This is a genomic window from Sorangium sp. So ce693 (assembly GCF_051521375.1).
GTDB classification, from domain to species: Bacteria; Myxococcota_A; Polyangia; order Polyangiales; family Polyangiaceae; genus Sorangium; species Sorangium atrum.
Genome location: NZ_CP150347.1, coordinates 13,093,901 through 13,151,571, shown reverse-complemented (window position 1 = coordinate 13,151,571; position 57,671 = coordinate 13,093,901). Strand labels below are relative to the sequence as shown.

The window sequence follows — 57,671 nt, the reverse complement described above, 5'->3', positions numbered from 1 at the left end:
GTGGAGCGGGCTGCGATTCGCCGTTCTGACAAGGCGTTCCTTCACGTGAAGCCGTGGGGTTGGATGGTGGGCCGCGGCGATGCCCGCCTGTGTCGCAGATGGACGTGCCGCCCCGTCCCACCAGCGGCGAGGCGGCGCCCTCGGCCACGGCGCCGGGGGTCAGCCCCGTCCACCGCTTGAACGCGCGGTGGAAGGCGCTCGGGCTCGAATAGCCGAGCTCATGAGACACGACCTTGGGCTGGACGGCGCCCAGCGCCCGCCGCGCCCGCTCCAGCCGCAGCTCCTGCAAGAGCTCGCGGTGACTGACGTGCGCCGCGGCCAGGCGGCGCTGCAGCGTCCGCGCGCTCATCCCGAAGCGCTCGCCGATGCGCGCCAGGCCGGGGTCACCCGCGTCGAGCGCCAGCGCCAGGGCGTGCCGGAAGGCAGAGACGAACTCGGTGTCATGCGTGATGCGCTCGCGGACGTCGAGGAGAGAGAGCGCCTCCTCCGCCTGCACGACAAGGATGCTCATGAGCCGCGGATCCTGGCTGGCGATCGGCGCTTCAGCGATGGCGCGATCGAAGACGATCTCGTCAAAGCGGCCTCCGAAACGCACCGGGACGCCGAGGACCTCTTCATACGCGCTCGCCGCGGCCAGGGGCGCGTGCGCGAAATGGATCCGGCGCGGCGCGTAGGCCGGACCGAACAGCGCCCGGGAGCGCGCGACGATCAGCCCGAGCAGCAGCTCCGAGAGCGAGGGGACGCCGCCTGGAGCGTCGTGACGGAATCGGAAGCTTTTGCCGTCGGATTCGGTCCAGACGCGCCCAGCATCGGCGAGCAGCGGCAGATACCGCGTCAGGTGCGCGAACGCCTCCGCGCCGGTCGTGCTCGCCACCGTGAGGTAATCCAGGATGTCGAGGCTCCCCAGGGGGAGCTGCCGGGCAGCGCGGAGGCTCAGGAGAGGACCAGCCGCCCGGTGGTCGGTGAACGCGCTCCACACGCGGCGGACCATGGCGATGGACACGCGAGCGCCCCGCTTCTCCAGAAGACCGCTGGGGAGGGCCATCGCGCGCCGAACCTCCTCGGCCTCGAGCCCGTCTCGTGCTGCCGCCGTCACCAGAGCCCGCAAGAGCTCCGTGGATCCCGAACCTTGAGCCGGCACGATCGCTCATTATGTGGGCGTGTCGCGAAATGTAAACCGTCGCCAGCGACGCGATCCCGGGGTGCTGCGCCTGCAACGACGACGCAGATTGCGGTTGCGGCAGCGGCCTCCGCTCCAGGAAGAGAACGCGAGATCGAAGCAGCGTGGGTGCAATTTTGCGATATCGCAACACGATGGCGCATTCTGTACATCGCCTGTCGCGAAGTGGAACTCGAGCCCTCGCAAGCGCGTGCTACAGCTTGTCGTAGCACCGTCTCGGCCGGAAATGCTCGCCGCGAGCAGGATGCCTGGATAGGTCCGTTCACCGCAGCAGTCCAGCGGCGAGCGGCGCCTGTTGCCTGCTGAGCGCTCGGCGGAGCCGTGTGGAATCGCGCGGACGCCCCGGCGCGCCGAGCGCACCGCGGCGATGGCGCCGGGCGGCGCTGCAATCACGAACCCTTCGAGGAGATCCGAATGAAGAAGAAGCTTGCTCTTGCCCTGTCCATGCTGATCGCGACGCTCTCCGCAGCTTGCGGCTCGGGCGACGCCACGGAGACGGAGATCGACGCGCCCGCGCCGCAGGCCGAGGCGACTTCGGCCGTCACGCCCGACCTCTTGCTGCGGACGGTGGAGAACATCGGCGCCGAGCTGGAGGCGCGGCAGGCCTCCGGGACGCTCTCGGCCGAATGGGCCGAGGCCTGGTCCAAGGCGCAGGCCATGCGGCAGCAGAGCCCGATCCAGACCTTGATTGAGCTCCTCCAGGAGGGTGCCTCTTCCGGAGACCTGCTCGCTGTCGGGTCGGACGCGATCGAGCTCTTCTTCCAGTCCTACGATCCCGTCCTGCTCGAGATGGAGCGGCAGCACGCGGACGGGACCCTCGACGCAAGGCTCACGGAGCTGCGCGCGAGCTGGCTCTCGGTCGCGGAGAAGGTCGTCGAGTCCGGCGACTCGTCCCAGAGGGCGTCGACGTACTGCTGCCGCGCCAGCGTCTCCTTCTCGGACAACTGGAGTTGCCACGAGTTCAACACGATCGGGGTCTGGGCGGCCGCGAAGTGTTCGGCGTTCTTCGCCGGGGTGCCGGTCGTGGACGGCATCCGCCTGTCGAAGGCGTCCTGCTCCAGCATCCCGGAGTGCCAGTAACCGATCCCGAGGGCGCGGCGAGCCGGGCACCCGAGCCCGGCTCGCCGTGAGCCCGGAGCCTTCGTGACATGAGCTCACGCCTCGTCGCTCTCGCCTGCGCGGCCCTCGGCGGCCTCGGGGGGTGCTCGGACATCCTGCCCGGCGACCCCGTGGAGGAGCAGTCTTTCGCGATCAAGGACGGGAGACCGGCGACCCCAGACGCCCTCTTCGGCGCGGTCGCCGTGCTGGACAGCGAGGGTGTCCAGGAGTGCTCGGGCGTCCTCATCTCACCGAGCTGCGTCGTCACCGCGGCCCACTGCGTCGTGCTCCAGGACGAGGTCACCGGGGAGCTCCTTGCCGAGCTCGGGCCAGCGAACCTGCGGGTGGCGGCGGGCGCGCTCGACGTGACGGACGCGCCGCCCGAGCAGACCTTCCGTATTCGAAAGGTCGTCCGGCACCAGGGCTTCCCGGCGCCTGGCACGATCGGCGCGAGGGAGCTCGCCCGGGCGGAGGACATCGCGCTCTTGCTGCTGGAGACCCCCGTGCAGACGATGCCCCCGGTTCCGCTGGTCCCGCCCGAGGCGCTGGACGACCTGCTGGACGAAGGCGTACAGGTCGTGATCGCCGGCTACGGCGCCCGGGGCGAGCCTGGCGAGCCCTCCGGCGCGCTGTACGTCGGCGAGACGCCCTTCCAGCAGCGGAACGCGACCGAGTTCTCGGCCGGCGCGTCCGGGTCGCCGGACAGCTGCCCTGGTGATTCGGGCGGGCCTGCGTGCCTCATGATCGCTGGAGAGCCGCACCTGCTCGGCATCAGCGTCCGGGCGCTCGGCTCGCCCGCCGGCGCCGAGTGCGGAGACGGCGGGATCTATACGCTCGCGCCCGCATACAGCCGCTGGATAGCGGAGAACGCCGACGGAGAGGCGCCCGTTACGAGCGGCGGCGAAGCGCCGGCGGCGGGCCTCGAGGGAGACCCGCCGGGCGGATGCGCCGTTGGCCGCGCCGAGCGCTCCAGGGACCAGAGGGGCGTCGGGGCGAACGGCGCCTTGATGGCGGGCGCCATCGCGATGCTCGTGCGACGATCCAGGGCACGCCGGTGAGATGTAGTTGGGCTTTCCATGACCAGCGCGATCACGGGGTGCAGCTCGGGCTCGCGGGGGAGGTCGGCGACTGACGTGAGGTTCGCCAGCGTTGCGGAGAGCCCCGTGGTTGCTCGAAAGAGCGAATGCGCACCTATCCGCAGGGCTTGCGGGTGATGGATGCGCCGTTATCGTTCCACGCATGAAGCCTGGGCGCGCAAGCCGGACCGCGGAGCTCGTGTGCATGGGACGTGCAGCGGCGCACGGCGCGACGACAGTGACGCGGTTCTCCGATCCGACCGCGATGGCGCTCCTGCCCGACGAGGTCCGAGCCCGCGTTGAGCGCTTCCGTGCAGGCGTCACGCCGAAGGGGCTACGCGGGCGCCTCGGCCGCGCGTACCTCGAGCGCCAGTCGAAGGTGATGGTCGCGCGCACGGTAGCGATCGACGACGCCATCCGAGGGGCCACGTCGCCGCAGCTCGTCATCCTCGGCGCCGGCCTCGACGGCCGCGCGTGGCGCATGCCGGAGCTGCGCGACGTCGTCGTCTTCGAGGTCGATCACCCGGACTCGCAGCGCGACAAGCGCTCGCGCGTCGGGGCGCTCTCCCCGTGCGCGCGGGACATCCGCTGGGTACCCGTCGACTTCGAGCGCGACGCCCTCGACGGCGCGCTCGCGAAGGCAGGCCACGATCCCGCGCGCCCGACCACCTGGATCTGGGAGGGCGTGGTCATGTACCTGACCCCGGCCGACGTCGAGGCAACGCTCGCCGTCCTCGCGCAGCGATCGGCCGCGGGCAGCCGCCTCGTCATCCTCTATCACAGCCCCGCGCTCATGCTCCGCGTGGTCGGCCTGCTCGTGCGCCGGCTCGGGGAGCCGCTGCGCTCCGCGTTCACCGCCGACGCGATGCGCGCGCTCCTCGCCAGGCACGGCTTCGGCGTCACCGCGGACGAGGACATCCACGGTATCGGCGCCGCGCTGTCTCCCGACGTCGGCAGCGCGACGAAGGTGGCGAAGCACCTGCGCATCGTGACGGCGGATCGCCGTTCCTGAAGCGGAGAGAGCGCGACGCCGCCCGACAGCGACCGCGCTCCACTTCCGGAGCCGGGAGGCAGCGCCCTACCTGCCCACGTTCCCGTAAACGAGCCGCCGCGACGCTCGCGCTCCCGCCCCACCGGTTCGCCGCGCCACACTTCATCGCGCAGCGAACCGGCTTCTTTTACCTATGCGCAGGAGCTCAGAACGTCGCGAAGTACGCCCAGGGCTCGTTCCCGGCGCTGGCCTGCATGCAGTAGCCGCCGTTTCGCGTGGCCGGCAAGGTGACATTGGCGCCGTTGCAGGTCACGAGCACGCCGTTGATGCGGAAGGTCCGCCCCGCGGCGAAGTTGCCGCAGTTGAGCCCTTGCAGGCTCGCGAGGGTCTCGTGGCAGGTGGCCGCAGTGCCGAGGTTGCCCGACGGGTAGCTCTGGGTCGAGAACACGACCGGGCTCGAGCAAAGGCCGCTGCAAGGAGCGCTGCCGCCAGAGCCGCCGCACACGTTCGGAGTGCCCCCGCCGCCGCAGGTCTCCGGGGCCGTGCAGCTGCCGCACGAGCTCACGCTGCGCGGCGCGCCGCAGTTGTCGACGTCATTCACGCTGCCGCAGCTGGCGCCGAGCCGCGCGCACAGCTGCGCGTCGCTCTCCGGAGTGCAGGTTCCGCCCGTCACGTCGAAGACGAGCTCGGCCGTATCGAAGAGGCCGTTCTGATCCGTGACCCGCACGACGGCCGTGCTCAGCCCGCCGGTGGGCGGCGTACCGCTCAGCGTGCCGTCGCTCGCCACCGTGAGCCAGCTCGCGCCGCTCTGCTTGGCGTACGTCAGCGTGTCGCCGAGGTCCGGATCGGCAGCCGTCCCCGCGAGCGTCTGCCCGGACAGCGCCACGTTGACCGTGGCGCTGCGCGTGATCGGATCGAACGTGAACCCGGGCGCGCGATTGCCGAGGTAGAGCGCCGAGACGCCGGGGAACTCGGACTGCGCCCTGGCGAGCTCGAGCTCCAGCCGCGGAGTCCAGCGGAAAGCGAGCCGGGCCTCGTCCTCGAGGTCCACCCCCGCGGCGCCCGAGCAGAAGTGGATGTACTCGCCGAGGTTGAGCGGGCGACCGCCGTACCTGCTGTTGATCGTGGGCAGATGCTCGGCGAGGAGCTCGAAGAACCCAGCAAGGAACCGGCTGCCCTTGTGGTCCGCGGCCGTGTTGCCGAACTCGCCAGCATAGAGCGGATAGAGCCAGTCGCGGAACCAGTGAACGCCGTAATCATCGGTTTTGAGCAGCATTTCCTCGTAGAACTGCGAGGCCATGTTCGAGGGGGTCGTGGTCAGGTGCAGGTGTACGTCGTAACCGAAGATGTCGGCCCACTTGCTGTCACCCCAGGCATTGAAGGCGGGCGAGCCCGCGATGCCGTTGTTGTTGCTCTCGACGATGTGCCCCATCTCGTGGATCAGCGACTGCAGGGCCCAGCCGTAGTCCGGCACCGACCAATCCTCGGTGTTGGTGAAAATGATGTTTCGATAGGATGCCTCGTCGCTCGAGGCGTACACGACTCCCGCGGCGTCGTAGGCGTCGCTGCCCTCGTCCCCCGGAGCGTCGTCCTGGTTTCCGATCACGTAAAGGATCGGGTCGACCATGCTGCCGTAGGTGTCCTTCGCGTACGCCCAGGCTTCGCTGATGATCGGGTTCACCCAGGTGACGCCGGTCGGGTTCGGGACGTACTGGTCGAAGTACGTGGCGATGTGCGCGTCCGAGTAGGTGCGGGTTACCGTGCGATTCTGGCCGCCGTACCAGCCGTTCTCCACGAACGACAGGGGCGGTGTGTTCGCGGTGGTGGTCGCGTTCACGGGTCCGACCGTGCTCGAGCTGCCCGCCGCGTTCAGCGCGCTGACGCGGAAATAGTAGGTCTGGCTCGGCGCCAGCGCCGTGGCGCGGAATTCGGTGCTGCCGGCGCCCGTGGTCCCGATCACGAGACCGGAGGTGAAGCTCGAGTTCGTGGCTCGCTCCACGCGGTACGACGTTTCGGGGTTGAGCTGCCCGGCGTTGTCGGTCCAGGTGAGGCGGATCTGATTGCCCGACAGGACCTGCGCGTTCAGGTTGCCCGGCGCCGCCGGCGCGGCGAGCGAGGCGCTGCTCGTGCCGAAGAGCCGCCACTCCGCGAGCTGCGTGCTGACGTCGTTGTGGTTGGCCTGGATGTGCAGGCGGTAGTGGCTGAACTCCAGGTGCTCGGGGTTGCAGGCGTACGTGCGCGTGCTGTGCCGGTTCGTGAACGACTGGTTGGTTCGCGTGTCGAGCACGGTCCAGCTCGTGCCGTCGTTCGAACCTTCGAGCGTCCAGTCCTTCGGATCGCGGACCGGAAAATCGTTGGCGGACGTCAGGCTGTAGCTCTGGACCACGGAGCTCGGCGTCGCGAGCCGGATCCAGGTGCTGGAGCTCGGCTCGTAGTACTTCGAGAACGGATTGTTGTCCGTGACCTTCGTGACCTCCTCGCCGGTGACTTCGTTTCCAGGGTGCTGCTCGACGGGCACGGACGAGGAGAGCGCGGTGATGTCCTGGAGAGCGGCGACTCCCGCGGTCGTGGCGCGCGCGGAGACCGCGGACGGGAACCCGCGCAGCGCGCCGTTCACCGCCTGCACCTGATAGAGGTAGCCCGTACCCGAAGCCAGGTTCGTGTCGGTGTAGCTGGTGGAGCTCGTGAAGAACTCCGTGGTGCCGCTGCCGTCGTCGTTCACGCGCTGGACGTAGTAGCCGGTGGCGTTCGCAGCGGGCGCCCAGGTCAGCGTGACGGCGCTCGAGCTCACGCTCGGTGCGCCGAGCGCCGGAGTGCCGGGCATGGTGCCCGCCGCCACCGAGCCACCGACGCGCAGCTCGGCAAGCTGCAGCTCGTTGTAATCGTCGTCGTCGCTGAAGTTATCACTGACGTTCAAGCGATAGTAGAGGTACGCATTCGAGTTCGAGAAAGTGAAGGACCGGGTCTGGTGCCGCGAGGTGAAGGACTCGTTCGTTCTCGTGTCGAGCACGTGCCAGGTCAGGCCGTCGTAAGAGCCCTCGAAGGTCCAGTCGCGCGGATCACGGTCCGGGTAGTCGTTGGCCGAGGTGATGTCGTACGAAACGATGATCGACGGAGCCTGCATCCGGTACTGGATCCAGTCTTTGCGGCGGGGCATGTAGAGCTTGGTGTCGATGTCGCCGTCGTGCACCTTGTCGATGCCCTCGTCACCCGGGAGATTTCCCCACATGTCGCTGACGTCGGCCGTGGACGTCGGGGTCAGATCCGTGCCGGAGAGGGCCGCTTGCTGAGACGCGATCGCCTCGACGGAGTCGGGCGAATCGAAAGAGACGCATGCGGGAAGGCAGAAGAGCGGGAGCCAGAGATGTGCGAGGATACGACGTTGACGCATTGCTACTTGACCTCGTGATGGATGAAGCAAAAAGGATCGGGAGACGGCGCAAACCAAAGGGCGCCGTTTCGAGGAAACGATTTGAGGACGTGAAGGGCGACCCCTGGAACATCCCCGCGATATTCTCGGGAAAATTCACAGGGATGCGGCGAGAAGGGGAGTAAAGTCCCACCCTTCTCTCTGGCGCCTCGTTTGATTTCCCACCGATATGGCCAACAAAACCGGTCCAGTCAAGGGCGACCCCTGGAACATCCCCGCGAATTATTTTCGCGGGAGATTCACAGGGAGGTGGAGAGGAGGGGAGCAAAGCCCCACCGTTCGCTCTGATGTCTCGTTCGATTTCCCGCTGATATTGTCGACAAAACCGACTCAATCAAGGGCGAATCGACGCGCTCACCTCCGGTGACGGAACATGGTCGATGCGAACCGCTACCTCCTGATAAAGCGACGCGATATCAACAGGTCGATTTACGCATCCAAGGGGCCGCCTTCACGCCACAGCCAGCCTGCGGGGCCGCGAGCCCCGGCGTCGCGATAAAGCCCGTTCGAGACCGTTGCAGCTGATGCGCGAGAGGTAGCGGACGGGATCGCTCTCGGGGTGTATTCGCAAGCGACCGCGTTGCCCGACGTATTCCTCGACGCGCGACAGGAGCCACGAGAGGGCCTGTCCGCTCGCGGACCGCGCGACGGTGGCAGAGGCACGGAGTCCTGCGGCCGTCCGTCCTGGTTCGGAGACGGGGTCTACCAAGGTGTATCCAGAGGCGTACACGCCGCTCAGGGCAGGGATGCAGGCGCGAGGGACGAAAGGGGCGGAGGAGCAGAGGCGGCGGAGCTCGCGGCGCGCGCTTCCCTGCGCGCTCCGTCGGGCGGGTTCATCCGCTGCTACGCGGAAACCTCTCTGCGGTTTCGCGGCCGCCTCCACCGGGCCGCTCCGGCGCGCCTCAGCCCTTCACGCGGGCGACGCTCCCCCTGCGGCGACCTGGCCGGCACGGGCCCGTGGACCTGCCTCGCACGACGAGGGACGGACCGCCGCTCCGGACCAACCGCGAGCGTGCGGCCGGCGCCCGCGCTAGGCTCGGCCGCCGTCCCGGGCAGGCACGCGGACAAGGAGACCCGAGCGCGAACGAAGGATGCGTCGTCCCCGATCCCCCCTCTCCTCCCGATCCGTGATCGCTGCCCTGCTCGTACCGCTCGCCTGCGGCGCGGGTGCGTGCTCCGGCGGCTCCCTGCGGGACGCGCCCGCACAGACCGGCACCGCGGCGCACGCGCCCGGCACCAGCGCGGCCCCGGTCCCCGCCTCGGAGAGCGCGCCCTCGATCGGCGCCGCCGCGACCGCCCTGGCGAGCGAGGCTCCCCCCGGCCGCACGCCGCTCGGCACGGCGGCCGTGCAGCCGCTCCCGTTCACGATCGAGCCGTCGCTCGACCGCCGCTCCGCGCTGCTCCTCTCCAAGCTGTCGTCGGATCGCGCCGGCTGGGTCAGGCGGCTCGACGCTGCCACCGGCGAGCTCGGACCGCCGCACCTGCTCCTCGACGAGGACCTCGCCGGCGCCCACTCTTCCCCGGACGGGACCACCACGCTGCTCACCTCGCAGGGCGACGAGCTCTGCGTGACAGCCATCCTCCCAGGCGAGGCCTCGACCGCGTCGCGCACGTGCGCTCCGATCCGCGCGCACGCCATGGCCGCCGTGGGCGAGCGCGTCGCGCTGCTCGAGCTCGCCGAGACCGCGCCGCGCGCGAGCTCCACGACGCCGGCGCAGCGCGCCGCGCGCGAGCGCTCCGCCGCAGCGAAGCCCGGGCGCAAGGCCCCCGGCCGCAAGGCGACGGTGGCGAAGCCGAAGCAGCCGGCAAAGGCCTCCGGCGCGAGCGGCAAGACGACGCGGAAGAAGCGCGGCGAGCGCCGCGGGCGCGAGGATCGGCCCACGAAGACCGCGCGCCCCGCGCCCAGGCCGAAGCGGCCCGACCCGCTGCCCGAGGTCGAGGTGCGGCTCCGCTGGGTCTCGCCGTCCGAAGGGATCGCGGCCACGTCGTCCCCCACCGGGCTGCGCTTCCGGCCGCCGCTCGACGGCATGGGGCTGATCGACGCAGGCGGGCGGCCAGGCGCGATCGACCTCTTGTTTTACGCGGCGAGCTCGAAGAAGACGAGCACGTCGTGGCTCGGGAGCGCGCAGATCGCCTTCGCCTCGCTCGGCGAGGACGGCAAGCTCGCTCCAGGCCGGCGCGCCGTCGTCGTCGAGGGCGATCTCGAGTACGGCGCGCTGCGCGGCCACCAGGATCCACGCCTCGTGACGGCGAGCGCAGGCGCCGTGGTCGTCGACGTCACCGGCCGCAACGGGGCCTGCCAGGCGACGCGCGTCGCGCCCTCGCTCCAGCGGCTGGCCGCCGGCGCCGCGCCCCGGGCGGTCTGCGCCGTGGATCCGGCGCGCCTCGCGGACGCGAGCCCGGTCACGCCGGCCGAGATCGGCGCGCTCGAGCGCATCGCCGCGAGCGGCGCCCGGCGCGCCCCGGGGCAGCCGGGGTACGATCCCGGGCTCGCCGCGTGGGCGGGAGATCGCGCGTACTTCCAGACGATCTCCGGCGGGCTCTTCTCCGCCTCGCGCGCCGACGGGCAGCCGCGCCGCGAGCCGGACCCGTTCCCGGCGCGGCGCGCGCGCGTCGCGTGGGGCGCGCTCGCGACGGACGGCGAGGGGCTCGCCTTCGCCGCGGGGCAGCTCCACCGGCTCGACGCGCGCGCCCAGGTCACCGCGGCGGCGACGCCAGATCGCCTCGGCGCCACGCCTGCGGGCGGCGCCGGCGGCGGCGCGCCGGGCACGCCGATCGGCGAGCCGGAGCGCCCCACCGACAGGCGGCGCGCCGCGCGCATCGGGTCGTCCTGGTGGCTCGCGAGGACCGACGTGGCGCGGCTCCTGCCCGAACCGCTCGTGGTGCCCGCGCTGCGGGGGCACGCGCACGAGGACAGCACGGCGCTCGTCGGCGGCCGCGAGCGCGGGCTCTTCCTCGAGGTGCTCGGCGACAGGCTCCAGATCACCTGGCTCGACGCCTCGGGCGCGCTCACCGGGCCGGGCGCGCAGGGCGGGCCCGCGCCCGGCGCGCTCCAGCCCGTCGCCGCAGGCCGCACGCCGCCCGCCCTCGCCGTCGCTTCGCCGGTGCGCGCGGGGTTCGACGCCTGCGAGCGCCGCGGCGGCGGGGCCATCGTTGCCGGCGTGAGCGCCGCGGATCCGCGCACGGTCGTGGCGCTCTCGATCGACGCGCTCGGCCGGCCCGGCGCGGCGCGCGTGACCTCGCTGCCGATCGTCGAGGGCGACCTCGCGGTGCGGCTCGTCGCGCTGCCCGAGGGGGGCGCGCTGCTCAGCGACGCGGCCCGGCGCCACGTGGTGTGGCTGGACGACGAGGGCGCCGAGCTCGCGTCGCAGCCCTGGCCGGCCGACGACACCGGCGCGCTCTGCGTCGACGGGCAGCCCGCGCGGCGCGCGGTCCCGGCGCCGGCGCCCGGCGCCTTCGTGACCGTCCCGGAGCTCGCGGCGCCCGGCGCCTGCGTGGTGGGCGACGTCGTCTGGGCCTCCGACGGCAGCCTGCGGTGGTTCGGGAGCGCCGTGAGCGGCCTCGACGCGCAGGCCGAAGCCGGCGTCGCTCGCCCCGCGCTGCCCGCGGGCGCGGCGGCGCGCTCGGCCGCGGGAGAGCCCGCGGAGGCGCCCGCGGCCGCGCTGTCCGGCGGGCCCGCGTGCCCGGCGGACATGGTGGCCGTCGACGGCGGCCGCTTCTGCATCGATCGCTTCGAGGCGATGCTCGTCGACGGCGCCACCGGACAGGCGCTCTCGCCCGACTACCCGTCGACCCCGAACCTGCTCGAGCTCACCCTCGCCGACTGGTCGACCGGCCTGCGGCGGATCGGCGACGTCCACGCGCGCGCCTTCCCCCTGCCCCTGCTCGCCCCCTGGCAGCGCGGCCGTGCGATCGCCGCCCTGGCCCGCTCGCGGTCCGGGGTGCGGCCGAGCGGCTACGTGACCGGCCTCGTGGCCGAGAGCGCCTGCGCTGCGGCCGGCAAGCGGCTCTGCTCGGTCGAGGAGTTCGTCACGGCGTGCCGCGGCGAGGACGACACCCTGTACCCGTACGGCGACACGTTCGAGGAGGGCGCGTGCAATGTCTACCGGCCGGCGCACCCCGCCGCGCTGCTCCACGGCAACGCGTCGATTGGCCACCTGGATCCCCGGCTGAACCGCGTGCGCAGCGCCCGGGAGCCGCTGCTCCGGGAGACGGGCGGGAGCCCGCGGTGCAGGAGCCGCTGGGGCAGCGACGCGGTCTACGATCTCGTGGGCAACCTCGATGAGTGGGTGAACGAGCCGGGCGGAGCGTTCGCCGGCGGCTTCTACTCGCGCTCGACACGCGCAGGCTGCGAGGCCCTCGTCACGGCCCACCCGAGGAGCTACCTCGATTACTCGACCGGCGCCCGGTGCTGCCAGGACGGGCCCTCGCCCCCGGCGACAGTGACAGCGACGGACACGCCGTCGCCGTCGGAGGCGGACGCCCCGGCCGCTCCCGCCGGCTCAGAGCCGCGGCCGCCCGGGCATCTGCCGTAGCATCCCGGTCACGGCGAAGGCGGCGGAGATCACGAGGAGCGCGGGGGTCCACGGGTGCACGGCCAGCACACCGAACACGGCGAGCAGCCAGGTCAGCAGCGAGACAAGCACCACGCTCCAGAGCACCACATCGGTCCAGCTTCTCATTCGTGCCCCTTTCGATGAGGGTCCATCCAGGGACGAGGCGAATGGCGTGCCACCCCATCGCTGACGCGCGGCCCCGCGTGCTACGTTGGGCCGCGATGAGCGCGTCATCTCCCGCAATGGAAAGCGATCTGGAAAACCCGACGGAAGAGCACCGGATGCTGCGGCAGATGGTGCGGGATTTCGCCCATGATGTCGTCGAGCCGCAGGCCGACGAGCACGACCGGAGCGCCACCCTGAACGTTCCCCTGATGCGGCGGCTCGGTGAGCTCGGCCTGCTCGGCGTGACCGTGCCCTCGGAGTACGGGGGCGCGGGCATGGATGCGGTCGCCGCGGTGATCGTCCACCACGAGCTCGCGAAGAGCGATCCCGGGTTCACGCTCGCGTATCTCGCCCACGCGATGTTGTTCGTGAACAACCTCTTCCACGCCGGCAATGACGAGCAGCGCGCGCGGTACCTGCCGAAGGTGCTCTCCGGCGAGTGGATCGGCGCGATGGGCATGACCGAGCCGACGAGCGGGACAGACGTCCTCGGCATGAAGACGTTCGCCCGGCGCGACGGGGATCGGTACATCCTGAAGGGGCGCAAAGCGCTCATCACGAACGCCCCGGAGGCCCAGATCTTCCTGGTCTATGCGACCATCGAGGGCCGGGTCACGACCTTCGTTGTGGAGCGTGGGTTCCCCGGGTTCTCGACCGACGAGAAGACCCCGAAGATGGGAATGCGGGGGAGCACGATGAGCGAGCTCCTCTTCGACGACTGCGTCGTGCCCGCCTGGAACGTCCTGGGCCAGGAGGGGGGCGGCATCCGCAACATGATGAGGAACCTGGAGCTGGAGCGCCTCACGCTCGCGGCCATGAGCCTGGGAATCGCGGACCGCTGTCTGGAGATCATGATCCAGTACGCCGGGGAGCGGAAGAGCTTCGGCAAGCCCATCGCCGAGCACGGGCAGATCCAGCGCTACATCGCGGAGAGCTACGCCAAGACCGAGGCGGCGCGCGCCCTCATCTACGCGGTGGCGCGCAACGTCAGCCCCGAGCGGAGGAACCGGCTCGGGACGGACGCGGCAAAGCTCTTCGCCGCGCCGGTGGGCAAGGAGGTGGCCGACAACGCCATGCAGGTGCTCGGCGGCTGGGGCTACTGCACCGAGTACAAGGTGGAGCGCTTCTTCCGTGACGCCAAGCTGCTCGAGATCGGCGGCGGCACGCTCGAGTCGCATCAGAAGAACATCACGCGCGAGCTGATCGGCCGCATCAGCTGACCCTGCCCGGTCGCGCCGATGCGCCCGCGTCGCCCCGGCGCGCGTGCGTCGGCGACGGATCCTACGCAACCCGAGTTCGTACCGGCCATCGCCGTGTGTCGTGGCCGTGAGGGCCTGTCACGCCTCGGTCGCGAAAAGTCAGCGCTGGATTTGCGGTCCGGCCATCGAGACGCCACGCGTTTCGATCAGCATGGCCATCCATGGATTGGGGAGATCTGGCGACGGTCGCGCCGACGGCGCTGTCATCCATCATCTACGCGACGATCCAAACCTCCTTCCTCTGGAGGATCGCGCGGCACCGGCTCGTGGCGCCGGTCGACGCATGGCGGCCGCCCGGGGCGACCCCGTTCGTCAGCATCCTCAAGCCCGTCGCCGGCGTCGACGACGGGCTCGCCGACAACCTCGAATCTTTCGCCCGCCTCGATTACCCCTGTTACGAGATCGTCTTCGGCGTCGCCTCGCGAGAAGACCGGGCGGTGCCGGTGATCCAGGCCTTCATCGCGGCGCACCCCGAGGTGAAGGCGCGGCTCTGCCTGACGGATCCGAACGAGGCGTTGAACCCGAAGGTGGCGCAGCTCCTCGAGCTCGAGCGCAGAGCCGAGGGCAGCGTGCTCGTCATCTCGGACGCGAACGTGTGTGTCCGTCCAGACTACCTCCGATCGCTGCTGTCGATCTTGATGCGGCCGGGCATGGGGCTCGTCTCGAGCGTCGTCGTGGGCACGGGGGAGCGGACGCTCGGCGCGGTGGTCGAGAACGCGCAGCTCGGGGCGTTCATCGCGCCCGGGGTCGTCGCCGCCGCCGAGCTCGCGGGGCGGTCGATCAGCGTTGGCAAGTCGATGGCGATGCGGCGGGTCGATCTCGCGCGGGTGGGAGGGTTCGAGAGCGTGGCCCACGTGCTGGCGGAGGACGACATGCTCGGACAGCGCTTCAGCGCGTGCGGGTTCGTCGTCGATCTCTGCCTGGATCCGATCGAGAACCGCAACACGAGCGGCTCCCTCACGCGCATGCTGGATCGGCACACCCGCTGGGCGAAGATGCGGCGCACGCTCGTTCCGCGCTGCTTCGCGGTGGAGCCGCTCAACTCGCCGCTGCTCATCGCGTGGCTCACGTTGCTGCTCAACCCCACGGGCCTCGCGCTGGAGATGTGGCTGTTCGCCTGGACGCTGCAGAGCCTGGGGACCTTCCTGGCCTTGAAGATGCTGCGCCCGACGCGCTCCAACGTGGCGCTGGTGGCGGTGGAGCCGCTCCGGACGCTGTGCTGGTTCTTCTGCTGGCTGAACGCGTATTCGAACCGGCGGGTCGCCTGGCGAGGCAACGCGTTCACCATCGGGCCCGGGACGGCGCTGGTGGCCGCGGACGAGCCGTCTTCCTTGCGATCGCCCGCCAGGTAGCGGGGGAGAGGGTTCCCCCGGGCCGCTCTCCGGGCGCGGGGACGGCGAGGAGGGGCCGGAACGGCGAGGAGCGCCGGTTCAGAGATGAACCGAGCGCCGGTCGCTCATCAATCGATGGGGGGCACCGGGATCTCCGGCGGGACGAGGAAGAAGACCTTGCGGGTGCTGAGCGTTGTCACGCCGTCCCCGGTGACGACGATGTTCGCCGTGAACACCTGCGGCTCGGTCGTCGGAGGCACCGAGACGTTGGTCTTCGGAATCACGTCGAAGCAGACCGTGGGCCCGGGGAACACGTTGGTATAGGTGTCCGCGACGCCATCGACATTCTTGTCGATGACCCTGAGGCCGGCGGTGCAGGGCTCGGGAGCGTCGTTGTTCGCGATGATCTTGTCGATGAACGCGCTCGCGGCGTCGACCGCGTCGGTCTCGTCCGCCACCGCCGCCGCCGAGATGTCGAGCGTGACATAGGTCGTGAGCACCTTGATCGCCTGCACGACGGCCAGGTTCAGCCCGGCGCCGCTGCTGGCGACCCGGAACACGAGCGGGCACTTGCCGTTCTCCATCGTCACGCCGCTCCCGTTCTCGCCGATGCAGCACTGTCCCACCGCGCACCGCGGCGGGCGCACGCCCTCCGGTCCCCACGCCGCCGGCGGGACCACCGAGCCCGTCGCCACCGCGCCGGCCGTCAGGTCGGCTTCCGCATCGGCTTGCGCCTGAGCCGAGCTGGCGGCCACCATGCCGATGACGCGGCCTCCCACGCCGGTCACCGCCCGCAGCGCCTGCGAATAGGTCGGCGACACCACCTTGGCCGTGGAGTAGTTGTTCTGTACGAACGTCCCGTTGTGGCTCGGGGTGTCGGTGATCATCACCACGATGGGCAGCGAGCCGAAGCGGAATCCCACGCCACCGATGGTCCCGACCGCCTCGCCCGCCGGGATCATGCCCGGGGGAGCGTTCAGCGAATTGAACATGGGCACGTGGGCGCCGCCCTCGTTCGTGCCCGCCCCGGTCGCGATCTGATAGAGAGCCTCCCAGCCGCTCTCCGGGATATCGCCGCCGGCCTCGGCCTTGAGGTCGTCCACCGCGTCCTGCACGGACTCGCGCCCTGCCGGCGTGCGGACGCTCATCACCCGGTGCTCCAGGTAGAACGGCTGATCGTTGGGGCCTCCATAGGAGTTGATCGGGAAGTCCTTGTACTGCGTCACCCCGATGCCGATGTTCGGGATCTCCTCGGCGAGCTGATTGATCATCTCCTGGAGCGCGCCCTTCAGATTATTGATCTGGCCGCCCATGGTCGCGGTGGTGTCCATCGCGAACACCACGTCGGCCTGCGAGATGTTGGTCGAGAAATCCAGCGTGTCCTGCGCCGGATCCGGGTCGCCCTGATAAGGCACGATGAACACGAAGTCCCCGTTCGCCCGCGGGTTGTCCAGATCGTCGTTCGGGTTCGTGCCCGCGGCCTGCTCGATGAGGTCGCTCACGCCGTCATCGTCCGTGTCCTCGCGCGCGGTGCTGGACTCGCCCGGGTCGAGCACGCCGTCGCAGTCGACGTCCTCGAGCTCGTCGAGCAGGCCGTCGTTGTCGCTGTCCAGATCGAGGAAATCGCCCCCGCCGTCCATGTCGCTGTCGATGGGCGGCTGCTCGGGCGCGCCGTCGCCTCGCTCGACCGAATCGGGCCGGCAGTCCCCGTCCGAGTCGAGATCCCGGAACGCCGGTATCCTGTCGCCGTCGACGTCGAACTCACGCTCGAACCGATCCAGGATACCGTCGTCGTCGGAGTCCCTGTCGCGGAAATCAGGCCACCTGTCGCCGTCGGTGTTCACCGGATCGAGCGGGTCCGAGCCGAGCTCGACCACATCCAAGAGGCCGTCGCCGTCATCGTCGGGATCCGCATAATCGGCGGTTCCATCGCCGTCGCGGTCGCCGTCGCCGTCCTCCTCGTCGGGCAGACCGTTGTTGTCGGAGTCCTCGTCCCGAACATCAGGCACCCCATCGCCGTCGCTGTCACGCGGCTTCGCTTCCCCTGGGAAAGGAGCGCCCTCGAGCTTGTCGGACAACCCATCGTTGTCGGAGTCGGTGTCCTCGAAATCGGGCTGGCCGTCGCGATCCGTGTCGACCGCATCGGCGCGCCCTTCAACCGCGTCGCTGATCCCATCGCCATCCGTGTCCGCGGCCGGCAGCTCCGCCGGCTTGTCGCCGGACGGCGGCCTGTTCGTCGACGTGGCGTCGCAGCCGATCGGCACGGAGAGCAAGAGAGAGCAGAGCAGAGGGCGAAGACTGCGACGCATAGGAGCTCCTGCGCGAATGTGGGCGCGAAATCCTAGACGCTTCACGCAATCCGGATCAACCGACATTCATGGTGCGCCGGGGCTCTCCGCGCGTCATCAACCGCAGACGGATTGCCGCCCACGGGTCCCCGCGAAACGTCGGCACGCGTGCGCAGCAGCTTCTGCGATACCGTCACAGCGGCACGTTGCATGGCGCCGCTCGCCGCGGGCCGCCGCGGATGCTCGACCGCTGCGCCGGCGTCAGGGGAGCTTCAGCCGAGGCAGCACGACGGAGATCGCGTCTGCCGGCGCCTTCTCCCGGTAAGGGCAGTGGCGGCACTTGGAGTTACAGCAGTATCCCCGTTTCAGGTGATACGCCTCTGTAAAAACTACCCGGCCTCCCTCGAGGTAATAATCTTCGCCTTCGACGGCCCTGGGAGGCTTCGGCCCGCTCATCGACCCTCGATCAAGCTACTCCGAAAGGCGCACCCGCGCCATCCGGCGCGCGGGCGGTTGGATGCGGCGCGCCGGCTCCACGACGCCCGCCCGCCGCCCGTGCTACGCCTGCGCCGCCCGCCGCACACCGGTGCACCGGCGGGTCCGCCCGCGATGCCCGATCGATCCTGCTCGAAGCTCCTCCGCGCCCTGCTCCCGCTCCTCGCCGCCGCCGGCTGCGATGGCTGCCCGAGCTCCAGGCCCTACACGCCTTACACGCTCGGCTCGGCGACGCCCTCCGGCTCGCCGCCCCCGCTGAGCGGCGTCGCCCCTGGCGCGGCGAGCGCCGGCCCCGAGGCCGACGCCGGCGCTCCGGACGCCGCCGCGCCTCGGTTCGCGGTGGTGCCGAGCGTCCCGGCGCCCGAAGGCGGCAAGCAATGGCCCCTCGAGGGCGGCGCCGTGGCCGCGGCGCCGACCGGGCGCACGTTCGAGACCGGGCTCCTCCTCGACGTCGACGGGGACGGCGCGCGCGATCTCGTCGCCTGGGCCCGGTCGCCCGACGGCCTGCGCGGCGAGCTCCTGCTCGCGCCCGCCGCGCGGCCGCAGGCGCTGCGCACGCTCGCCGCGCTCCCCGGCGATCTCGACGCGCAGGGGTGCACCCCGCGCGTCGGCCTCAGCCAGATCGGCCCCTCCGCGCTCGCCTTCGATTTCGCCCCGCAGTGCGGCGGCGCTCACCGCGGCGCCGCGGGCGCGGGCGCCACGCGCTGGATCGCCGTGATCCGACTCCCCGGGCCCGCCGCGGGCGCGGGCGCGCCGCCGGAGCTCGCCCTGGAGCTCCGCCTCCGCGCGCCGCCCGCGGAGGAAGCGCTCTCCGCCTCGCTCGAGGTCGCCGACCGCGACGCAGACGGCCGCGACGACCTCATCGTCTCGGTCGGAATCGAAGGCGCCCTGCGCCCCTTCCCTGCCCCGGCGGGCGCCGCGTCCGAGGTCCGCGCCCCGCTCGTCTTCCTGGATCGCCCCGCCGGCCTCTCGCGCGACGCGGCCCAGCCCGGCGAGGCACTGCGCGCCCTCGCTGCCTCCCTGCTCCGGGACGCGCGCTCCAAGTCGACCGCGCCGGCCGTGGCCGCCTCCGCCCAGCGGCTGCGCCGGCTCCACGCCGCCCTCTGCGTCGACGCCGAAAGCGGCGCCGGAGCGACCGGCGGCCGCGACGCCGCGCGCGCCGGCGAGGCCCTCGTCTGGACGGGCGCCGGCCCTGTGCGCTGCGGCGAGCCGGGGCTCGCGGCCGCCATCGACCACGCCGAGGCGGTCGCGGCGTCCACGCGGGGCGCGCCGATCGCGGCCATCGCGGCGCTCGACCGCGGCGGCGCCGAGGCGCGCGCCAAGGAGGACGGCAAGCTCCTCGCGAAGCTCGCGCCGCCGGCGACCGCCGCCGCCGTGTACCGCACCGCCGCTGCCCCGCAGCCGACAAGGACCGGCACCTTCGGCCCGCTCGCGTTCGAGGCGAGCGGCGCCCTGCTGGTCCGCACCGCGCAGGGCGTCGTCCGCGTCGACCCCGCCACGTCGACCGAGTCCGCGACGGACATCCCTCCCTGGCCCGCCGCCGTCCACGCCGGGCCCGCGGAGCTCGTCGCCGTCGAGCGGCGCTGCGACGCGCCCACCTTGCTCGGGCTGTTCCGCAGCTCGCCCGATGCCGTCGGCGAGATGGAGGTCCCGCTCCCGCTGCTCCGCGGCCAGGGGCCGCGCGCCCGGCCCGGCGCGGCTCTGCCCGAGCGCTGCGCCGGGACCGAGCGCCTGCCCTTCGTTCCGCTGGCCGCGTCGGAGCGCGGCTTCGACATCGCCCTCGGCGCAGCGCTGATCTCGATCGACCTGCGGGCCGCCGCGCCGGCCTCGTCCGCGCTGTCGTTCCCGCTCACCACGCCCGCGCCTCAGGGCGCGGCGCGGTCGCCGGACGGCGCCACGCTGGCGGTCCCGGCCGCCGGCGGGCTCCTCGTGGCGACCGCGGGCGGCGCCGCGCGCCTCTGGACGGGCGGCGACCTCGCGCAGGCGACGGCGTGCGCGCCGGCCAACGGCGGAGCCCGCGTCGCGTGCGTCGCCGGCGCGGCCGCGGTGATCTTCGAAGCGAAGTGACCTCCGTCGTCCCTCGGACCCCGGAGGTCAGCCGGGGCTCACTTGTTGACGCGCTCCAGGTACTTGCCGTCGGCCGTGTCGATCTTGATCCACTCGCCCTCCTTCACGAAGAGCGGGACGTTGACGGTCGCGCCGGTCGACACCGTGGCGGGCTTGGTGGCGCCGCTCGCCGTGTCGCCCTTGACGCCCGGCTCGCTGCTCACGATCTGGAGCACCACGTGCGGGGGCATGCTGACGCCGATCGGCAGCCCGTTGAACAGGGTCACGTCGATCGACATCCCGTCGCTCAGCCACTTGGAGTCATCGCCGATCTTGTCGCCGGGGACCGTGAGCTGCTCGCCGGTCGACGCGTCCATGAACACGAAGTCGGTGCCTTCCGGATAGATGTACTGGAGGCTGCGCTCCTCCACGTCCGCCGGCTCCAGCTTCTCGCCCGATTTGTACGTGCGCTCGAGCACCGCGCCCGTCGCCATGTTCCGGATCTTGACGCGGGTGAACGCCTGCCCCTTTCCCGGCTTGACGAACTGGAAGTCGATGACCGAGTAGGGCTGGCCGTCGACCATAAACTTGAGGCCTTTTCGGATGTCGCTTGTGTCCATGGGGAGAGCTTCCTGGTAGCGTAAGGGCGGCCTGTCGGCGAGGCCGGGGATCCGCGTCCGCGGCCCCCTGGCGCGGCTCGGGGGTCCGCGTCCGCGGCCCCTTCCACGGGTCGGGGGTCCGCGAACGCGGCCCCCTTAGCACGAGCGCGACCTCCTGCACAGGGCACGGTTTCAGGACCTGAAAATGCACGACTTCGACGACGAGCTCAGGGAGATCAAGCGTGAGATCGTGGAATCCCGTGGGCTCATCATCAAGACGAACAACCTCACGAACGCCCTCGCAGCGGATCTGAAGAGCATCTCCAAGCGCCAGATGGCGTACGAGCGGCGCGCCTTCTGGAACAGCGCGAGCGCGAACCTGCTCTTCGTGATCGTGGTGATCGGCGTGGTCAAGCTCGCCTGGGACGCACGCGTGGACGCCGTCCAGGCCGAGACCAAGGGCGCGCGCGACCGCATCGCGAAGCACGAGGCCGATCTCAAGGAGATGCAGCAGCGGAGCGACGCGCGCGCCAAGGCCGAGAGCGACGCCGCGGCGTTCTACGAGCTCATCCGTGCCGAGCGGCGACAGGAGGTGATCGAGGGCTTCGAGGCGCTGCGCAAGGCGCCGCTCACCCGGGCCGAGCTCGCGTTCTTCTCGGACTCGGTCGACAAGGCGCGCTCGGAGCTCTCGATCAAATCGTACCAGACGGGCCTCGATCACATGCGGACGGGCCGCTGGCACGAGGCCGCGGTCGCCTTCGAGGACGCCATCCGGCAGAAGGAGACGGCGTCGCACACCCCGTCGGCCCGCCTCAACCTGGCGCGCGCCTACCGCAGGCTGAACCGGCAGCGCGACGCGATTCCGCTGCTCATGACGCTCTCCGAGGCGTCGCCCGATCGGGAGGTCATGGATGACGCGACCTTCCTCCTCGCCGAGTGCCTCCTCGACATCCAGGCCTGGAACGACGCGAAGACGACCTTGCGGTCGTTCATCCGCCGCTTCCCGGACAGCGCGTACATCAACGACGCGCGCCTCGCGCTGGCCGACGTCTCGCTCCGGCACTGACGCGCGCCGCCACGGCCGGCCGGCGTTCCCCCACGCGGCGCCGCGCGGGGGGACGACGTCAGGACCCGCGCCGCACGTCGATCCTGCGCGGCTCGTCCTTCTTCTCGAACCAGCTGGATCGGAGCTGCCGGCGGAGGCCTGACGCGAACAGGCAGTCGCGGAACGCGTTCTGCTCGAAGGTCACCGCGCTGTGCGCGAGCGGGACCTGGATGAAGATGGCGCGGCCGTCCAGGAGCTGCTTGCGCGTGAGCTCGCCCGGGCGCCGCTCGTGAAGGCAGGCGACGCCCTGGGCCTCGAGCGCGCGCGCGAGCTCGAGGTTGAGCCGCCGCACGTCGCCCGCGACGAAGTGGCTGATGAGCTTGTGCCTGTCCCGCCCCGATCGGCCCTTCCGCTCGAGCACCCAGTCGCGGAACGCGTCGACCTCGCCGTACAGCGCGTCGAACAGGTACACCTCGTTCACCTCGCAGCCGCCGTGGCGCAGGCACGCGGCCGCGACGCGGTATCCGCCCGAGTGCGCCGACAGGCAGAGCGTCCCGAGCCTCGCCTGCCGCGGGATGGCGCGATCGCCGAGCGCCCGCCGCGCCGAGGGGGTCGCGAGCACCGACGCGAGCTCGCCGCACAGCCGCCGGAGGCCGCCCTTCTGCCCCAGCTTGCCCGGGGGCGACTCCGCCGCGTTCACAGCGCACTGCGGCACCACGAGCACCGCGTTCTGCTTGCTCTCGTGGAGCTGCTCACGGAGCTTGTGCGCCGCGATGGCCCGCTCCGCGGTCGTGACGTGGCCGTGGAAGTGGATCACGAGGTCGAGCTCATCGCTCTCCGGCGCGCGGTAATGGGCCGGCACGAAGACCATCGCCGTGGCGTCCTGGTAAGGAGCCCCGTCGCAGGGAAATGGCGCGTTCGACAGCTCGATCTTGAGCGTCACGCCGATCTCCGACGCCTCGACGGCCCTCACCCTGGAGGCAGCGCTGGCGAGCGCCGGCGCCCAGAGCCCCGGCGCGGCCAGGGCGCCGCCCGCCGCGCCGAGCGCTCGAAGGAAGGCCCGGCGGCCGAGCGCCGGTGGTGCGAATCGGGACATCTGGCGACCTCGTCCCGCGCCTATCACCGACGCTCGACCCCGGCCAAGAAACCGAAACGCCGCAGAGCGGCGGGCATCCGCTGCTCAGCTTTGGCTGACGGCCGCGCTGCTCACCTGCGCGAGCAGATCCTGGATGCGCCGGACGAGCTTCGCGGGCTCCTGCACCACGCCCTCGACGAGGAGGGCCTGGTCGAGGAGGAGCTCGGACCACTGCTTCACCCGCTCCGAGCCGGGCTCGCGCCCCGCCAGGATGTTGAGGTTCTTCACCACCGGGTGACCCGGGTTGAGCTCCAGGATCCGCTTGGACTCCTCGGCGTTCTGGTCGATGAGCTTCATGATCCGCTCGAGGTTCGCCCCTGGATCCCCCTCGGCGGCGACGAGGCAGCTCGCGCTGTCCGTCAGGCGCCGCGAGACGCGCACGTCCTTCACCCGGTCGCCCAGCGCCGCCTTGACCGCCGCCACGGCCGCGTCCACCGACTCCTCCGGCTCGTCCTTCTTCTCCGGCTCGGCGCCGAGATCGACGTCGCCGTGCATCACGCTCTTGAGGCGGCGCTTGTCGAACTCGTTCAGCGCCTTCACGAACCACTCGTCGACCGGATCCACGAGGAACAGCACGTCGTAGCCGCGCTTCCGGAACGCCTCGAGGTGCGGGCTCTGCTCGACCGCGTGGCGGCCGAGCCCCGTCACGTAATAGATCTCCTTCTGCGCCTCCGGCATCTTCGCCACGTAGTCGCGGAGCGAGATGAGCTTGCCGGCCTCCGTGTTCATCGACTCGAACCGGCACAGCTCGGCGATCGCGTCCTTGTTCTTCCAGTCGCTCGTGGCCCCCTCCTTGATGACCCGGCCGAACTCCTTCCAGAAAGCCGCATAGCGCTCGGGATCCGACTCGGAGAGGTCCTTGAGCGACTTGAGCACCTGCTTGACGATCTGCTGCTCGATCTGGGAGAGCGTGCGGTTCTCCTGGAGCATCTCGCGCGAGACGTTGAGCGAGAGGTCCTCGGAGTCGACGACGCCGCGCAGGAAGCGCAGGTACATCGGCGTCAGCTTGTCGCAGTCCTCGACGATGAGGACCCGCTTCGCGTAGAGGCGCACGCCCCGGCGGTCCTTGTGGAACATGTCCGCCGGCGCCTTCTCGGGCACGTAGAGCAGGGCGTGGAACTGCACGGGCGCGTCGATCGACAGGTGCACGGTGAGCAGCGGATTCTCCCCCTCGTAGCCGCCGGTCACGTGCCGGAAGAACTCCGCGTGCTGCTCCTCGGTGATCTGCGACTTGGGCAGCGTCCAGAGCGCGGCCGAGCGGTTCGCGACCTCGTCGTTCACCTTGATGGGGAAATGAACGAAATCCGAGTACTTGCGGATGATCTCCTTGATCCGCCACACCTTCGTGTACTCGCGCGCGTCCTCCTTGAGGTGGAGGACGATCTTCGTGCCGGGGTGCTCGCGATCGCCGGAGGCCACGGTGAACGAGCCCGCGCCGGACGAGCGCCACAGGACGGGCTCCGCGCCCGGCAGCATCGAGCGGGTCTGCACGTCGACGCGCGAGGCGACCATGAACGCGGCGTAGAAGCCGACGCCGAACTGGCCGATGAGCTGGAGCTTGCCGCCGTCTTTCTTCTGCTTGGCGGCCTCGGCGTTGGCCTTCAGGAACTCCAGCGACCCCGAGCGGGCGATGGTGCCGAGGTTCTGCACCACCTCGTCCCGGGTCATGCCGATGCCGTTGTCCTCGATGGTGAGGGTCCGGGCGGCGTCGTCGAGCGTGATGAGGATCGCGGGCTCGCCGGCTTGTTCAGCGACCCCTTCGCGCGTGAGGGCCAGGAAGCGGGCCTTGTCGAGCGCGTCCGACGCGTTCGAGATGAGCTCGCGGAGGAAGACCTCCTGGTTTGCGTAGAGCGAGTTGATGACCAGCGCGAGGACCTGCTGCACCTCGGCCTGGAAGGGAAGCTCGACCGCGCCGGCGGCCTTGGCCTCCTCGGACGGGGTCGACGCGGGCGCCTCCGGGCCCGGAGCCGCACCCGAAGGCTCGGCAGAGGGCGTGGAACCGCTGGTTTCGGGGTTCGGGCTTTCCGTGTTCATGTGGGCGACCAAATGGATCCGATTTTCGAAAGGGCAATCCCCCGGCGCGCCGCGGGGCGCCGCCGAGCGCCCCCAAAACACGCCGCGGTGTGTCGCCTCGCTCCGAGCGCGCTCCGCGGCCGGCTCCGGGCCCCTCCGGCCGGGTGAGGGGCTCCCCGGGCCGCGGGCCGACGCTGCGTCGAGGTCGGGATCTGCGCGCCGGGTCGTCACGTTCAGGTCGCTGTGCGCGAGCCCCGCATCCTTGCCCGGCTTTTCCGGTGGGTAAGGGTTTCTTCATCAGGTCGCCGGAGCTAGATTCACCGGCGTTACACCCTCGCGGTCGGAGAGATCTGTCGTGGTAGCACTTCTCCGTGCAGTACACCGTGTTCTCCCGGCGATCGGCGTGCTGGCCGGGGTGCTGGTGCTCGCGGGGTGCGGCGATCGGGGCAAGACGGCCGAGCAGGACCTCCTGAAGCGTCCGCCCGCTGTGCTCCAGTTCGACGGCTATGTCTACGTCCCGACCGAGACGAGCGATTTCAAGATCCTAGAGCGCGTGCGGGCGCAGACGCGCACGGTGTTCACGGGGCTGCGGAAGTCCCGGGTGATGGTGAGCCGGCGCGAGGTCCAGGGAGCGACCACGGACAACTTCGCCAAGGAGGCCGTGACCGTCGTCGACGCCGCGGGGCACCGCACCCTCGCGCTCCGGGTGCGGTATCGGTTCGTGGCACGGCCGGAGGTCGCGAACGGCATCGACGATCGCAAGGAGCTCCCGCTCGCGCTCCTGCACCGGGAGGATGACGAGGTCGCGGAGCGCATCTACGAGGAGTGCACGCCGCCCCAGGAGCGGAGGAAGGGGGGCGCCAGCGCCGTCGGCCTCGACTTCGATCCGTCCGTTCCGAGCTGCAAGGCCGCGATGGCCGCGGAGCAGGCGGCGATCGACGCGGCGCGCGCGAAGGTGCCCGAGCTCGCGGGCGGGCCGCCTGCCTCCGCCAAGGACACGGTGGTCCCGATCGAGGAGGTGCGGCGCCTGTACATCCCGACGCAGGTGACCGTCGAGCTCCGCGATCGCAAGCCGGGCGAGGTCACGCCGCGCTTCGTCCCGGTGGATCGACCGGAGAAAGAGGACGCGCGGATCGCGACCGCGGAGCGGCCCGGCGGCGAGCCCTCCGAGGGGCTCGAGCCGGCGGCGGTGCTCATCGACCCGGATCTCAAGGTGGAGCGGACGCCCGAGGAGAGGGCGATCGCCGAGGGGACCCTGCTGCCGAAGATGCCCACGACCGGCGGCACGGGCGCGGTGAGCGGCGGGAGGCGGATCGAGGTCGTGAGCCCCGCGGTGGCGCAGGCGCAGCAGCGCAAGGCGGAGGCCGCCGCGACCGCGAGCGAGCGCTTCGAGATCCCCTTCGAGACGCTGACCGACCCGAAGTTCCTGGTGGTCTGGTTCAGCCTGCTGATGGCGTACCCGATCCTCCGGGGCGATCCGCGGAAGAAGAAGCACTGACGCGCGGCATGAGCGCTGACGAGCGCTGACGAGCGCCGCGGCGCACCTCGCCGAGCGGGGCGACGGCGCGGCGCTCGGACCGGCGTGGGTGGAGGCCGCCGCGATCGCGGGGGGTCGTCCGCTACGATGCCCGCCATGATGCTTCGCCTGATGAAGATGTTCGGCCTCGCCTTCGTGGAGACCACGACGGAGCGCGCCCGCCGGGGGCCCGCGCGCCCGAGCTGGGGCTTCGGCTTCGAGTGGGTGGTCCGCTTTCTCCGCCGCGATTTCGCCTACGTGCTCGACCGGCCCTACCCGGACGTCAGGGCCGAGCTCGACGCGCGCCCGTACTCCCAGAAGGCCGTCCGGCGCGTGAAGCGCATGGACGACACCTTGAAGGGCGTCCCCGCGGTCTGGTTCGAGCCTCCTGGCGCGGCGTCGCGCGGCGTCGTCCTCTACCTCCACGGCGGCTCGTACCTGTTCGGCTCCACGAGGACCCACGCGGACCTCATGGCGCGGCTGGCGCTGGCGAGCGGCGCCCGCGTCGTGGGCATCGACTACCGGCTCGCGCCGGAGCACCGCTATCCAGCGCAGCTCGAGGACGCGCTCGCCGCCTTTGACGCGCTGATCGAGCGCGGCCATGCGCCGGGGGAGATCGCGCTCGCCGGCGACTCCGCCGGCGGCAACCTCGCGCTCGTCACGCAGCTCGCGCTGCGCGACCGCGGCGCGCAGGCGCGCTGCGCCGCGCTCATCTCTCCCTGGCTCGACCTCACCGCGAGCAGCGCCTCGGCGATCGCGAACGACTCGACCGATTACGGCACCCGGGAGGGTCTCCTGCGCCAGGCGCGCGATTTCGCGGGCGCGACCCCGCTGGACGATCCCCGGCTGTCACCGCTCCACGCGCGTCTGGAGGGGCTGGCCTCGCTGTTCATCCAGGTCGGCGACGCCGAGCGCCTCCACGACGAGGGCCAGGAGCTCGCGCGGCGCGCCCGCGAGGTGGGCGTCGACGTCACGCTCGACGTGCTGCGGGACATGCCCCACAACGGGCCGGTGCTGGCCGACTTCCACCCGGAGGGCGCGCGGGGCACGGACGCGCTGGGCGCGTATCTCCGAGCGCGCCTGTCGTCGAGCGCGGCAGCGGCGACGCGGCCTGACGCTGCCTGATGCTGCCTGATGCGGAGCTCGCTCCGCGGCGCTGCGGGGCGAGGTGGTTGCCGTGAGCGGGCGGCGCGCGTAGGGGATCGCGCGGTGAGGCTCGCCTCGAGGGCCCACGGAGGAGACGATGACCCCTTCCCAGGACCTGGTCGAGCTGGCAGAGCGGCTCGCGGACGCCAGCGGCGCCGTGATCCGGCGCTACTTTCGCAAGGGCATCGAGGCCGACGACAAGGCGGACGCGAGCCCTGTCACGATCGCCGACCGCGAGGCCGAGGCGGCGATACGCGAGCTGCTCGCCGCGCGCGCGCCGGGACACGGGATCGTGGGAGAGGAGCTCGGCCGCCAGAACGAGGCAGCGGAGCTCGTGTGGGTGCTCGATCCCATCGACGGGACGAAGGCGTTCATCACGGGCAAGCCGCTCTTCGGCACGCTCATCGCCCTGCTGCACCGGGGGCGGCCGGTGCTCGGCGTCATCGACCAGCCCGTCCTCGGCGATCGCTGGCTCGGCGTCCTGGGCCGGCAGACGCTCTGGAACGGCGAGCCGGCGCGCGTCCGGGCGTGCGCGGGGCTGCCGCTCGCGCGCCTCTCCACCACGGGCCCGCAGTACTTCCCGCCGGCGAAGACCCGCGCCTTCGGGGAGGTCGCGTCCCGGGCCAAGCTCGTGAGCTACGGCGGGGATTGCTACCAGTATGGCCTCGTGGCGAGCGGCAGCATCGACGTGGTCGTCGAGTATGGCCTCAAGCTCCACGATTTCGCGGCGCTCGTCCCGGTGATCACCGGCGCCGGAGGGGTCATGACGGACTGGGAAGGGCGCCCGCTCGACGCCGCGAGCGCCGGTGACGTGGTGGCCGCCGGCGACCCGCGCACCCACGCCGAGGTGCTCGCCGCGCTCCGCGCCGGCGATCCCCGGCAGGGCGCGCGCTGACGCGCGCCGACGTTGGAGCGCCGGCGGCGCCTCACGCGCGGAGCCCTCGGAACTGGAGGGCGAGCGAGCTCTTCAGCACGGGATCCAGCGCCGCCGCGAGCGTCACGAAGCCGCTGAGCCAGGACAGGAGCGCCGCGAAGTAGAGGGCGAAGATGTTGTGCGCCGCGGCGAGCGGGTCGATGTCGCCCGCGACCTCGCGGCGCGCCTGCGCGTCGCGCACGAGGCCCGCGATGCGGTGCAGGAACGCGAACGTGAGCGCGTTCAGCCGCTCTCCGTTCGGACCCGACGCGCCGGGGAAGGCCTTCACGAACGCCTGCGAGACGAGCGGCTGCTCGCCGTACATCGCGAACAGCCGCTGGAACACGTGGATGAGCTGAGGGAGCAGGGGCTCTTTGCGCGGCAGCGCCTCGAACGCCGCGTCGACCGCGGCCGCGAGCCGGTCGTGCATCACCATCATGAGCAGGTCGGCCTTGTCGCGCGCGTGCACGAACACCGTCCCCGTCGCGACCTCCGCGCGCTCCGCCACCGCCTTGGTCGTCGTGTCGTCGTACCCGAGCTCGGTGAAGAGCGCCCACGCGGCGTCCCGGATCCGCCGGCGGGTGTCGAGCTTCTGCTGGGCGCGCCCGCCGCGCTCGGGGGCCGGCGCGCTCGGCGCCGAGGCGACCGGCGCGGACGCGACCAGAGCTCGCGGCGCGGCGGATCGCCTCCGGCGTTTCGTCGCGCTTGTAATGACCTTGCTCATCGACGGGGAACTCTGTTGCCGAGGATGCCTCCCCGTCAAGCGGCGATCTCCTTGACAGAACGAGCGCGATGAATGACCATGGTCAGTGACTGAAGTCATCGAACGAGGGTGGTGCCATGGCTCTTGTGCATTACGACGAAGGCCTCACGATGCGGGAGGCGCGGGCGCTCTACTTCGAGGTGAACCGCTTCGGCGCGGACGGCGGGTATGGCGACGCGTGGGTCGACTTCAAGCTCGGTCCGCTCCCGGTCCCGTTCCCGAACACCCGGGCGCGCGTGCGCGCCGTGCGTTACCACGACCTGCACCACGTGCTGACGGGCTACGACACGAACGCGACCGGCGAGTTCGAGATCGCGGCGTGGGAGATCGGCGCCGGCTGCAAGGGCTTCGTCGCGGCCTGGCAGCTCAACCTGGGCGGCCTCTTCGCGGGGCTCCTCTCGGCGCCGCGCCGGACGATCCGCGCGTTCTTCCGCGGCCGCCGCAGCGAGAGCCTGTATGGCCGTCCGTTCGAGGAGCTGCTCGATCGAGAGGTCGGCGCGCTGCGCAGGGAGATGCGCGTCGATGAGCGCTCTTCGTCCGGCTCCGGCCCTGCGGCGCTCGACGTGCTCTGGCTCGCGCTCGCGAGCCTCGCGGGGCTCGTTGTCGGCGTCCTCGGGTTCGCGGCGGTGCTCGTCGTGGCGCCGATCGGGATCGTGAACCTGGCGCTGCGCCGGCACCGCGCGCGAAGCGCCGCGGAAGCGGGGGCCTGAGGCGAGGAGCCTGCCGGCGTTCAACCCCCGAACAGATTACGAGGGTTCAACGAACCCCCAACACCTTCTCGCATACTCCACGACCACCTCTGCGATACCGTGCTCAATCGATGACACGTCCGCGCGAACAAAATCGCCCTTGAGAGGTCCACCGGAAGCAAGGACAGTAGTTGGGTCGTTATCGGACAGACCTCTACCACCATCAAGCTTTATCAGGATGATCGCCCCGTCGCCGCGCATGCGCTCCAAGATCGGGAGGACCGCATCGATCCCTCTCCACTGCGCTGGAACTGGGCTCAAACCAAGGTGGTTTGCTACCATTGGAATGAGTCCGTAGTCATCTGTGGCCATGAAAACCCCCGGGATGTGGCACAGTAGCCTCCTGTCAAACCGCAGCCTCGATAACCTTGACGAATGGGGTTCCGAAGAAGTCTGAACCGCCACGATCGTCGACAAACTCCGAGGCGAGTACAGTACGCCACAGGACCTGAGAATGCCTCGCGCACAGCATCTGTGCGCCCGTCCGGCCGCCGGCGCGCCCCCCTGCCGAAGCTCGACGCGCCCCCCGACGCACCCCGCCCTCCCCCTCGCCAGCTTGACCTGGCCGCCGCGACGCACGAGGATCCGCCTCGTGCCCCAGCGAAAGCGCTACCTCTTCGTCTGCGTCAACCGCCGCCCGGACGGCGTTCCCAAGGGCTCCTGCGCTCAGCGCGGCGCCGAAGGCATCCACGTGCAGCTCAAGGCCGCGCTCGCCGAGCGGGGGCTCGCGAAGGTCGAGGCGCGCGCCTGCTCCGCGAGCTGCCTCGACGTCTGCTGGGCAGGCCCCGTCATCGCCGTGGAGCCGGACGGCTACTTCTACGGCCGCGTGACCCCCGCCGACGTCCCGGAGATCGTCGACGCCCTCGCCTCGGGCCGCCGCGTCGAGCGGCTCGTGCTCCCGCCCGAGGACTACACGGAGGCGACCGCCGCCCCGCCGCTGCCGGCGCCGCCGCGCGGCGCCCCGCCGGAGCCGTGATGCGCGGCTTCGAGTTCTGCGAGACCATGGCCGGGAGCTTCCACCTGGTCGACTCGCCGTCCGACGAGCGGCCCATGTCGTTCACGATCCGCGCGCGCTCACGCGGCCTCCTCGACTTCCTGCGCAAGCCCGAGGTCGAGATCGAGGGCGAGATCGACGCCGAGGGCTTCGCCGACCACCGCTACCTCTCCGGGCGGCTCGGCCTCGACGTCGCGCGCACCGGGACCCTGCCCTACTCCTTCGAGTTCACCGCCAACGACGGCCGCCGCTGCGCGTTCGCCGGCCGGAAGACCGTGCGCCCCGGCGATCTCATGACGTCGATGACCGTCCTGCCCGGCGTCCTCGTCGGCGACGGCGGCGCGCTGATCGGCGAGGCGCTCCTCCGCTTCGACCTGCGGAGCGACCTGCTCCGGTTCCTGAGGAGCTTCCGGGCCACGAGGTAGCCACCATGCAAAGGATCGAGCCCGCAGACAGCGCGGTCATCGTCATCGACGTCCAGGAGAAGCTCGCCGCCGCGATGCCGGCGCCCCAGATGGACGCGCTGACCCGCGCGGCCACGGTGCTGATCGAGGCGGCGCGGCGGCTCGGCGCGGCGATCATCGCCACCGAGCAGTACCCCGCGGGCCTCGGCCCGACCATCGCGCCCATCGCCGAGCGGCTCGCCCAGGCGGGCGCGCCCGTCATCCCCAAGATGGAGTTCTCCGCCTGCGGCTCCGCCGAGTTCGAGCGCGCCTTGCGCACGTCGACCGGGCGCGCGCCCCGCGCCGCCATCGTCGTCGGCGTGGAGGCGCACGTCTGCGTCTTCCAGACCGTGCGCGACCTCGCGGCGCGCGGCGTCCTCGTCCAGGTGCCGCTCGACGGCGTCGCCTCCCGCCGCGACGACCACCGGCTCGCCGGCCTCGATCTCTGCCGCGCCGCAGGCGCCACCATCACCACCGCGGAGACCGTCGTCTTCGACTGGCTCAAGATCGCCGGAACGGACGACTTCAAGCAGCTCTCGAAGCTCATCCGCTGACCGATCCCGCGATCTTCGCGGGCGGCGCGCGGGGACCAGGTCGGCGTGTCAGTTTGTCAGGCGCCGGCTCGGACGTTGTCAGACCCGTGCTCTCCTGGACATGCCGCCAACGCCTGTGACACAGTGGCGCATGGCTGACGATCTGGCACAAGTCCCCCCGAGCGCGCCGCCCGCTGGCCCCGCCGCGCCGCCGCCCGGCGCGCCGACGGTCCTCGTGGTCGATGACGAGCCGTCGAACGTCGCCTCCATCGAGAAGATCTTCCAGCGCGACGGCATGCGCGTCATCACGGCGGACAGCGCGAAGGCGGCGCTGGAGATCGTGCGCAGCCGCCGCGTCGAGGTCGTCCTGACCGACCTGATGATGCCGGGCGTCAGCGGCCTGGAGCTGCTCCGCGCGCTGAAGCAGCTCGCGCCCGACACCGAGGTCGTGATGATGACCGCCTACGGGACCGTCGAGACCGCGGTCCAGGCCATGCGCGAGGGCGCCTACGACTTCGTGGAGAAGCCGCTCAAGCGGATGACGATCATCAAGAGCGTGCGCAAGGCCGCCGAGCGCCAGTCGCTCGTCGCCGAGAACCGCTCGCTCCGGCAGGAGATCAAGCTGCTCACGAAGCGCGAGATCGTCGGATCGAGCCCGACGCTCCGCCGCGTGCTCGACATCGCGACCCAGGCGGCGCCCTCGAGCGCCACGGTGCTCGTGCTCGGCGAGAGCGGCACCGGCAAGGAGCTGCTCGCGCGCTTCATCCACGAGCGCAGCGCGCGCTCGCGGGGGCCGTTCGTCGCGGTCAACTGCGCGGCCATCCCGGAGACCATCCTCGAGGCCGAGCTCTTCGGCCACGAGCGCGGGGCGTTCACCGGCGCCCTCGCGAAGCGCGACGGCCGCTTCGCCAAGGCGGCCGGCGGCACGCTGTTCCTCGACGAGATCGGCGAGCTCTCGCCCGCCGTGCAGGTGAAGCTCCTCCGCGTGCTGCAGGAGGGCGAGTACGAGCCCGTCGGCGGCGACACGGTGCGCGCGGACGTGCGCCTGGTCGCGGCCACCAACAAGGACCTCCGCGCCGAGGTCGCCGCGGGCCGCTTCCGCGAGGACCTGTTCTACCGGCTCAACGTGATCGCGATCACGGCGCCCCCGCTCCGGACCCGCCGCGAGGACATCCCGCTCCTCGTCGACCACTTCCTCGGCATCTACTGCACGAAGAACAACCGCCCCCGCCTGGAGGCGCCGCGCGACGTGCTCGCGCGCCTGACCGACTACACGTGGCCGGGCAACGTGCGCGAGCTCGAGAACGTGATCGAGCGCGCCGTGGTCCTCTGCCGCAGCGACCAGCTCTCGGTCGACGACCTGCCCGACTTCATCCGCGAGGCCGCCCCCGCCGAGCCGAGCTCGCTCACCTTCTCGGTCGGCACGCCCCTCGACGAGGTGGAGCGCAGGCTCATCCGCGAGACGCTCCGCCACGCCCGCGGGGACAAATCCGTGGCCGCGCAGTTGCTCGGCATCTCGACGCGCACCATCTACCGAAAGCTCGGCGAGCTGGAGTGACGCCGCGCGCGCCGTCCCGCGGACACCGCGCGCGCCTGCGCGCCGGCCGCCGCGAAAATCCATTTGTCACTTTGGCAAAGGAGGCCGTCCGACACACCCGGGGTTCGTCACCTTGGCGGGACAGCTTCCGAAATTTCGTGAAGACGCGGGAAACCACCGGCGATTGACCGCTGGCATGAAACTCGCCTAGAGGAGGATGGGCGCATGGGCATCGACGCGATCCTGAAGCGGTATTTTCCCTGGGTGCTGGGCGCGCTGATCGCGCTCGCCGCCTACTTCCAGGCGTCGGGCATGGGTCAGCTCGTGGTCTCCAGCGTCGCGATCGACGCCCCGCCGGCGCCGCCCAGCCATCCGACGCGCCCGGCGTCGTTCGGGCCGACCGCGAGCAGCACGGACCACACGACGAGCGCCGCGGCGATCCTCTCGCGCAACCCGTTCGACTCGGTGACGGGGCCGCTCGACGGCAAGCCCGTCGAGCTCCCGACCGTCCAGCACGAGCTGCCCAACAAGGACCCGTACGCGGACCCGTCCTGCGACGGCGCCCGCGTCCTCCTCATCACGCAGGCCGACGATCCCGCGTGGTCGTTCGCGGCCATGACCGGCTCGGACGGCAAGGCGATCTTGCGGCGGCAGGGGGATGAGATCAGCGGGCAGACCGTTTACTACGTGGGGTGGGATCGGGTCTGGCTGACGTCCGGCAGCTCGCGGTGCCAGGCCATCGTTGGCAGCCGCGCCGTCGCCCGCGCCAGCGCCGCGCCGGCGCCGGCGCCCCCGACGACGTCGACGGGCGCCGCGGCGAAGCCCGCCGCCCGTGCCGGCAAGAAGATCCCGCCGGAGATCGCCTCGAAGATCCAGCGCGTGAGCGAGACGGAGTTCAACGTGGAGCGCAGCGCCGTCGACCACATCCTGGAGAACCAGGGCGAGCTGATGCGCTCCGCGCGCATCGTCCCCGAGAAGGAGGGAGACAAGGTGGTGGGCATCCGTCTCTTCGGGATTCGCCCGGACTCTCTGCTGGGGACGCTCGGGCTGGAGAACGGAGATCGGCTGTCCAGCATCAACGGGTTTGAGATGAGCGATCCGCAGAAGGCCCTCGAGGCCTACGCGCGGCTCCGGACGGCGGACCGGCTCACGGTGAGCATCAACCGCAAGGGCAAGCCGATGAACATCGACTTCAACATCAAGTGAGCGCTCCGGACTGAATCCAGGGACGAAAGCAGGGTAGCGGCATGGCGCGATGGATAGGGACGCTGAACGAGGGGAGCCTGCTCCGGCGGACGCTGATGGTGATCGGCACGTTCGTCCTCGGCTCCCTCACGTTCGTCGGGGTCATGAGCCTCGTCCTCGTGTCGGTCGCCAAGGCCGTCCTGCCGCCCCACGAGACGTCCCACGACAAGGAGTCCGCGGCGGACACGACGGAGGAGGCCGACAGCGAGGCCGCCGCCGGCGCGACCAAGACCGCCCTGGGCAAGACCTCCCGCTCGAAGCGGCCGCGGCCCCCCTCGCCGGCCGCGCGCGAGAGCGCGCCGAACGCTGACTGAGCGGCGCCGCCTCCCCCTACCAACCAACGCAGAGAATATCGAGTCGACTGATGGTGATGACGACCCTCGAGCGATCCTGCTGCCTCCGGAGGAGGCTCCTCGCCGCGCCGGTGGCGGCGCTCGTGCTCGCCGCCGCGGCGCCGCCCGCCGCAGCGCAGCCCGCGAACCGCGGCGCCCCCGTGCTGCGGACCCCCGGCCAGGTCCCGCCGGCGCCCGCCCGCCCCGCGCCTGCGCCGGGCGCGCCAGCCGCGCCGGCCGCAGGCGCCCCACCCGCCGGCGCGCCGGGCGCAGCCGCGCCCGCGGCAGGCGCTCCGGGCGACGCCGGCGACGACCCGCTCGCCGCGGTCAAGCAAGGGGTCCAGGAGATCGAGTTCAAGCCGAAGCCCGGCGGCTACAAGGTCAGCTTCAACCTCGACGAGGCCGACCTCCCCGAGCTCGTGAAGGCCATCAGCAACATCACCGGGCGCCGCTTCATCTACGGCGGCAAGCTCCGGCAGATCAAGGCCACGGTGTACGCGCCGGAGAAGGTGACCGTCGCCGAGGCGTACAGCGCGTTCCTGTCGATCCTCGCCTCGAACGATCTCACCGTCATCCCCCACGGCCGCTTCCTCAAGATCGTGGAGACGCCAGGCGCGGTGTCCGAGACGACGCCCGTGTTCGGGGCCGCCACGCCCGTGCCCGCGGAGGACCGGTTCGTCACCCGCATGTACCGGCTGTCGCATATCGACGCCAACGAGGCGGGCGGCGTCCTGAGCAAGTTCAAATCGAAGGACGGCGACGTCACCGTCTACCCGCCCGGCAACCTGCTCATCATCACGGACACCGGGTCGAACATCCAGCGCATGCTCCGGATCGTCGAGGAGATCGACGTCGGCGGCGCCGGCGATCAGCTCTGGGTGCAGCCCGTTCATTACGGCTCCGCGGCGGAGGTCGCGACCAAGCTGAACGAGATCGTCGACCCGAGCAGGGCCGGGGCGGGCGGTGGCAGGCCCGGCAGGGGCGGCGCCGGCGGCACCGGCGCCCGCATCATCGCGGACGACAGGACCAACTCCCTCGTCATCACCGCGACCGAGCCGGACTACCTGCGCGTCCTCGGCATCCTGAAGCGCCTCGACGTGCCGCAGACGGGCGAGGGGCAGGTCCACGTGCTGTCGCTCCAGCACGCCGGCTGCAAGGAGCTGTCGGCGACGCTGAACCAGATCCTCGGCGGCGGAGCGGGCGGGGGCGGAGCGGCCGTCGGCGGCAGGCCGGGCGCGCGCGCCGCCCAGGCGGTGCCGGGCTCGACCGACGACATCTTCGAGGGGCAGGTCAAGGTCACCTGCGACGAGGCGAGCAACAAGCTCCTCATCACGTCGTCACCCCACGACTACGCCCAGCTGCGCACCGTGATCGACCAGCTCGACGAGCCCCGGCGGCAGGTGTTCATCGAGGCCGTGATCATGGACGTGAACGTCAGCCGCTCGCTCGATTTCGGCATCGGCTACCACGCCGGCGCGCCGTTCGACGGCCTCAATGCCGACGACAGCGTCGTCTACGGCGGCAACAACATCCGCCAGTCCGTCATCGGCCTGCCGGCGCAGCTCGGCGCGCTCGCGCTGGGCGTCAAGGGACCCGCGATCACGGGCTCGAACAACATCCTCGGGACGGGCATCTCGATCCCCGCGTTCGGCGTCGTCCTCCACGCGCTGGCCCAGGACGGCGACTCCAACGTCCTCGCGACGCCGCACATCCTCGCGACCGACAACGTGGCGGCCGAGATCTCGATCGGCCAGAACATCCCGCTGCAGACCAACGTGGGCGGCGGCGGGCTCAACCAGCTCGCGAGCCTGGCGGGGGGCGCGGGCGCGGCGGGCGGGCTCGGCGCGCTCGGCGGCCTGCTCGGCGGCCTCGGCGGCCTCGGCGGCGGCGCCGCCGCGCGCCAGGACGTCGGCACGAAGATCAAGGTCGTCCCTCACGTCAACGACTCGGATCAGGTGCGGCTGGAGCTCTCCGAGGAGATCTCCGACGCGGGCGCCCCCCTCGAGGGCGCGCTCGGCGCGATCCCCATCAACAAGCGCACCGCGAGCACAACGCTCGTCGTCCGGGACCAGCAGACCGTCGTGATCGGCGGCCTCATGCGCGACGGCATGACCACCTCGGAGACGAAGATCCCCGTGCTGGGCGACATCCCGGTGCTCGGGTTCCTCTTCCGGCAGCGGGTCAAGACGAAGACGAAGACGAACCTCCTCCTCGTGCTGACGCCCTACGTGATCCGCGACCAGGACGACCTCCGGACCATCTTCGAGCGCAAGATGCAGGAGCGGCAGGAGTTCATCGACCGTTACTTCGTCTTCAGCGAGAGCGCCGCGTGGGAGCCGCCGCGCGACTTCGGCCGCGCGAACGGGCTCCTCGAGGACATCCGCCAGTCGATGCTGGCCGAGGAAGAGCGGGCGCGCCTCGAGGAGGAGGCGCGCCCGAAGGGGCCGCGCGAGCACGTGCCGGTGGATCCGGTCGGCCTGCCGACGTTCGGCGGCAAGGCCACCGGCGCGGTGAATATGCAGCCCGGCATGGTCGACATGGAGGGCGAGCCGGCCCAGCTGCCGCCGCCGCCGAACGGCGCCCCGCCGCCGCGGCCCACGCGGCGGCCGCCGGGCGGACGGCAGATGGAGCGCGTGGAATGAGCCTGCAGCAGCAGCAGTACCTCGGCGAGATCCTGATCCGGCGGGGCGTCGTCCCCGCGGAGCGGCTGGTGCCGCTCTACGACACCGTCCGCGAGCGCGGTCAGCCGCTCGCGGACCTCATCGTCTCGTCCAACATCGCCGACGAGGCGAGCATCGCCAAGGCGCTCGCGGAGGAGTGCGAGGTCGGCCTCCTCCCGCGCATCGACATCGACGCGGTGCCGCTCGATCTCGCGAGCCGGGTGCCGATCACGTACGCCAAGCAGCACAAGATCCTGCCGCTCGCCGAGCACGACGGGGTCGTCTACTGCGCCGTCGCCGACCCCCTCGACACGACGGCGATCGACGACGTGCGGGCGCTGTTCGGCAAGCCCGTCGAGATCGCGGTCGCCACGAGCGACGTCGTGCTGAACGCGATCAACCGCATCTGGGAGCGCAAGGAGGACGGCGGCGCGAAGCTCGAGGGCGACACGGCGCTCGAGGAGGACAACCTCGTCGACATCATCGACTCCGACGACGACGCCCCGATCATCGCCTGGGTCAACGGCCTCTTCGCGCAGGCGGTCCGCGAGCGGGCGAGCGACATCCACATCGAGCCCGAGGAGCGCGACGTCGTCGTCCGCTACCGGATCGACGGCGAGCTCTACGTCGCGAAGCGCGCCTCGAAGCAGTTCATGGCGCCGATCATCGCCCGCGTGAAGATCATGGCGGCGCTCAACATCGCCGAGAAGCGGCTCCCGCAGGACGGCCGCATCACGCTGAAGATCGCGGGCAAGAGCGTCGACATCCGCGTCTCGACCGTGCCGACGAGCCGCGGCTTCGAGCGGATCGTGATGCGCATCCTGCACAAGGCGTCGGTCCTGCTCGGGCTCGACGACCTCGGCTTCGCGCCGCGCGAGTTCGCCATCATGGACGCGCTCATCCAGCGGCCGGACGGCATCATCCTCGTCACCGGCCCGACCGGCAGCGGCAAGACGACCACGCTCTACGCCTGCCTCAACCGGATCAACGAGCCCAGCCGGAACATCCTCACGGCCGAGGACCCGGTCGAGTACGAGATCGGCGGCATCCACCAGATCCACGTCCACCCCGGGATCGGGCTCACCTTCGCCTCGGCGCTCCGCGCGTTCCTCCGCCAGGATCCGGACGTGATCATGGTCGGCGAGATCCGCGACAAGGAGACCGCAGAGATCGCCATCCACGCGTCGCTCACCGGCCACCTGGTGCTCTCGACCCTCCACACGAACGACGCGGCCAGCGCGGTGACCCGCCTCGTCGAGATGGAGATCGAGCCCTTCCTCGTGCGGAGCAGCGTGATCGGCATCCTCGCCCAGCGCCTCGTGCGCCTGCTCTGCCCGGCGTGCAAGGTCCCCTACCGGCCCTCCGACTACGAGCTGCAGCAGCTCGGCCTCGACGAGGACCGGCTCGCCTGGAAGGCGCGGCGGAAGGTCTCGGTCCGCTACAGCGTGCACGGACAGAAATACGACTACATCGGGCAGGACATCGATCGGGCCGTGTTCTACAAGCCCGGGGGCTGCGATGCCTGCAACCAGAAGGGCTTCATCGGCCGGCGGGGCATCTACGAGCAGATGGTCATCGACGACGCCGTGGGTCCGCACATCCTGAAGAGCGCGGACGCGCAGACCATCAAGCGGGTCGCCATCTCCCAGGGGATGGATACGCTCCGGGACGACGGGGCGCGCAAGGTGCTCAAGGGCATCACCACCGTCGAGGAGGTCCTCGCGGCGACGCAGGAAGACGTCATCGTCGACGAGTAGGGAAGGCCGTGGCGGTATTCGAATACAAAGGCATCCTCGTCGGCACCGGAAAGCCGGTCAAAGGGGTCCGCGACGCGGAGAACGCGAAGTCCCTCCGGGTCGCCCTGCGCAAGGACGGCATCATGCTCACCGGCGCGACCGAGGAGCAGGCCGCGAAGGCGAAGGCGAAGCGCGATATCAAGATCTTCGCCTTCGCGGGCCGCCCCTCGACGTCGGACATCGCCGTGATGACCCGCCAGCTCGCGACGCTCATCGGCGCCGGCATCCCGCTCTTCGAGTCGCTGAACGCGCTCATCGAGCAGGTCGAGAAGGAGTCGCTGAAGAAGGTGCTCACGCAGGTGCGCGAGCAGGTGCGCGAAGGCACGAGCTTCGCCAAGGCGCTCGAGGCGCACCCCTCGGTCTTCCCGCCGCTCTACGTGAGCATGGTGCGCGCCGGCGAGGCGTCCGGCACGCTCGAGGGCGTGCTGACCCGCCTGACCACCTTCATGGAGAACCAGGCGAAGCTCGTGGGCAAGGTGACCGCCGCCCTCGCCTACCCCGCGCTGATGGCGCTCATCGGCATCGGGCTCATCTCGGTCCTCATGGTCGCGGTCGTGCCGAACGTGACAGGCATCTTCGCCTCCATGGACCAGGCGCTGCCCTGGTACACGGCGGCGCTCATCGGCACGTCGGCGTTCGCCTCGAGCTACTGGTGGCTCGTCCTGCTCGCGATCGTGGGCGCGGTGTACGGGTTCCGCCGCTGGGTGCGGACGCCGAAGGGCCGCCTCTCTTGGGACACGTTCGTGCTGCGGGCGCCCATCTTCGGCAAGCTCATCCAGATGCTGTCCATCGCGCGCTTCGCGCGGACCCTCGCGACCCTGCTGTCGTCGGGCGTCGCGCTCCTCAGCGCGATGGACATCGTCCGGAGCGTGCTCGGCAACGCCGCGCTGGAGAAGGTCATCGTCGACGCCATCGCGTCGATCCGCGAGGGCCAGAGCATCGCCGAGCCGCTGAAGCGGAGCGGCCGGTTCCCGCCGATCGTCACCCACATGATCGCCATCGGCGAGAGGAGCGGGCAGCTGGAGGCGATGCTGGAGAACGTGGCCAACGCCTACGACTCCGCCGTGGAGACCCGCGTCCAGGTGCTCACGAGCCTGCTCGAGCCGCTCATGATCGTCATCATGGGCGGCGCGGTCGCGTTCATCGCGATATCCATCCTCATGCCGCTCATCCAGATGTCGAGCTTCGTCGGGTAGGTGGCTATGGGGCGGCGCAGGCAGCGAGAGAGCACGATCTTCTTCCCCTGGGAGCGCGGCGGCGGGCTCTTCCGGCGGACCGGCATGGCGCGGGCGAGGCCCTTCGCCGCCGGCCTCGCGATGGTGGTCCTCCTGCTGCTCCTCGGCGCGCGCGAGCGGCGGCTCGTGGGAATTCGCTCGACCCGCGCGACGTTGTCCGTGGTCCACGGGGCGATCACCCTGTACCGCGCCGATCACGAGCGGCGGTGCCCGGGTTCCCTGGAAGAGCTGAAGCGCGAGGGATACCTCGCGATCGACCCGGTCGACGCGTGGGGCAGGCCGCTCCGGCTCACCTGCCCTGGAAGGAAGGATCCGGACGGATACGATCTCATGAGCGACGGGCCGGACGGCGAAATAGGCGGCCTTGACAGGGTGGAGTGAGAGATGGAGACGAACAGAGCAAGCAGCGCAAGAAGGATTCGACGGCTGAGCCGGAAGCTCTCGCGGGGCGTGACCCTGGTCGAGGTGCTCATCGTCGTGACGATCATGGCGATCATCGCCGGCGGCGCCACGCTCGTGGTGTGGCCGAAGCTCAAGCAGTCGCGCGTCAAGAGCGCCTATACCGGGGCGACGATCATCAAGAGCGCCGCCGAGCAGTACCAGCAGCTCGGGGCGGGCAGCGAGGGGTGCCCGACGATCCAGGCGCTGGTCAGCGCGAAGCAGATCGACGGCAACAAGACGGACGATCCCTGGGGCCAGCCGTACAAGATCAAGTGCGACGAGAACAACGACGTCCATGTCGTCTCGTCCGGCGACGACAAGAAAGAGAACACCCCGGACGACATCCGGGATGACATGAAGCAATCGGATCTCAACAAGATCGCGGAGATGTAGCGCCGCGCCGGGAGCAGGAGCGCCCATGACACGCCGCCGGACGAGGGGACTCACGCTGGTCGAGGTGCTGATCACCGTCACGGTGATCGCGCTCATCAGCGGCTCGGTCATGCTCGGCATGGGCGCGGTCACGAGCGCGCGGCTGAAGCGCAGCGCGGCGCTGCTCGCGGGCGCCGTCCGGGTCGCGTACGCCCACGCGAACGCGAAGTCGAAGCCGGTGCGGCTGGTGTTCGATTTCGAGGAGCGGATGATCGTGCTCGAGGAGTCCACGGGCGAGCTCCTCGTCGAGCGGAACGACCGGGCCGGCGGCGCCGCCGCGGCGACGGAGGCCGAGAAGGCGGCCACGGCGGAGGCCGAGGCGATCCTGAAGGGGCCGCGCGCGCCGCGGCCGTCGTTCGAGCCGGCGAAGGCGTACGGCTTCAACCCCGAGAAGGACAGGCCCGGCAAGGAGCTGTCGAGCGGCGTGCGCTTCCTCCAGGTGGAGACCGGGCACCAGGACGAGCCCGTGACGGAGGGGCGGGCGTATCTCTACTTCTGGCCCGGAGGCCAGACCGAGCACGCCGCGATCCAGCTCAGCCTCGGCGGCGGGGAGACCGAAGACGCGGTGATGACGGTGCTCGTCTCGCCGCTGACCGGCAAGACGGAGCTCAGGAAGGGCAAGGCGAGCATGCCCAGGCCGCGCGACGACGCCGAGGCGTCCGAGCGCGAGGACACGGGGTTTTGATGCGCGCCCGCGGCTTCACCCTGCTCGAGGTGATGGTGGCGGTCGCCATCCTCGGCCTCGGGCTGACGGCGATCCTCTCCGCGCAGGCCGGCGCCTTCTCGGCCGCGGCGCACGCGAGGAACCTCAGCCTCGCGAACGGGCTCGCGCGCTGCAAGATGACCGAGCTCGAGGAGCGGCTCGCCAAGGACGGCCTGCCGGCGCTCGACGAGGCCGACAGCGGGCCGTGCTGCGAGGGCGACGAGTCGCCCAACATCAAGTGCAGCTGGCGCATCGAGAAGCCCGAGATGCCCGAGCCCAAGTACGGCGATCTGGACCTCGACACCAACCTCGAGGGGCTCGGGGCGCTCGGCAAGCCGGGCGAGTCGAGCGGCACCGCGGCCCCGAGCGGCAACCTCGACGATCTCGCGCAATCGCTGGTCGGCGGCGGCGCGGGGGGCGGCGAGTCGGCCGGCGGGATCTCGGGGCTCCTGCAGCCGTTCGTCGACATGCTCGCGCCGACGCTCCAGCCCATCTTCGAGGCGAGCGCGCGGCGGGTGACGGTCAAGCTGACCTGGCAGCAAGGGTCTCGGGAGCACTCGTTCGAGCTCGTGCAGTGGGTCACGATCCCCCAGATGGGCCAGCCCGACGCGGGCACGGGCGAGGGAGGAGGAGGACCGTGACGGCGCGAAGGACGAGCTCTCCCCGCAGGCGCCGCCGCTCGCGCGCGGTGACCCTCCTCGAGGTCCTCGTCTCGGTCGGCATCCTGGCGCTGATCGGGACGCTCATCTACGGCGCGTTCGACGGCATGAGCCGCGCGCGCTCGGGCATCTCGCGGATGGGCGATCGCTACCACCAGGGCCGCGCGGCGATCGCGCGCATCTCGCGCGAGCTCCAGACGGCCTTCCTGTCCAGGCACCAGCCGGCCGACAAGAACATCGTCGCGCGGCTCACCGCGTTCGCCGGCGAGGACTCGTCGCCCGCCGACCGCGTCGATTTCACCGCGTTCGCGCACCGGAGGCTCCTCCGGAACGCGCACGAGTCCGATCAGTGCGAGATCGGCTATTTCGGCGCGCGCGACCCGGAGCACGACAGGCTCGATCTCGTGCGGCGAGAGGCGAGGACCATCGACACCGAGCCGACGAGGGGCGGAGTCGTCAACGTGCTCGCCGAGGACATCGAGAGCTTCAACCTCCAGTACCTCGACCCGATCACCGGGGAGTGGGTCGACTCGTGGGACTCGACGCAGCCGGCGGCGCAGCTCGACCGGCTCCCCTCGCAGGTGTGGGTGACGCTGGTCCTGAACGGCGGGCCTGGCGGGCAGCCGATCAAGTTCGAGTCGAAGGTGCCACTCCCGATGCAGGTCCCCATCGCCTTCGGGGCCAACTGAGCCATGAGCCGCCCGAGGAGCCCCCACGCCGAGGACCGCGCCGCAGACAGGCCGCGCTCCAGGCGCGCACGCGCGCACCGCCGCCTCCGGAGGCGGCGCGACCGGCGCGGCGTGGCGCTGGTCATGGTGCTCGGCGCGATCACGGTGCTCACCGTGTTCCTGACCGAGCTCCAGGAGGAGACCTCGACCGAGCTCTCCGCGGCGCTCGCCGATCGCGACGCGCTGCGGGCCGAGTACTACGCGAAGAGCGCCGTGAACCTGTCGCGGATGCTCATCGCCTCCGAGCCGAGCGTCAGCACGGCGATCGGACCGATGCTCGCGATCGTCGGGATCAAGGGGAAGTTCCAGGTGCCGGTCTGGAAGTTCACCGACATGTTCCTCGGCCCCTTCAACGCGCAGCTCGCCGGGGCCGCGGGCGAGGGCAGCGCGGCGCCGTCCCCCGAGGCCGCGGGCGAGGGCAGCGCGGCGGGCAAGAACCTGGGGCTCACCGGCGGCGGCCGCTTCGAGCTCAAGATCGTCGACGAGGACTCGAAGATCAACGTCAACCGCGCAGCCGACGACGTGGGCGGCATCTCCGATCAGATCGCCGTGGGGAACCAGCTGCTCAGCCTGATGAGCGACGCGCAGTACAACGCGCTCTTCGAGGAGCGCGACGGAGACGGCCAGTTCTCGGACCGCGCGACCATCTGCAGCGCGCTCATCGACTGGGCCGACCCCGGCGACCAGACGTTCGCCTGCGACGCGACGTCGAACGCCCCGAGCTCCACCGGCGCAGAGGACAGCTTCTACCAGACGGTCGGCCTCGCCTATCAGCGCAAGAACGCCCCGTTCGACTCGATCGACGAGCTGCGGCTGGTCCGGGGCATGAACGACGACTTCTGGGCGACGTTCGTCGACCCGGATCCGAGCAACCCGGACAAGAGGGTCCTGACCGTCTGGGGCAGCCGGAAGCAGAAGGTGAACGTCTCGTCTGCGAACGCGCTGACGCTGCTCAGGCTCACGTGCACCGCCGATTTCGTGGATATCGCGACGACGACGCTCTGCACCGACGTGAACCAGCAGACGGCGTTCCTCACCGTGGCGTCGCTCGTGCAGAGCATGACCGGGGGGCTGCTCTTCCCCACACCGAAAGATTATGTCGATGCGATGACCCAGAAGGCGGGCAGCTCGCTCGGGGGGATGCTCGGGCAGCAGTTCAAGGCGATGGGCGTGGAAGCGGTGAAGTTCAAGCCGAACGTCACGAAGTCGCTCGGCAACAGGACCAACTTCCTGAGCATCTACGCCGATGGCATCGTCCCTGGAAACAAGCGTGAGACGCGCGTGCGCGTCCATGCGGTGGTCGACCTCACGGGGGCGACGCCGCTCAGCCAGAGCGGCAGCAGCGGCAGCAGCGGCAGCAGCGGCAGTAGCGGCAGTAGCGGCAACGGTGGCAATGGCGGCAGCGGTGGCGCCGCTCCAACGCCGGAAACGTACGAGCAACAGGTACGATCGAACCCTGCCGGGACGATCATCTACTATCGCATCGAATAGGACACCCCTCCGGGAAGAAGCGCGCAAATGCACAGGCTGCTCGGGATAGATGCTGGGAAATCCGTGGTGCGGGCGGCGCTCATCCGCACCACGTACAGGAGGGTCTTCGTCGAGGCCCTCGGCGAGGCGGCCGTCACGGACGCCGTCTCCGAGGCCGAGGCCATCCGCGCCGCCGTGGGGCTCCATCGCCCCGACGCCGCGGCGATCGCGCTCTCCGGAGAGAAATCGTTCTACCGCCGCCTCGACCTGCCCGCGGCCGCGCAGAAGGAGGTCGAGAACGTCCTCGGCTTCGAGCTCGAGGCCACGGTGCCGTTCGAGATGGAAGACGCCGTCTTCGACCACCGCCTGCTCAAGCGATCGCCCGGCGTGGAGACGCTGCCGGTCTTCGCCGCCGTCGCGCGCACGGACGACGTGCGCGAGCGCATCGCCGTCGTGAAGGAGGCGCTCGGCTTCGAGCCGGAGCGGGTCGCGCTGGGCGCGGTGTCGCTCGCCAACCTCGAGGCGGTGATGCCGGAGCTCGCCGCGCCGTCGTCGGCCGGCGGTAGCGCGCCGATCGCCCTGCTCGACCTCGACTACCTCACGTCCGAGATCGTGATCGTCTCCGGCGGCGAGCCGGTCTTCGCCAGGACGCTGTCGCGCGGGACGGCCGGCCTCCCCGGCACCGCGCCGGCGCTCGCGCGCGAGCTGCGCCAGACGCTCGCGGCGTGGCGCAACCTCGGCGGCGAGCCGCTCGCGGGGATGTACCTCGTCGGCGGCGGCGCCACAGCGCAGGGCGCGGAGATGTTCCTGTCGACGCAGCTCGGCCTCACGATCCTGCCGCTCCCGACCCCTCGCATCGAGGGGCTCACGCCCGAGCAGGCCGCGGCGCTGCCCCGCTTCGCCAAGGCGCTCGGGCTCGCGCTCGGGCTGACGCCGAAGACCAAGGGGTTCAACCTCCGGAAGGGCGCGCTCGAGGCCGAGCGCAGCTACCCGTTCCTGCGCGAGAAGATCCCGATCCTCGCCGGCCTCGGCACCGTCATCGCGCTGAGCTTCGGCTTCTCCATCGTCGCGGAGCTGCGCACCCTCGACGCGGAGCGGGAGCTGCTCGCCGCCTCGCTCGCGACCGCCTCCCACGACGTGCTCGGCGAGGAGACGAGCGACCCGCAGAAGGCCCGCGAGCTGCTCGAGCAGGGCCCCGGCGCGGCCGACGAGGACCCGATGCCCCGCGTCGACGCCTTCGACGTCATGGTGCAGCTCTCGAAGGCCGTGCCGAAGGAGATCACGCACGACGTGCTCGAGCTCGACGTGAACCGCGGCCACGTGACCCTCCAGGGCGTCGTCCCGTCGGTCTCGGACGCGCAGATCATCGCGGATCACATGAAGGAGCACCGCTGCTTCCGCGACGTGAAGATCGGCCGCACGAGCCAGTTCACGGAGGGCAAGCACAAGTACGTCCTCGAGCTGGATCTCAAGTGCGAGGACAAGGCGAAGAAGAAGAAGACCGGCGCCGCTGACGCGGCGGAGAGCGCCTCGGCCGGCGCGCCGGAGAAGCCGGAGGGATCGCGATGACGCTCCGCGAGCGACTCGACAAGCTGGAGCCGCGCGAGCGCCGGCTCCTCACCATCCTCCTCGGATTCCTGGCGGTGATCGTCCTCTTGCTCGTGCCGATCGGGCTCGCGAGCGTCGCGTCCAGCAAGCGCGCCGAGAACCAGGAGATCCGCGATCTGCTCCAGTCGATCTACGAGGCCTCGGGGAAGGTCAGCGAGCGCAAGGCGCTGAAGGACGCGCTGCTCGCGCGCTATTCGCGGCCGGCGCCCGCGCTCGCCGGCTTCATCGAGGACGCGGCGAAGCAGCAGCAGCTCACCGCCGCCGAGTCGCAGGATCGCCCCGACGTCCCGCACGGCAAGAAGTACACCGAGCGGATCACGGTGGTGAAGATGCACAGGATCGGGATGCTCGGGCTCGCGAAGATGCTCGAGCACATCGAGGGCTCGGGCCACCCGGTCGCGGTGACGAAGCTGAACCTCAAGCCGCGCGCCGGCGAGCCGGACTCCTACGAGGTCGAGCTCGGCATCTCCGCGTTCGACCGGAAGGGCGAGCCCCCGCCGGCGACCCCCCCCGCGCCGTCGGCGCCCCCCGCCGCCGAAGAGGAGCAGGAGCCATGAAGGCGCGGCTCATCAAGATCGCGAGGTGGGCGGCTTATCCGCTCTTTTACCTCTTCTGTCTGGGCCTCTTCGGCTACCTCACGTTCCCCTACGACCGGCTCAAGGACCGGCTGATCGCCGAGTTCGACCGCACGCAGCAGAAGCGGGGCCCGAGCCAGGCGCAGCGCCTCGAGATCGACGAGCTCGACTCGTACTGGTTCACGGGGGTCGAGATGAAGGGCGTGCGGCTCATCCTGCCGCCGGGCGAGCTCGGCTCGGGCAGCAGGCCGAGCGGCGCCGCGGCCTTCGCCTCGGGCGACGCCGCCAAGGACAGCGCGCCGAAGCCGAGCGTCATCGAGATCGACGAGGCGCACGCGCGGCTGAAGATCCTGCCCCTCCTGATCGGGCGGATGCGGGTCTCGTTCTGGGCCAGCGTGTTCGGCGGCGAGATCGAGGGCGTGGTCCCGATGGGCCGATCGGGCGGCGACGTCCACGTCGAGGTCGCGAACGTGGAGCTCGCCAAGGTGGGTCCGCTCGGGGAGATCCTTGGCCTGCCGATCGCCGGCACGCTGAGCGCGAACCTCGATCTCAGCGCCCCCGAGGGCAAATTCAACAAGGCGAACGGCGCGCTCGAGGTCTCCGCCAAGGAGGTCTCGGTCGGCGACGGCAAGACGAAGATCCAGGGGCTCATCGCGCTCCCGGAGGCCAAGCTGGGGGAGCTGCTCCTGTCGGCGGAGGCGAAGGACGGCGTCCTCAAGGTCACGAAGATGTCCGCGAACGGCCAGGACCTCGAGCTCGACGGCGACGGCAAGGTCAACATGCGCGAGCCGTGGAACAACTCCACGGCGGATCTCTACGTGCGCTTCAAGTTCACCGACGCCTACCGATCGAAGAGCGATCTCACGAAATCGCTGCTCGGCGCGCCGGGGTCGAGCGTGCCCGGGCTGATCGAGATGCAGCAGCCCAAGATGAAGCGGTCCAAGCGAGCCGACGGCTTCTACGGCTGGCACGTCCACGGCCCGCTGAAGAAGCCCCGGTTCGACCCGCACGCAGCCGAGTCGCCCGCCGCTCGGGGCCGCACGCCTGGCGCGAGCCCGGCCACGACCACGAGGAAGCCCGGCGGCATCAACATGCCCCTCGGCGCCTCCGAGGCCGCCCCGAGGGACGGCGAGGAGCACGAGCCCCCCATGATGCCCCCGCCACCGCCCCCGCCCTCCACCGAGGACGAGTCGCCCACACGGCCGCCGTCCCCTCCGCCCGTAGACGGCGAGGGCACGCCTCCCGTTGAATAGAGCCGGGTGCAGCTTCGTGCGACGAAGGCGCGCCCTGCTCTAGGACCCGGACTCACGCTCCAAGGACTCGGTGATGGGGGATCCCAGCTGGCAGCAGAACCGGCGCGTTTTGCTGATCGACGACGACGAGGCCATCCACGAGGATTTCCGCAGGATCCTCCGATCCGACGCGGAGGGCTCGACCCTCGCGAGCCCCCAGCCGGCGCTGCTCCGCGAGCCGCCCGCCCGGCGGCCGGTGAGGTTCGAGCTCACGTCCGCGACCCGCGGGGAGGAGGGGCTGGCGAAGGTCCGCGAGGCGCAGCTGAGCGGCGCGCCGTACGCGCTCGTGTTCGTGGACGCGCGCATGCCGGGGTGGGACGGCCTCGAGACGCTCTCGCGCGTCTGGAAGGAAGACGGCGCCATCCAGGCCGTCCTCTGCGCGGCGGACTCGGATGACGCGTGGGAGGAGATCGCCGCCCGGTTCGGGCAGACCGACAACCTCCTCATCCTCGCCAAGCCGTTCGGCCCGAGCGAGGTCCGCCAGATGGCCTTCGCGCTCACCGAGAAGTGGAACCAGCGCCGCGCCCTCGCCGAGGCCAACTACAAGGTGTCGACGCAGTACACCGTGACCAGGATCCTCGTCGAGTCGACGACGCTCGCGGAGGGCGTCCCGGCGCTCCTCGGCGCGCTCGGGGAGACGCTCGGCTTCCGGTTCGCCGCCCTGTGGCTCGGCGACGACGAGAGCAAAGGGCTGCGCTGCGAGCACACCTGGAGCGCCGCGCCCGACGACGCGATCGCGCTCGAGGCGGCGACCCGGGGCGCGCGCTTCGCCCGCGACGCCGGGCTGCCCGGCCGCGCGCTCGCCCAGGGGGAGCCGACCTGGTTCAGCGACCTCGACGCCGAGGCGGACGACCCGCGCGCGCGGGCGGCGCGGCACGCCGGCCTCCGCTTCGCGGTCGAGCTCCCCATCGCGGTCCGCGCCGACGCGCAGGTCGCGGCCGTGCTGGAGCTCATGGACGCCGAGCCGCGCGCGCCCGATCCGGGGCTGCTCGACGTCCTGCTCGCGATCGCCGCCAAGGCCGGCCACTTCATCGGCAGCAAGCGCGTCGAGGCGGCCCTGCGCCGGAGCGAGGCGAACAACCGCGCGCTCCTCTACGCCATCCCCGACACGATCCTCCGGATCGACAGCAACGGCATCTGCCTGGACTTCAAGGCCTCCCGGGACCCGAGGCCGTCGCTCCGCGCGGGGGATCTCCTGCACAGGCACGTCGGCAACGTGTTCCCCGCCCACGTCGCCGAGCAGATCACCGGCCTCGTGGCGCGAGCGCTCGCGGACGAGGCGACGCACGTCTTCGAGTACCAGGAGCAGCTGGCGGGCAGCGCGCGCGACTACGAGGTCCGGATCGCCGGCAGCGATCGGGCGGAGGCGGTCGTCATCGTCCGGGACATCACGGAGCGAAAGCGCGCCGAGGCGGAGACCGAGGCGCGGCGCGCCCGGGAGGAGGCCCTCCGGGCGCAGAACGAGATCCTCGCGGCGCTGTCGACCCCGCTCATCCCGATCAGCGACGACATCGTCGTGATGCCGCTCGTCGGCGCCCTCGACCCGCAGCGGACGCGCCGCGTGCAGGAGACGCTGGTCCGCGGCGTCGCCGCCCGCCGCGCGCACGTCGCGATCCTCGACATCACCGGGGTGCCGCGGATCGACGGCCCGTGCGCCGACGCGCTCCTTGGCGCCGCGACGGCGGTGCGCCTGCTCGGCTCGGAGGTGATCATCACGGGCCTGAGCCCCGACGTGGCCAGGACGCTCGTCGAGATCGGCGTCGACATGAGCGGCATCGTCACGCACAACACCCTGCAGAACGGCATCGCCTCCGCGATGACCTCCGCGCGCGGACGGCGCCGGCGGCGCCGCGCGAGGGCGCGCCGGTAGCGGCGGCGTCGCGCGGCGTCCGGCTCAGCGCTTGCCGCTCTGCGCGGCGTGCCTGTCGAGGGCGGCGAGGACGCGGTCGTAGTCGGGCGGCAGCTCGACCGGCGGGTTGGCGAGCCGGCTCGTCACGTCCGCGAGCGCGCGCTCGTGGTATTTCACCTTGAACTCCGTGAACTTGAGGCCGTTCGCTGTCGAGACCACGACGACCCGCTGGCGCTTCTCCACGAGGCCCTTCTTCACGAGCTTCTCCAGCGCCGCGAGGGCGACCGCCGTGTGCGGGCAGGTGTACATCCCGGTGCGATCGGCGCGGGCCGCCGCGTCGCAGAGCTCGTCCTCGGTCACCTCTTCCGCGACGCCGTCCATCGCCTTGAGGGCCAGCATCGCCCTCGGCGCGCTCACCGGGTTGCCGATCTGGATCGCGCTCGCCAGCGTCTCCCCGGCCTTCATCGGCACGACCTCGCTCCGCCCCTCGGACCACGCCTTGAAGAGCGGGTTGGCCCGCGCCGCCTGCGCCACGCAGAGGCGCGGGAACCGCGTCGTCAGGCCGAGGTCCTTCAGCATCTTGAAGCCCGCGTAGAGCGCGTAGGCGTTGCCGAGGTTGCCGCTCGGGAGGATGACCCAGTCGGGCAGCGTCCAGTCGAACTGCTGCACGATCTCGATGGCCACGGTCTTCTGGCCCTCGAGCCGCAGGGCGTTCATCGAGTTCGCCAGGTAGACGACGCCGTCGGCCGAGAGGCGCTGCACGATGGCCATGCAGCCGTCGAAGTCGGTGTCCAGCGAGAGGACGAGCGCCCCCGACGCGATCGGCTGGACGAGCTGCGCCGTCGACACCTTGCCCCGCGGCAGCAGCACGACGACGGGCAGACCGGCCGCCGCGCCGTACGCCGCGAGCGACGCCGAGGTGTCCCCGGTCGACGCGCACGCGATCGCGCGCACCTCGAGGCCCTCACGGATCGCCTTGTTCACCACCGAGACGAGCACCGTCATGCCGAGGTCCTTGAACGACCCCGTGTGGCTGTTGCCGCAGAGCTTCACCCAGACGTCATCGAGCCCGAGCGTGCGGCCGTAGCGGTCGGCCCAGAACAGGTTCGAGCCCCCCTCGTCCATCGACACGATGGCCTCGTCCGGTACCTGCGGAGCGACCCACTCCCGCTTGCCCCAGACCCCGGAGCCGTAGGGCCACACCGTGCGCTTGTAGCGCTCGTCGAAGAGCTTCATCCACGTCGCGGGGCTCCGGTCGCGGAGCGCGTCGATGTCGTGGGCTACGTCGAGCAGGCCGCCGCAGGTGGGGCAACGGTAGAGGGGCTGCGTCAGCGGGTAGCTCCCGGCGCAACCGGTCAGGCATCGGAATGCAGCAGAGTAGGCCATGGCAATACGGATCTCCTGGGTGGCGGGAAGCGCCCGCGGAAGGTGGTGTCGGTTCAGTCGAAGCGTGGGGCTTCCATGCCGAGCCGCCTATAGAAGTAGATCGCCGCGTTCCTGGCAAACGATCCCTGCGGGACATAGACGTCGCTGGGCTCCCGTAGCGGCTCGTCGGCCGAGAGCGGCCCGTCGCGATCGCCGGCCAGGCGCTCGAGATCCTCGAGGAACGCTTCCATCGAGGGATAGCGGTTGTCCGGGCGCTTCCGGATCGCCTTCAGGATCACGGACTCGAGCAGCGGGTCGAGGCTCCGGCGCTTCTCCGAGGGGCGGGGCGGCGGGGTCACGAGCTGCCGGGCGAGGAGCTCGGACTGCTCCGAGCGCGGGAACGGGAGCTCGCCGGTGAAGGCCCGGAACATGACGACGCCGAGCCCGTAGACGTCGGTGCGGGCGTCGGGCAGGTCGCTCACGACCTGCTCTGGCGCCATGTACTCGAGGGTGCCCACCGCGGTGCCTGTCGCCGTGATGAGATCGGCGGCCTGGATCTTCGCGAGGCCGAAATCGAGCACCTTGACCGCGTACGGGTCGCCCTGCGGGCCCACGAGGTAGATGTTGTCCGGCTTCACGTCGCGGTGGATGATCCCGGCGCGGTGCGCGGCGGCGAGCCCGGACGCGGCCTGGGAGAGCACCGGGATGGCGAGGTCCGCGTCCATGCGGCGCTCGCGCCGGAGCCAGTCGCCGAGCGACTCGCCGAAGAGGTACTCCATCACGAGGTAGGGGGCGCCGTCTTCCGAGCGCGCGCCGGCGTCGAGCACCCGGACGATGTTCGGGTGCCCGATCATCGCGGCGCTCTGCGCCTCGCGCACGAACCGCTCGCGCGTCCGCTCCGCCCGGGCGGCGAACTCCTCGAGGACCTTGATCGCGACCGGCTGGCCCGTCTCGATCTCGACCGCGAGGTAGACGCGCGCCATCGCCCCTTTGCCGAGGTAGCCGTGCACCTCGTAGCGCTCCCCGAGGCGGGTCCCGCGCAGCCGGGTCGGCTTGTACCGGAACAGGTCGACGCGCCGGCCCTCGGTGAGCTCCGCGCCGTCGTAGGGGCAGAACCGATGGCCCGCGTCGTACTCCCGGTGGCAGCGCGCGCAGAACATGGCCTCGCTTCGAATAGCGCCCCGCGCTCCGGCCACGCAAGCCCGCTCGGCGGGCCCCCGCGCTAGCCGCTCTAGCCCGCCTTGCGCGGCGAGCGCCCCGTCAGCTTGGTGTACGCGTGATAGCCGAGCCAGCGGAGCGGCTCGGGCGGGACGCCCCGGAGGGGGGCCATGTAGAACGGCAGATCCCGCCACCGCGCGTCGTCGCCCGCGTAGATGTCGCAGAGCACGCGGCCCGCGAGGTTGGCGAGCGTCACGCCGTGGCCGCTGTAGCCGAGGGCGTAGTACACGTTCCGGTGCTCGCCGCGCACCCCCATGCTGCAAAGCCGGCTCATCGTGATGCCGAGGGTGCCCGTCCAGCGGTGCGCGATCCGCAGCCGCTCGGCCGCAGGGAAATAGCCGGTGAGCCGGCGCCGGATGGCCTCGAACGCCGGCCCGGCCGAGTCGGGGGTGCCCGGGTAGGAGGTCTTGTTCCCGTAGAGGTAGGCGTACGCTGCGTTGCTGCCCCCGCCGAACACCAGCTCACCGGCGGGCGTCATGCTGGCGTACGCGATCCGGTCGCGGTCGTCGCTGAAGCCGGCGACCTGCCCCCAGCCGAGCGCGGCGCGCGCCTCGGCGTCGAGCGGCTCGGTCGCGATCACGTGCGAGTGCAGGGGGAAGACGCCGCTCTTGAAGTAGCCGAGGCGCGGCGTGTAGCCGTTGGTGGCGAGCACGATGGCCGCGGCCCGGACGACGCCCCCCGGCGTGGTCAGCTCGATCGTGCGCCCCTCCCGGATCCCGAGCACCGGCGTGTCCTCGTGGACGGCGACCCCCCACGCGAGCAGCAGCGGGCGCAGGCCGCGCAGCAGGTCGACCCCGTTGAGCTGCCCCTCGGTCGCGTCCAGCACGGCCCCGGCCGCGCCCCGGACCCCGAGCCGCTTCGAGAGCGCCGCGCTGTCCAGGTACTGTAGCGAAATGCCCCAGCTGGCCAGCTGCTCCACCCGAGCGTGCGCCGCCTCGGCCCGGCGCGCGTCGGTGAGCACCTCCAGGCATCCGTCGCGGCGGTGGCGCACCGGGAGGTCGTGCTCCTGGATCATCCCGACGATGCCGTCGATCCCCGCGCGCGTCGTCTCGTACACGCGGCGCGTGAGCTCCGGATCACGAGAGCTCACCCCGTTAATCCAGTTCAGCATCATTCCCCCGTTGCGCCCGCTCGCGCCGTTCGCGAGGTGACGCGCCTCGAGGATCATGATGCGGAGGCTCGGAAATCGGCGGATTAGATGGTATGCGGTGGAGATCCCGGTGAACCCTCCTCCGATGATGGCCACGTCGGCCGCCGCGTCCGCGCCCAGCGGAGGGACGGGCTCATAGACCGGGCCCGCCTCGCTCCACACGGAGCGCGCGGAATCGATGTGCGAGCGGGTGTCGACGAGCGCTGCGCGAGCCACGATGATCACCTATCAGAGGAATGCGCCTCTGGCACCATGAACCCCGGGAGCCCTGCTTGAAGCGACGTGTCCGGCTCTGCATGAAGGATCTCTTCCACCAGGACGTGGTGGAGATGATCGAGCGCGAAACCCGCAAATACCAGATCTGGTCCATCGAGGATCCTTCCGACCCGGACTTCGACGCGGCGTATCAGATCCTCTGGGACTGCTTCGGTCCTCACGGAGAGATGGAGCGCAGGGAGGCGATCGAGGCGTTCCTCCGCGACGACCCGTTCACGCCCGAGCCGTCGGGCACGTACATGCGCTACTTCCTGCTCGTGGCGCGAGACGCGGACGGAAAGGTGCGCGGCGTACGCGACGGCACCGTGCTCATCAATCCAGCGTACGCGCCGGACCTCTGCGTCATCTACCTCGCTCATATCTTCATGCTCCCCGAGGCGCGCGGGACGGTGCTGTCGTACTGGCTGCGCATCTCGCCGGTCGAGCTCGCCATGCAGTACCTCACCGACCTCCACGCGATGGGGAAGATCACGCTCCCCGCGCCCTCGGCCCCGGGCAAGTACTTCGGGATGAACGTCGATCTCGCGGCCGAGGTCGAGTACTTCACGCCGGAAGAGCGCCTGTCGTGGCAGCGCATCCTGTTCTACGGCCGCGGCGGGTTCGACGCGATCAACCCGCGCCACTTCCCCTACCGACAGCCCGACTTCCGCGATCCCGACGTGATCCGCGCGACCGGCAACCAGCCGTCTCCCTTCATGGTCCTCGTGCGGCGCATGGGCCGCGAGCGGCAGGCGCAGCTGCCGATCGACGAGGCGAGGGCGCTCATGCGGCTCCTGTACGACGACTTCGCGGATCACTGCGCGCCGCACCTGCTCGAGAACAGCCTCCAGCTCGTCCTCGACCGGCTGGAGGAGCGGGCGAAGCGGAAGAGCTTCGTCGAGCTCCTGCCGCTGCCGACCGGGCCCAGGGACCTGCACCGGTTGAAGCCGCTCTTCCGGCACAACGTGTTCACGAAGTACTACCCGGACAGCCCCGACGTCCGCGGCTACCTGAACAGCGGCATCCGCGAGAAGCTGCTCGCGAACCCGCGCCACCTCGACGAGGAGCTCGCCCAAATCGCCCGGGAGCTGGAGACCCGTCCGCCGTTCGTCTACGGGAGCCGGGACAAGACAGCGACCTGGGAGGGCACGCCGCTCTCGCCGGGCTCGGAGCCGATCCCGGACGGGGCCGACCCGGGCGAGATCACCCGCGAGGTGCCGGCGCCGGCGTCGACCCTGCCGCCGCGGTGATCACCACGGCGCCGCGCTGATCACGCCGCCCCGGGCGGAGCGGCGGCGCCGCTCCCGGGGCCGGCCGTCGCGGCCCGCGCGCGCAGGGCGCCCGCGCGGAGCTTTTGCACCGCCGCGGAGGCGGCCTCGTGGGCGTCGAGCGCGCCGCGCAGCACGAGCGCCCGCCCCTTGGCCGCGGCGGCCTCTCCCAGCGTCCCGTCGAGCACGCCCTCGGCGAGCCGGACGAGCGGGCCGATCTCGGCGAGGTTCCGCGCGAGCGCCCGGGCCTCCGTGGCGAGCCCGGACGCCGCCTCGCAGGGCGAGGCGCTCGCGATGGCCGCGGCCTCCTCGCAGAGCTCGTCCGCGACGGGGCCCATGTCGCGCCAGCACGACACGGCCGCGCGCAGGCTGGCCGGCGTGACGTGCGTCGCGCGCGACGCGGGCGACGCGTCGACCGCGCGCGCCGCGTCGACCCGCGGCCCCGCCGTCGCCGCCTGCGCCGCGGCGATGACGGGCGAGAGGGCGAGGAGCGCGCGCTCCAGCGCGCGCGTGGCCTGCTCGACGCGGACGAGGCGCTCCTGCACGTCGGCGCTGGCCAGCGGGGCGTCGCCCAGCGTGAGCGCGGAGAGCCGGCCGGAGACGTCGATGGCGAGCTGCTCGAGGGCGCCGACGATGCGCTGGTCGAAGCGGCGCGGGACGACGTCGAGCACGCAGAGCGCTCCGAGCACGTGCCCGTGCGCGCGCACCGGCACGCCCGCGTACGCGCGGATGCCGTAGCTCTCGACGAGCTCCTTCGGGACGCGCTCGTCGCGCAGCGCGTCGTCGACGATGAGCGGCACCTCGTCGAGCACGACGAGCTGGCAGAACGAGTTGCTCCTCGACGTCGCGCAGCTCACGGCGAGCTCGAGGGGGAGCCCGTATTGCGCGCGCAGGAGCTGGACATGGCGCACGAGCAGGCTGACCACGGCGATCGGCGACCGGGCCAGCTTGGCGGCCCGCACCACGCAGGCGTCGAGGATGGCGTCCGCGTCGGCGCGCAGCACGGCGCCGCGCAGCTCGGCCAGGCGGGCGGGGTCGTTCAGGTCGGCCATCGCGCGATGCTACCCTGCCTGGCGGGGCGCAGGTCGGCCGAGGTCACCCCGGGCGCGCCGCCGCTCCCCTCGCCCGCGCCGCCGCTCCCCTCGCCCGCGCCGCCGCGATGAAGGTGCGGAGGTGCACCTCGACCACCCGGCTCACGTCGGGCGTGTACCCACCCGCGAGCACCCACGCGATCGGGACGCCTCGCTCGAGCGCGGCCCGGAACACGATCGCGTCGCGCGCGTAGAGATCGTCGTGCGTCAGGTCGAGCGGCGAGTACGGGTCCTCGCGGAAGGGGTCCGCGCCGGCCTGGTACAGGATCAGGTCGGGCGCGGCGCGGTCGATCGCCGGGCCGAGGTGCCGCTCCAGGATCTCGAGGTAGGCGGCGCCGCCGCTCCCGCCCGGGACCGGGACGGACCAGCAGTTCTCCGTGTCCGGGGCGCGCTCGCCCTCGACGTCCCGGTACGCCCGGTTCTGCTTGTACCAGCTGCCGTAGATGGAGAGCTGGAACGCCCAGGGGCGCGACGCGAGCAGCGAGGCGGTGCCGTTGCCGTAGTGGAGGTCCATGTCGACCACCAGGCCGCGGCGGATGCGCCCCTCGGCGCGCGCGCGCTCCAGCGCGACGACGAGGCCGTTGAAGGTGCAGAAGCCCTCGCCGTGGCCCTCGTGCGCGTGGTGGAAGCCGCTCGCGAGGTTGCCCGCGACGCCGTCCTCGAGGGCCGCGGCGGCGGCGGCGACGCAGCCGCCGTTCGTGAAGCGCACCGCCCCGGCCAGCGCCGGCGACCACGGGAACTTCTGCGACTCGGCCAGCGCCCGGGGCTCGCCGGTCGCGATCGCCTGGACGTACGCGGGCGCGTGGACGCGCAGGAGGTCCTCGTCACAGGCCGCCTCGGGCTCCTCGACGCGCGCGGGCAGGCCGCTCCGCTCGATCGCCTCGCGCACGAGGGCGAACTTGCGCATCGGCATGACGTGCTCGCCGATGTCCGCGAAATAGCGCGGCGTGTGGAACACCCGGATCGGGGGCGAGGCGGCGGCGTCAGAGGTCACTTGC

General features: G+C 71.2%; 47 protein-coding genes (2 of these 47 running past the window's edge). 32 read left to right on the top strand and 15 right to left on the bottom strand.

The features are described 5' to 3' along the window. Positions 1-1,096 carry the 5' portion of an AraC family transcriptional regulator ligand-binding domain-containing protein gene (locus WMF14_RS49175; protein ID WP_437804437.1) on the bottom strand. 56 nt of this gene lie to the left of the window's left edge, so 1,096 of the gene's 1,152 nt are visible here — the first part of the coding sequence; its start codon is at positions 1,094-1,096; the stop codon falls past the left edge of the window. Between the two features lie 498 nt (positions 1,097-1,594). On the opposite strand from WMF14_RS49175, the gene WMF14_RS49170 reads away from it, so the two are divergent. The 3 genes from WMF14_RS49170 (at position 1,595) to WMF14_RS49160 (ending at position 4,366) form a co-directional block, all read left to right on the top strand. Beyond that, a complete protein-coding gene (locus WMF14_RS49170; protein ID WP_437797931.1) occupies positions 1,595-2,260 on the top strand; it encodes a hypothetical protein in 666 nt (221 codons plus the stop codon). A gap of 68 nt (positions 2,261-2,328) precedes the next feature. Continuing rightward, the gene (locus WMF14_RS49165; RefSeq protein WP_437797929.1) at positions 2,329-3,336 is read left to right on the top strand and encodes a S1 family peptidase; all 1,008 of its coding nucleotides are present in this window, start codon (positions 2,329-2,331) and stop codon (positions 3,334-3,336) included. Positions 3,337-3,517: 181 nt separating this feature from the next. Beyond that, complete coding sequence (locus WMF14_RS49160) at positions 3,518-4,366, top strand: class I SAM-dependent methyltransferase (protein ID WP_437797927.1); 849 nt, start codon at positions 3,518-3,520, stop codon at positions 4,364-4,366. 184 nt (positions 4,367-4,550) lie between these two features. On the opposite strand, the gene WMF14_RS49155 is transcribed toward WMF14_RS49160, so the two are convergent. Continuing rightward, positions 4,551-7,736 (bottom strand): fibronectin type III domain-containing protein, encoded by a 3,186-nt coding sequence (locus WMF14_RS49155; RefSeq protein ID WP_437797926.1) that lies wholly within the window; start codon positions 7,734-7,736, stop codon positions 4,551-4,553. Positions 7,737-8,902: 1,166 nt separating this feature from the next. On the opposite strand from WMF14_RS49155, the gene WMF14_RS49150 reads away from it, so the two are divergent. Beyond that, positions 8,903-12,310, top strand: a complete 3,408-nt coding sequence (locus WMF14_RS49150) for a hypothetical protein (RefSeq protein ID WP_437797924.1) — start codon at positions 8,903-8,905, stop codon at positions 12,308-12,310. Here WMF14_RS49150 and WMF14_RS49145 read toward each other — a convergent pair. Then, positions 12,278-12,457, bottom strand: a complete 180-nt coding sequence (locus WMF14_RS49145) for a hypothetical protein (protein WP_272096946.1) — start codon at positions 12,455-12,457, stop codon at positions 12,278-12,280. The genes WMF14_RS49150 and WMF14_RS49145 overlap by 33 nt on opposite strands. A 116-nt stretch (positions 12,458-12,573) precedes the next feature. Between WMF14_RS49145 and WMF14_RS49140 the strand changes: the two genes are divergently transcribed. Both WMF14_RS49140 and WMF14_RS49135 read left to right on the top strand, forming a co-directional pair. Further along, positions 12,574-13,716 (top strand): acyl-CoA dehydrogenase family protein, encoded by a 1,143-nt coding sequence (locus WMF14_RS49140; protein ID WP_437804435.1) that lies wholly within the window; start codon positions 12,574-12,576, stop codon positions 13,714-13,716. 200 nt (positions 13,717-13,916) lie between these two features. Next, positions 13,917-15,107: a glycosyltransferase gene (locus WMF14_RS49135; protein ID WP_437797922.1), complete on the top strand. Its 1,191-nt coding sequence runs from the start codon at positions 13,917-13,919 to the stop codon at positions 15,105-15,107. 107 nt (positions 15,108-15,214) lie between these two features. Here the strand turns inward: WMF14_RS49135 and WMF14_RS49130 are convergent, their stop codons facing one another. Next, positions 15,215-17,395, bottom strand: coding sequence for a VWA domain-containing protein (locus WMF14_RS49130; RefSeq protein ID WP_437797920.1), 2,181 nt, complete (start codon positions 17,393-17,395; stop codon positions 15,215-15,217). 240 nt (positions 17,396-17,635) lie between these two features. After that, the gene (locus WMF14_RS49125; protein WP_272096942.1) at positions 17,636-17,830 is read right to left on the bottom strand and encodes a DUF5522 domain-containing protein; all 195 of its coding nucleotides are present in this window, start codon (positions 17,828-17,830) and stop codon (positions 17,636-17,638) included. Between the two features lie 153 nt (positions 17,831-17,983). On the opposite strand from WMF14_RS49125, the gene WMF14_RS49120 reads away from it, so the two are divergent. After that, on the top strand, positions 17,984-19,936 hold the full coding sequence (locus WMF14_RS49120; protein ID WP_437797918.1) for a hypothetical protein: 1,953 nt from the start codon (positions 17,984-17,986) through the stop codon (positions 19,934-19,936). 38 nt (positions 19,937-19,974) lie between these two features. Here WMF14_RS49120 and efp read toward each other — a convergent pair whose 3' ends face one another. Next, positions 19,975-20,535, bottom strand: coding sequence for an elongation factor P (gene efp, locus WMF14_RS49115; RefSeq protein WP_437797917.1), 561 nt, complete (start codon positions 20,533-20,535; stop codon positions 19,975-19,977). Positions 20,536-20,719: 184 nt separating this feature from the next. On the opposite strand from efp, the gene WMF14_RS49110 reads away from it, so the two are divergent. After that, complete coding sequence (locus WMF14_RS49110; RefSeq protein WP_272096939.1) at positions 20,720-21,580, top strand: tetratricopeptide repeat protein; 861 nt, start codon at positions 20,720-20,722, stop codon at positions 21,578-21,580. Positions 21,581-21,638: 58 nt separating this feature from the next. On the opposite strand, the gene WMF14_RS49105 is transcribed toward WMF14_RS49110, so the two are convergent. Continuing rightward, positions 21,639-22,655: a hypothetical protein gene (locus WMF14_RS49105; RefSeq protein WP_437797915.1), complete on the bottom strand. Its 1,017-nt coding sequence runs from the start codon at positions 22,653-22,655 to the stop codon at positions 21,639-21,641. Positions 22,656-22,739: 84 nt separating this feature from the next. Next, entirely contained in the window at positions 22,740-24,728 is a 1,989-nt protein-coding gene (htpG, locus tag WMF14_RS49100; protein ID WP_437797913.1) for a molecular chaperone HtpG, read from the bottom strand. Positions 24,729-25,062: 334 nt separating this feature from the next. Between htpG and WMF14_RS49095 the strand changes: the two genes are divergently transcribed. The 3 genes from WMF14_RS49095 to hisN all read left to right on the top strand — a co-directional run bounded on the left by WMF14_RS49095 (position 25,063) and on the right by hisN (position 28,264). Next, positions 25,063-26,205 (top strand): hypothetical protein, encoded by a 1,143-nt coding sequence (locus WMF14_RS49095; RefSeq protein WP_437797912.1) that lies wholly within the window; start codon positions 25,063-25,065, stop codon positions 26,203-26,205. Between the two features lie 135 nt (positions 26,206-26,340). Next, positions 26,341-27,348: an alpha/beta hydrolase gene (locus tag WMF14_RS49090; protein ID WP_437797910.1), complete on the top strand. Its 1,008-nt coding sequence runs from the start codon at positions 26,341-26,343 to the stop codon at positions 27,346-27,348. A 118-nt stretch (positions 27,349-27,466) separates the two neighbouring features. Next, complete coding sequence (hisN, locus tag WMF14_RS49085) at positions 27,467-28,264, top strand: histidinol-phosphatase (RefSeq protein ID WP_272096934.1); 798 nt, start codon at positions 27,467-27,469, stop codon at positions 28,262-28,264. A 31-nt stretch (positions 28,265-28,295) separates the two neighbouring features. Here hisN and WMF14_RS49080 read toward each other — a convergent pair whose 3' ends face one another. Next, the gene (locus WMF14_RS49080) at positions 28,296-29,006 is read right to left on the bottom strand and encodes a TetR/AcrR family transcriptional regulator (RefSeq protein WP_437797907.1); all 711 of its coding nucleotides are present in this window, start codon (positions 29,004-29,006) and stop codon (positions 28,296-28,298) included. A 116-nt stretch (positions 29,007-29,122) separates the two neighbouring features. Here WMF14_RS49080 and WMF14_RS49075 point away from each other — a divergent pair, with 116 nt between their 5' ends. The 20 genes from WMF14_RS49075 to WMF14_RS48980 all read left to right on the top strand — a co-directional run bounded on the left by WMF14_RS49075 (position 29,123) and on the right by WMF14_RS48980 (position 50,347). Next, entirely contained in the window at positions 29,123-29,755 is a 633-nt protein-coding gene (locus WMF14_RS49075) for a hypothetical protein (RefSeq protein ID WP_437797904.1), read from the top strand. 631 nt (positions 29,756-30,386) lie between these two features. Then, a complete protein-coding gene (locus tag WMF14_RS49070; RefSeq protein WP_272096931.1) occupies positions 30,387-30,770 on the top strand; it encodes a (2Fe-2S) ferredoxin domain-containing protein in 384 nt (127 codons plus the stop codon). After that, positions 30,770-31,213, top strand: coding sequence for a hypothetical protein (locus WMF14_RS49065; RefSeq protein WP_272096930.1), 444 nt, complete (start codon positions 30,770-30,772; stop codon positions 31,211-31,213). The genes WMF14_RS49070 and WMF14_RS49065 overlap by 1 nt, the downstream gene beginning before the upstream one ends. Before the next feature lie 5 nt (positions 31,214-31,218). Beyond that, positions 31,219-31,785 (top strand): isochorismatase family protein, encoded by a 567-nt coding sequence (locus WMF14_RS49060; protein ID WP_272096929.1) that lies wholly within the window; start codon positions 31,219-31,221, stop codon positions 31,783-31,785. Positions 31,786-31,915: 130 nt separating this feature from the next. Further along, positions 31,916-33,322, top strand: a complete 1,407-nt coding sequence (locus WMF14_RS49055) for a sigma-54-dependent transcriptional regulator (protein ID WP_437797900.1) — start codon at positions 31,916-31,918, stop codon at positions 33,320-33,322. A 204-nt stretch (positions 33,323-33,526) separates the two neighbouring features. After that, on the top strand, positions 33,527-34,507 hold the full coding sequence (gene gspC / locus WMF14_RS49050; protein WP_437797899.1) for a type II secretion system protein GspC: 981 nt from the start codon (positions 33,527-33,529) through the stop codon (positions 34,505-34,507). A 41-nt stretch (positions 34,508-34,548) separates the two neighbouring features. Then, entirely contained in the window at positions 34,549-34,860 is a 312-nt protein-coding gene (locus tag WMF14_RS49045) for a hypothetical protein (protein WP_437797897.1), read from the top strand. A 50-nt stretch (positions 34,861-34,910) separates the two neighbouring features. Beyond that, positions 34,911-37,520, top strand: coding sequence for a type II secretion system secretin GspD (gspD, locus tag WMF14_RS49040; protein WP_437797895.1), 2,610 nt, complete (start codon positions 34,911-34,913; stop codon positions 37,518-37,520). Next, entirely contained in the window at positions 37,517-39,295 is a 1,779-nt protein-coding gene (gene gspE, locus WMF14_RS49035; RefSeq protein ID WP_437797893.1) for a type II secretion system ATPase GspE, read from the top strand. The genes gspD and gspE overlap by 4 nt, the downstream gene beginning before the upstream one ends. 8 nt (positions 39,296-39,303) lie before the next feature. Further along, on the top strand, positions 39,304-40,530 hold the full coding sequence (gene gspF, locus WMF14_RS49030) for a type II secretion system inner membrane protein GspF (protein WP_437797891.1): 1,227 nt from the start codon (positions 39,304-39,306) through the stop codon (positions 40,528-40,530). A gap of 6 nt (positions 40,531-40,536) precedes the next feature. Continuing rightward, the gene (locus WMF14_RS49025) at positions 40,537-40,950 is read left to right on the top strand and encodes a type II secretion system protein GspG (protein WP_437326756.1); all 414 of its coding nucleotides are present in this window, start codon (positions 40,537-40,539) and stop codon (positions 40,948-40,950) included. Between the two features lie 3 nt (positions 40,951-40,953). Next, positions 40,954-41,403 (top strand): type II secretion system protein, encoded by a 450-nt coding sequence (locus WMF14_RS49020; RefSeq protein ID WP_437530284.1) that lies wholly within the window; start codon positions 40,954-40,956, stop codon positions 41,401-41,403. 25 nt (positions 41,404-41,428) lie between these two features. After that, a complete protein-coding gene (locus WMF14_RS49015; RefSeq protein ID WP_272096920.1) occupies positions 41,429-42,127 on the top strand; it encodes a pilus assembly FimT family protein in 699 nt (232 codons plus the stop codon). Beyond that, on the top strand, positions 42,127-42,786 hold the full coding sequence (locus WMF14_RS49010) for a type IV pilus modification PilV family protein (protein WP_272096919.1): 660 nt from the start codon (positions 42,127-42,129) through the stop codon (positions 42,784-42,786). The genes WMF14_RS49015 and WMF14_RS49010 overlap by 1 nt, the downstream gene beginning before the upstream one ends. Further along, complete coding sequence (locus tag WMF14_RS49005; RefSeq protein WP_437797888.1) at positions 42,783-43,493, top strand: type II secretion system protein GspJ; 711 nt, start codon at positions 42,783-42,785, stop codon at positions 43,491-43,493. The genes WMF14_RS49010 and WMF14_RS49005 overlap by 4 nt, the downstream gene beginning before the upstream one ends. A 3-nt stretch (positions 43,494-43,496) precedes the next feature. Next, positions 43,497-45,023 carry a general secretion pathway protein GspK gene (locus tag WMF14_RS49000; protein ID WP_437797886.1) on the top strand — a complete coding sequence of 509 codons (1,527 nt, stop codon included), beginning with the start codon at positions 43,497-43,499 and terminating at the stop codon, positions 45,021-45,023. Positions 45,024-45,050: 27 nt separating this feature from the next. After that, entirely contained in the window at positions 45,051-46,571 is a 1,521-nt protein-coding gene (gene pilM, locus WMF14_RS48995) for a type IV pilus biogenesis protein PilM (protein ID WP_437797885.1), read from the top strand. Beyond that, positions 46,568-47,167 (top strand): hypothetical protein, encoded by a 600-nt coding sequence (locus tag WMF14_RS48990; protein ID WP_272096915.1) that lies wholly within the window; start codon positions 46,568-46,570, stop codon positions 47,165-47,167. The genes pilM and WMF14_RS48990 overlap by 4 nt, the downstream gene beginning before the upstream one ends. Next, positions 47,164-48,438: a type II secretion system protein GspN gene (gene gspN / locus WMF14_RS48985; protein WP_272096913.1), complete on the top strand. Its 1,275-nt coding sequence runs from the start codon at positions 47,164-47,166 to the stop codon at positions 48,436-48,438. The genes WMF14_RS48990 and gspN overlap by 4 nt, the downstream gene beginning before the upstream one ends. 73 nt (positions 48,439-48,511) lie before the next feature. Further along, entirely contained in the window at positions 48,512-50,347 is a 1,836-nt protein-coding gene (locus WMF14_RS48980; protein ID WP_437797882.1) for an STAS domain-containing protein, read from the top strand. A 24-nt stretch (positions 50,348-50,371) separates the two neighbouring features. Here the strand turns inward: WMF14_RS48980 and thrC are convergent, their stop codons facing one another. The 3 genes from thrC to WMF14_RS48965 all read right to left on the bottom strand — a co-directional run bounded on the left by thrC (position 50,372) and on the right by WMF14_RS48965 (position 54,275). Next, positions 50,372-51,712: a threonine synthase gene (gene thrC, locus WMF14_RS48975; protein WP_272096911.1), complete on the bottom strand. Its 1,341-nt coding sequence runs from the start codon at positions 51,710-51,712 to the stop codon at positions 50,372-50,374. Between the two features lie 53 nt (positions 51,713-51,765). Beyond that, the gene (locus tag WMF14_RS48970) at positions 51,766-52,851 is read right to left on the bottom strand and encodes a serine/threonine-protein kinase (protein WP_437797880.1); all 1,086 of its coding nucleotides are present in this window, start codon (positions 52,849-52,851) and stop codon (positions 51,766-51,768) included. A 71-nt stretch (positions 52,852-52,922) separates the two neighbouring features. Next, a complete protein-coding gene (locus WMF14_RS48965; RefSeq protein ID WP_437797878.1) occupies positions 52,923-54,275 on the bottom strand; it encodes an NAD(P)/FAD-dependent oxidoreductase in 1,353 nt (450 codons plus the stop codon). A 56-nt stretch (positions 54,276-54,331) separates the two neighbouring features. Between WMF14_RS48965 and WMF14_RS48960 the strand changes: the two genes are divergently transcribed. Beyond that, the gene (locus WMF14_RS48960) at positions 54,332-55,564 is read left to right on the top strand and encodes a hypothetical protein (RefSeq protein ID WP_437797876.1); all 1,233 of its coding nucleotides are present in this window, start codon (positions 54,332-54,334) and stop codon (positions 55,562-55,564) included. 20 nt (positions 55,565-55,584) lie between these two features. Here the strand turns inward: WMF14_RS48960 and WMF14_RS48955 are convergent, their stop codons facing one another. The 3 genes in view from WMF14_RS48955 to WMF14_RS48945 are tightly spaced (at most 43 nt apart) and all read right to left on the bottom strand, a layout consistent with a single transcriptional unit that may run on beyond the window. Next, positions 55,585-56,634 carry a GAF domain-containing protein gene (locus tag WMF14_RS48955; RefSeq protein ID WP_437797874.1) on the bottom strand — a complete coding sequence of 350 codons (1,050 nt, stop codon included), beginning with the start codon at positions 56,632-56,634 and terminating at the stop codon, positions 55,585-55,587. A 43-nt stretch (positions 56,635-56,677) separates the two neighbouring features. Then, positions 56,678-57,667, bottom strand: coding sequence for a histone deacetylase family protein (locus WMF14_RS48950; protein WP_437797872.1), 990 nt, complete (start codon positions 57,665-57,667; stop codon positions 56,678-56,680). Next, positions 57,664-57,671, bottom strand: the end of a protein-coding gene (locus tag WMF14_RS48945) for an aminotransferase class III-fold pyridoxal phosphate-dependent enzyme (protein ID WP_437797870.1). Its footprint extends 1,399 nt past the window's final position; 8 of the gene's 1,407 nt are visible here — the last part of the coding sequence; its start codon lies beyond the right edge, outside the window; the stop codon is at positions 57,664-57,666. The genes WMF14_RS48950 and WMF14_RS48945 overlap by 4 nt, the downstream gene beginning before the upstream one ends.

Bases quoted from the DNA above. Each gene is read 5' to 3' on its own strand.
- gspE (WP_437797893.1), top strand. From the start codon at position 37,517: ATGAGCCTGCAGCAGCAGCAGTACCTCGGCGAGATCCTGATCCGGCGG.
- htpG (WP_437797913.1), bottom strand. From the start codon at position 24,728: ATGAACACGGAAAGCCCGAACCCCGAAACCAGCGGTTCCACGCCCTCT.
- WMF14_RS49020 (WP_437530284.1), top strand. From the start codon at position 40,954: ATGGAGACGAACAGAGCAAGCAGCGCAAGAAGGATTCGACGGCTGAGC.
- pilM (WP_437797885.1), top strand. From the start codon at position 45,051: ATGCACAGGCTGCTCGGGATAGATGCTGGGAAATCCGTGGTGCGGGCG.
- WMF14_RS49060 (WP_272096929.1), top strand. From the start codon at position 31,219: ATGCAAAGGATCGAGCCCGCAGACAGCGCGGTCATCGTCATCGACGTC.
- WMF14_RS49170 (WP_437797931.1), top strand. From the start codon at position 1,595: ATGAAGAAGAAGCTTGCTCTTGCCCTGTCCATGCTGATCGCGACGCTC.
- WMF14_RS49065 (WP_272096930.1), top strand. From the start codon at position 30,770: ATGCGCGGCTTCGAGTTCTGCGAGACCATGGCCGGGAGCTTCCACCTG.
- efp (WP_437797917.1), bottom strand. From the start codon at position 20,535: ATGGACACAAGCGACATCCGAAAAGGCCTCAAGTTTATGGTCGACGGC.
- WMF14_RS49000 (WP_437797886.1), top strand. From the start codon at position 43,497: ATGAGCCGCCCGAGGAGCCCCCACGCCGAGGACCGCGCCGCAGACAGG.
- WMF14_RS48955 (WP_437797874.1), bottom strand. From the start codon at position 56,634: ATGGCCGACCTGAACGACCCCGCCCGCCTGGCCGAGCTGCGCGGCGCC.
- WMF14_RS49145 (WP_272096946.1), bottom strand. From the start codon at position 12,457: ATGAGAAGCTGGACCGATGTGGTGCTCTGGAGCGTGGTGCTTGTCTCG.
- WMF14_RS48980 (WP_437797882.1), top strand. From the start codon at position 48,512: ATGGGGGATCCCAGCTGGCAGCAGAACCGGCGCGTTTTGCTGATCGAC.
- WMF14_RS49015 (WP_272096920.1), top strand. From the start codon at position 41,429: ATGACACGCCGCCGGACGAGGGGACTCACGCTGGTCGAGGTGCTGATC.
- WMF14_RS49105 (WP_437797915.1), bottom strand. From the start codon at position 22,655: ATGTCCCGATTCGCACCACCGGCGCTCGGCCGCCGGGCCTTCCTTCGA.
- gspN (WP_272096913.1), top strand. From the start codon at position 47,164: ATGAAGGCGCGGCTCATCAAGATCGCGAGGTGGGCGGCTTATCCGCTC.
- thrC (WP_272096911.1), bottom strand. From the start codon at position 51,712: ATGGCCTACTCTGCTGCATTCCGATGCCTGACCGGTTGCGCCGGGAGC.
- WMF14_RS49110 (WP_272096939.1), top strand. From the start codon at position 20,720: ATGCACGACTTCGACGACGAGCTCAGGGAGATCAAGCGTGAGATCGTG.
- WMF14_RS49155 (WP_437797926.1), bottom strand. From the start codon at position 7,736: ATGCGTCAACGTCGTATCCTCGCACATCTCTGGCTCCCGCTCTTCTGC.
- hisN (WP_272096934.1), top strand. From the start codon at position 27,467: ATGACCCCTTCCCAGGACCTGGTCGAGCTGGCAGAGCGGCTCGCGGAC.
- WMF14_RS49055 (WP_437797900.1), top strand. From the start codon at position 31,916: ATGGCTGACGATCTGGCACAAGTCCCCCCGAGCGCGCCGCCCGCTGGC.
- WMF14_RS49125 (WP_272096942.1), bottom strand. From the start codon at position 17,830: ATGAGCGGGCCGAAGCCTCCCAGGGCCGTCGAAGGCGAAGATTATTAC.
- WMF14_RS49045 (WP_437797897.1), top strand. From the start codon at position 34,549: ATGGCGCGATGGATAGGGACGCTGAACGAGGGGAGCCTGCTCCGGCGG.
- WMF14_RS49025 (WP_437326756.1), top strand. From the start codon at position 40,537: ATGGGGCGGCGCAGGCAGCGAGAGAGCACGATCTTCTTCCCCTGGGAG.
- WMF14_RS49120 (WP_437797918.1), top strand. From the start codon at position 17,984: ATGCCCGATCGATCCTGCTCGAAGCTCCTCCGCGCCCTGCTCCCGCTC.
- gspC (WP_437797899.1), top strand. From the start codon at position 33,527: ATGGGCATCGACGCGATCCTGAAGCGGTATTTTCCCTGGGTGCTGGGC.
- WMF14_RS48970 (WP_437797880.1), bottom strand. From the start codon at position 52,851: ATGTTCTGCGCGCGCTGCCACCGGGAGTACGACGCGGGCCATCGGTTC.
- WMF14_RS49010 (WP_272096919.1), top strand. From the start codon at position 42,127: ATGCGCGCCCGCGGCTTCACCCTGCTCGAGGTGATGGTGGCGGTCGCC.
- WMF14_RS49140 (WP_437804435.1), top strand. From the start codon at position 12,574: ATGGAAAGCGATCTGGAAAACCCGACGGAAGAGCACCGGATGCTGCGG.
- WMF14_RS49130 (WP_437797920.1), bottom strand. From the start codon at position 17,395: ATGCGTCGCAGTCTTCGCCCTCTGCTCTGCTCTCTCTTGCTCTCCGTG.
- WMF14_RS49090 (WP_437797910.1), top strand. From the start codon at position 26,341: ATGATGCTTCGCCTGATGAAGATGTTCGGCCTCGCCTTCGTGGAGACC.
- gspD (WP_437797895.1), top strand. From the start codon at position 34,911: ATGGTGATGACGACCCTCGAGCGATCCTGCTGCCTCCGGAGGAGGCTC.
- WMF14_RS49080 (WP_437797907.1), bottom strand. From the start codon at position 29,006: ATGAGCAAGGTCATTACAAGCGCGACGAAACGCCGGAGGCGATCCGCC.
- WMF14_RS49160 (WP_437797927.1), top strand. From the start codon at position 3,518: ATGAAGCCTGGGCGCGCAAGCCGGACCGCGGAGCTCGTGTGCATGGGA.
- WMF14_RS49165 (WP_437797929.1), top strand. From the start codon at position 2,329: ATGAGCTCACGCCTCGTCGCTCTCGCCTGCGCGGCCCTCGGCGGCCTC.
- WMF14_RS48990 (WP_272096915.1), top strand. From the start codon at position 46,568: ATGACGCTCCGCGAGCGACTCGACAAGCTGGAGCCGCGCGAGCGCCGG.
- WMF14_RS49075 (WP_437797904.1), top strand. From the start codon at position 29,123: ATGGCTCTTGTGCATTACGACGAAGGCCTCACGATGCGGGAGGCGCGG.
- WMF14_RS49135 (WP_437797922.1), top strand. From the start codon at position 13,917: ATGGATTGGGGAGATCTGGCGACGGTCGCGCCGACGGCGCTGTCATCC.